Below are 55589 nucleotides of genomic sequence, written 5' to 3'. Positions count from 1 at the left end.
TGATCTGCTTGGACACGCCCGATTGGGAGGTGAACAGGTTGTTGGCCACCTCGGTGAGGTTCAAGTTGCGGCGTACCGCTTCGCGCACGAAGCGTAGTTGCTGGAAGTTCATGCTGACCTCATCGACAAAGCGCGGATGTTGTAATCGATCGATGCGAACGGCCGGGTCGCGCTCCCGCACGTTCAGTGGCTACCTCGCTGCCACGCCAGGCGCCGGGCTCGGGCAAGTCCGGAGCGGCCAGTCTATGCACTCCCGCTTATTCCCAAAACAAATAAATCATCATTCCTTAATTCCTTTTTCTGCTAAGCGCCGCTGCGGGGTCGCAACATAGCACTTGTGTTCCTGCGAGTACTGTATAAAAATACAGAGACTGTCTATCCATACAGTGGCGCTATGACCAAACTCACCGCACGGCAACAGCAGGTTTACGATCTGATCCGGCAATCGATCGAACACAGCGGGTTTCCGCCCACGCGGGCGGAAATCGCGGCCGCGCTCGGGTTCTCTTCGGCGAATTCAGCCGAAGAGCATCTGAGGGCGCTCGCGCGCAAGGGCGTCATCGAATTGGCGGCCGGGGCGTCGCGCGGCATCCGGCTGCTGGCGTTCGAGGACATGCCGCATCAATTGTCGTTGCCGCATCCCGCGCTGATGCAGCTGTCGTTGCCGCTCGTCGGGCGTGTGGCGGCCGGCAGCCCCATCCTCGCGCAAGAACACATCGCGCAACACTACGCATGCGACCCGGCGCTGTTTTCGAGTAAGCCCGATTACCTGCTCAAGGTGCGCGGGCTATCGATGCGCGACGCCGGCATCTTCGATGGCGATTTGCTCGCCGTGCAAAAGCGCAGCGAAGCGAAGGACGGACAAATCATCGTCGCGCGGCTGGGCGACGATGTCACGGTCAAGCGGCTGAAACGGCGGTCCAACGGCATCGAACTGATCGCCGAGAACCCCGATTACGAAAATATCTTCGTCCAAGCCGGCAGCGCCGATTTCGCGCTCGAAGGCATCGCGGTGGGGCTCATTCGTCCCACCGAATTCTGACTCTGAACACGCTTAGGAGACGCCATGGATCGCCTTGCTCGCCTCATGCCTTTTCGCGCTTTCGGCCGCCTGCGTCACTTGCGCAGCCTGATTGCCTGCCCGCCGCTCGACACGGTTCGCGCAAGTGCCGCACGGGAACGCGAGGAGGATCCGTGCGCCCACATGCAACCTTCCGCGCTACCGGCTTTCGCGCGCGTGTCGCTCAGCAACGCATTGCATGCCGAGCCGGCGCGGCGGGCGCCCGTGCGCGTCTATCACGGCGCGTCGCGCGTCATTCTCGTCGGCACGATCGACGCCGTTTGCAACATGATCGATCGGTGCATTGCCGACGAACGCGCTGCGGCAACCACATAATGCAATCAATCGTGTGCTTCGCCACCCCCTTTAGGGATAGTTTCGGCTCGGTCGTTGTCTCTAAAGCTTGGACACCGACATAGACCGACTCCTTATGACACAAGAGAAGACACAAGCGAACCGCCCGACACCCCGAAAACCGGTTGCCGCCGTTGTAACAGGCGTTGCGATCGTCGTGCTCGTGCTCGTCGTCCTGATTTACGCATCACCTTATCTGGTGCTCGGCCGGGTGCGTGACGCGGTGCAGCAGCGCGATGCCCAAATGATCGATCGCTATGTCGATTACCCGGCGCTCCGGGCAAGTTTGAAGCAGCAAGTCACGCAAATGCTGAGTCGGCGAGTCCAAACGCAAAAACTGCAGCATCCGTTTGCGGCACTCGGCGCGCTCGTCGGCATGGCGCTCGTCGATCCGCTAGTGGACGCATATGCTACGCCGGACGGCGTAGCGGCCCTGCTCGCCGGCTTACCGCCGCGCGGCGAGCCGGGCGAGACGCCGCCGCCCGTCATCGATCAGCAATCCGAGGCGGCGTCGCAACAGCCGGAGGCGCCACCCTCGCCGGGGTCTTCCGCTACGCCGCAGGCGCCGCGCGCAAAAGGCAGCGCGGGTTATCGCGATATGAACACGTTCGCCGTCAGCTATGCGGGCGGCGGCGATCGCCCCGCATACAGCGTAATCTTTCATCGCCGCGGTTGGTTTTCTTGGCAGATCGACGCCGTCGAATTGCCCTCGTAGCCCACATGGCGTCGCCGCGGTCATGGCGACCTGGCGACATCGCCCTTGCGTGGCTACGCACGCACCGCCCTGCGCAGCGCATTTGGCTCACGATACCGCTCGATCCGAAGGGCTATGCGGCGCCCAACGTTGCGTTACGTGACGGCGCCGCTTGGCGAGACCGGCGCCGTCGAAGGCGCCTCCTGCTCATTGCGCGTGGACACGGCCACCAAGATGCTGCAGGAGACGCGGTCGAGCAAAGGCGTATTGCCCGAGCCCATCCACCATCGCGACAGCCCGCTACGTGAACGATGGCCCACGACGACGAGATCGACGGCGAGTTCCTCCGCGAGATTGGCAATTTCATCGATCGGATGACCGAACGCGAAGTGACCGTGCGCTTGCACGCCGCGCTCGGTTAGCCAGTCCACCCCTTCTTGCAGAATCTCGCGGGCAGCGTCCTCGAAACGCCCGCACGCGACATCCGTCAATAGCCCCGCGCTTTGCGCAATGCTCGTGCGCATATCGACGACGGACAGCAGGTGCGTCTCCGCCTTCAGGTCGAGCGCGAGATCCGCGCCGCAGCGCAGTGCTTTGCGTCCCTCGCGTGTGCCGTCGTAGCACAACAGCATTTTTTTATAACTTGCCATCGTTGGCCTCCCAATCCGCGCCGATCGCGGTTCGCCTTTTCATCATGGTGCGACGCACTGGGTCTTGCAAGGCTAGGAAAACGCCTACGCGCCGCATCTCTCGATATCGATTCGCAGCCGCCGCGCCCCGTTCTGACGCTGCACTGCACCACGAGCGTACTGCGCGCACATGCGAGGCGTCGGTGCTCGATCCAATAGATGCAATAGAATGAGTCGCCGTTCGCTTCGAACATGTGTCGCTACGCTCGTTTCTTTTCATGTCCAACAACACCATCGAATTGCGTGAAGTGCTCAAGCGTTACGGAGACAAAAACGTCGTCGACGGCTTGTCATTCCATGTCCGCGCAGGCGAGTGCTTCGGCTTGCTCGGCCCCAATGGCGCCGGTAAAACCACCACGATCAAGATGCTGCTCGGGCTGGCGGAACCCGACGCGGGAGTCGTCTCACTATGCGGCTGCCGCGTGCCCTCGGGCGCGCGCATTGCGCGCCAGCGCGTGGGCGTCGTACCGCAATTCGACAACCTCGACCCCGACTTCAGCGTCCGAGAGAACCTGCTCGTGTTCGGCCGTTATTTCGGCCTGTCTGCCAGCAAGACGCGCGCCATGGTGCCCGACCTGCTCGAATTCGCGCGTCTCGAGAACAAGGCGGACGCACGTGTCGGCGAGCTTTCGGGCGGAATGAAACGCCGGCTGACGCTCGCGCGCTCGTTGATCAACGATCCAGATGTGCTGATTCTCGACGAACCGACGACGGGTCTGGACCCGCAAGCGCGCCATCTGATCTGGGACCGGTTGCGCTCGTTGTTGGCCAGAGGCAAGACGATTTTGCTGACGACGCACTTCATGGAGGAAGCCGAACGCCTCTGCGATAGGCTGTGCATCATCGAAGAAGGCCGCAAGATCGCCGAAGGGGCGCCGAGCGAGCTCGTGGCAAACGAGATCGGATGCGATGTGATCGAGGTATACGGCACCGCGCCGGTCGCACTGCGCGACGAGCTGGCGCCGCTTGCGATGCGCACGGAGATCAGCGGCGACACGCTGTTTTGCTACGTGCGCGATCCGGAACCCATCCACGCGCGCCTGGCGGGTCGCGCGGGCCTGCGCTATTTGCACCGGCCAGCTAATCTCGAAGACGTCTTCCTGCGGCTGACCGGACGAGAAATGCAGGATTGAACCGCTTCTGCGGCAGCCGCCCTTGACGAATTCGGGAACGGCGCGCAAACCCAAACCAAGAGCGAAATCGAGGATAGCTGCGCTGCGCCGATGGCCGCGCCCTCACTCAGACTCGAAGGCAACGCAAGATGGATGCTCCCTCTTACGATACACAGATGCGCTCTCGCGATACCGCGTCGAGCCGCCGCGCCCGCCGCTGGACGCTCGCACTGCCAGCCAATGCAACGAACTGGGTTGCGGTTTGGCGACGCAACTACCTGGTGTGGCGCAAACTCGCGGCCGCGTCGATGCTCGGCAACCTGGCCGATCCGATGATTTACCTGTTCGGGCTCGGCTTCGGTCTGGGGCTGATGGTGGGCCATGTCGACGGTGTCTCCTACATCGCGTTCTTGGCGGCAGGCACCGTCGGCTCGAGCGTGATGATGTCCGCGTCGTTCGAGTCGATGTATTCGGCCTTCTCTCGCATGCACGTTCAGCGCACTTGGGAAGCGATCATGCATACGCCCTTGACGCTCGGCGACGTCGTCGTGGGCGAAATCGTTTGGGCAGCCAGCAAGGCGGTGTTGTCGGGGGCAGCGATCATGCTCGTCGCGGGGGTGCTCGGCTACGCGAGCTTCCCCTCGATGCTGCTGGCCCTGCCCGTCATTGCACTAGCCGGTCTCGCGTTTGCGAGCCTTGCTATGATCGTGACGGCGCTCGCACCCTCATACGACTTCTTCATGTTCTATCAGACGCTCGTGCTCACGCCGATGCTCTTGCTCTCGGGCGTGTTTTTCCCGCTGGGACAACTGCCCGCGGGCGTGCGCCACGCTGCGATGGCGTTGCCGCTCGCACATGCCGTCGAACTGATCCGCGCCGCCATGTTGGGGCGCCCGCTCGTCGATGTGGCATCGCATGTGGCCGTGCTGATCGCCTATGCGATCGCGCCATTCTTCGTCTGCGCCTGGTTGTTCAGACGCCGGCTCATGCGCTAAAAGCGCGGGCGCGCGGCAGCGCGTGCGCCCCCTATCGGCAACGGTGCGTTGCCCAACTCGGCATCGCGCCGCCTCGCCTCACTCCTCGTCGTCGCTCCAGGGAATCTCGACATCGCTCAGGAAGGCCACGGTGGCGAACGGCCGCGCCTCGTGGCGACCGATCTTGCCGTCGGCCCGCTGCCATTCGACGCGGAAAACCACCGAGGGCGTGTCCGCCAGGAGCCAAACCTTGCGGATCTCGTCCGGATCGGCTTCTTCGACCGGACCGTCGAGCGAAATCAATAGCGTTTGCGGCCAAATACCCGAGTCGGGATCATAGATGCGGTCGCCGTCGGGAATGGATGTGAACGCCTCCACGCCAATCGTCGCGCAGGCATCGACCACCATCTTGCCTAGCGCCTGCAGAACCGTGGTGGCGCGCACGGAATTCGCTTGGCGGATCGCGAGATCGCCGCGTGTCAGCGCCTGTTCGAGTTTCGGGTGGGTCTTCTGTTTGCCCATAATGAAGTCGTGATTTGCTCGATGCTTGGTTGTTCATCGCCGGCGCCCCGTCGGCGCGCCGCCCAATTGACGAATCGTACCACCTGCGCCGCGCCATTCCGCATGTCCTCGACGTTGCACACGGCAATAGCCCCAGCTTTAGAGGTGCGTCGAAATGGGCGATTCGGGCGGCGGCGTGCAATCGCGTCGCAAATAGCGAACCGCGGCCAGCCGGTTCCGGCCATTCGTCCATGCCTCCGAGGTGTAGACGCGGTCCTGCCCCAGCGAGGCCAGGATGTCTCGATAATGCGCAACGGTCGCGACGTGATGCGGCTTCGCGCCGGGCCGAAAATGGATCACGCCCGGCAACGGCCCCATATTGACGCCACCGGCATAGGAAGCGTCGTTGCGCTCGCTCCACTCGTCGTGCGCTCCGTGCTGAACCGGCGAATGCGGCAAGACGCCGAACTCTTTTTCGAGCATCGGCGTGCCGTACTCGAGCAAGCTTGCGGCATGCAACCCGGTCGCGGTGAGATCTGCGTTGAACAGCGGCACGAACGTATCGGCATCGACGCGTTCCGCTTGGCCGTCAGCCACGCGCCGGTAGACGCCGTGAATATCGATGTCGCCGTAGAAGAAGTTGCCTGCCGCGTCGCGCACGCCTTGCAGCGCGTGCGTCAGCGGCCGCAACCGCAGTCCCTCGGCCGCAAGCATGCGTAGCGAATGCGATGCATGGAGCGGGTCCGGGCGATCGATTGCAGCCAGGTCGCACTTGGCCTTGGCCAGTTCGTTATCGCGATAAATCACCAGTCCCGGGAAGCGGTTCTCTTTGCAGGTCTTTTGATACACACCGGCCGGTTTGGGCCGCAGGCCCGGGTGGCCGACGTTCGCCACGCGCGAGACATGTCCCGTTCGGACGAAGATTTCATATCGATGCCGGTCGGCAAGGGATTGAAATACGAAGGCTTCACGCCGGTGCAAGCCCAACGACTCGAATTGACCGTCTTCGCAAAGCGCCCCGTTGCGCGGATAGGGGCTCGCCAGCGTGTAATTGCCGCATTGTCCGAACACGCGGGCAAACGAGCGCAGCACCGAACGCACTAGAGATCGAGCGCCGCCCCTTCGGGCAGGCGCATGCCGCCGCGTTGCACCGAGGCGCCCGGGGAACGGACCGGCATGAGTATGGGCCATCGGCGGCTCCGGAGGATGTGCGTCGCGATCGATGCCGGCGCTACGCGATCCGTGGCGTGAGCTCAGCGCCGCGTGCGCCATTACTTTATCCCCAAGCTCCGGTGCGTAGCCGGGCTGCCCACCAAGGCAAAAAGCCCAGTCCGAAGAATTGAGCTTTTTCCGAAATTTGGCTTGGGGTGCCTGATGGGACTCGAACCCACGACGACAGGAATCACAATTCTCTTAAAGTAACATTTTCCGGCATTGACCGAAATTCGCGAAATCCGATGAATCCTTTGACGGTATTTGCGCATGTGGCACGACAAGCTCGAAGCATGGATTCTCAAGGAGGCTCGTATCGACTTCACGCCCGAGCAGAACCAACACTGACTGACCTTGCAACCCTGAAGAAGCGCCTGCTGGCAGACCCGGCTACCCAGACCGAGTACGAAGCGCAGGCGCCGGAATTTGCCGTCGCGCGCGAACTCATCGCCGCTCGCGTGCGTGCCGGACTGACTCAGGAACAGGTGGCCGAGAGAATGCAAACGACCCAGTCGACCATCGCGCGCATGGAGAGTGGCCGCACGATGCCGTCGTTGCGCACGCTGTCCCGCTATGCCGAAGCGACGGGAAGCCGCGCCGTGGTGCGCCTCGAGGCCGCAAAGTAGTTTGACCGTCGCCCGACGGTATCTGGCAGAAGCGGCGGGAACAGGTGCGCCGACACCTGCCCCACCTGACCGCGAACCAAGCTATTTGGGAGCTTGAATCATGGCTAATCCCACTTCCGGAGGGTTTCAGGGGGTTTTGGTGAGGTGAGGTGAGGCTACCTCGCGGACCTTTCCGCCGGTAGCACCGGATCGTGCCTTTGCAATCCCGATTGACGAAATCCGGTTACATGGTGGTTACACGGACGCCAGAATGCAAAAAGCCCAGTTCAATGAACCGGGCTAAGCGCTTAATTTTACTGGGGTGGCTGATGGGACTCGAACCCACGACGACAGGAATCACAATCCTGGACTCTACCAACTGAGCTACAGCCACCACTGTACGACACGTTCTTACGCCGGCGCAACCAACGAAGAAGCGAGATTATACGAACAGAAATGCTGCTTGCCTAGCCCCTCAGTCGATTATTTCCGACGGCTCGCGCAAGTAACGGCGCGCTTCATCGAAAATCGCCAGATCGCCGGCCGCAAGGCGCTTGTTGTCGGAAAGGACGCGCCGCCAGCCGCGCGCGCCCGCCGCACCGCGATAAAGCCCAAGCGCGTGACGCGTGATCGCCCCAAGGAACGTCCCCCGCGCCAACTCCCGCGCACAATACTCGATCAGCGCCGTTTCCACTTCTTCACGCGTTGGCGCCGCGGCGCCGCCATAGAACCGCGCGTCGACCTCGGCGAGCAGGAACGGGTTGTGATAGGCCTCGCGCCCAAGCATCACACCGTCCACGTGCTGCAGATGCAGCTCGACCTCCTCGAGCGTCTTGACGCCGCCGTTGATGACGATCTCGAGCGCGGGAAAATCGCGCTTGAGCCGATACGCATAGTCGTACTTCAGCGGCGGAATCTCGCGGTTCTCTTTCGGCGACAGCCCCTTCAAAATCGCATTGCGCGCGTGCACGATGAACACTTCGCAACCGGCCTGCGCAATGGTTCCGACGAAGTCGCGAACGAATGCGTAATCCTCGACGGCATCGACGCCGATCCGATGCTTGACCGTGACGGGAATGGAGACGGCGTCGCGCATGGCGCGCACGCAATCGGCGACGAGCTGCGGCTCGTTCATCAAACACGCGCCGAACGCCCCGCGCTGCACCCGCTCCGATGGGCACCCGCAGTTCAAGTTGATTTCGTCATAGCCCCACGCTTGGCCCAACTTGGCCGCGCGCGCGAGATCCTCGGGCTCGCTGCCGCCCAGTTGCAACGCGACGGGCGCTTCCTCGGCCGTGAAAGCGAGGTGGCGCCCGACATCGCCGAACAACAGCGCCCCCGTCGTCACCATCTCGGTGTAAAGCCAGGTTTGGCGCGAGATGAGCCGGTGAAAGTAACGACAGTGACGATCGGTCCAGTCCATCATAGGGGCCACGGATACGCGGCGCGGACTGGGGCAAAGGGGAAGCGACATAGCGGAAATGAAAGACGGCTCGGACGGCATCGACGGCTCAAACGGCAAGTTCGCAATTTTACCGCATTGGGCCGCCTTCCGAGCCGCCCGGCTCGTGCATGCCGAACCGGCTCGCCGATATCCGCCCACGCCGACGCAAGCGTCCCGGCTAGAATGGAGGCCCCGCGAAAACGCGCGGCGCGCGACAGCACTGCCGCGCCTGCCCACGGATAAGGAGCTTGAGTCGATGAACGACGGATTGTCCCGTCAGTGCCTCACCGGGCGCGTCCTCCTAGTATTGTTGCTGTCCTCGCTCGCCGGCTGCGGCACCTGGTTCGCGCCGCCGCCGGCCGCGCAGACCGAGCAGCCCGTCCCCGAGCCTGCGCCGGTCGAGGAAGTACCGCCCGCTCCGGCATCCGAAGCCCAGGCTTCGGCTCCCCTCGCCGCCGCGCCGCCGCACGAAACGACGGAACCCAAGCACCCCGCGCCCAAGCACGTTTATCGGCCGCCGCACAAGCCTCGCCCCGCACCGCCGCCCCCGCAAACGCCACCGCCCGTGCAGCCGCCGCTGATCACGACGCGCACCCTCGCACTCGCCGATACGCACAGCTTGCTCGACGCACGCGTGCAGCGCCCCGATGGCAAAGTCATCGGCCACGCTATCGACATGTTCGTCGATGCCTCCGGCAAGCCCAGGGAAATGCTCGTCAATTTGGCAGGGTTCCTCGGTATCGGCGATCGCAAGATGCGCTTCCCGTGGACCGACTTCAAATTCGACGCCGCACAGAAAAAGGCGCCGATCACGCTCTCGATCCCGCGCGGCGAACCGCCCGCGGCCGCGTCGTCCAAGCCCAAAGACAAAGCGAGCGGCAAAGCCGCCGCAGCGGGCGCGAACGATGCGCACTTGCTTGGCGTGATCGATGCGACAGCCGAGCGCGGCAACGGCGCGCGCGTCGGCCGGGTCATCGACGTGCTGATCGACAACCATGGCGAGCCACAAGCGGCCGTGGTCGACGTCGGCAGCCTGCTCCATGAGCGCCGCAGCATTGCCGCGGACTGGGCGGCCCTGCGCGTCGTCGCCAAGGGCGGCGAGCTTTCGCTGCGAACGGAGCTGTCCGATGCCCAGGTCAATGCGGCGCCGCCTTATCTGCCGAATCAACCGGCGCGGGCCGTCGCACCTGCTCCGGCCGCTGCGGCCGCTTCCGCCGCTCACCCCACTCGATGACGAACGCGCAGATGGCAATTTCTCGAAGTCTTCGCGCGCTCGACTGGTTGAACTTCTTTCTCGCCAATGTGCAGACAGGGTTCGGGCCATTCATCGCGTCGTATCTGACGGCCAACAAGTGGACTCAGGGCGAAATCGGCGTCGCCTTGAGCGTAGGCACCGCCACGGCCATGCTGAGCCAGGTGCCGGCCGGGGCGCTCATCGATGCGCTGCGCAACAAGAAAGCGGCGGGCGCGGCCGCGATCATTGCGATCGCCGCCTGCGCGCTGCTGCTCGCCGCCAGCCCCACGCTACTGCCCGTGCTCGCCGCCGAGCTCTTTCATGGCTTCGCGAGTTGCATGCTCACACCGGCCATCGCGGCCATCTCGTTCGCGCTCGTCGGTCACCGGGCGCTGGGCGATCGGCTCGGCCGCAATGCACGCTTTGCCTCGATCGGTAGCGCCTTCGCGGCAGCGGCGATGGGCGCGTTCGGGGAATACTCGTCCGCGCGCGCCGTGTTCTGGCTGACAGCGGCGCTCACGGTGCCGGCCGTCATCGCGCTGTCGATGATCGAAGATACCGGCCGCGCCACGATACCCGCCGCACGCGAACGCGCCGCGGCGCCGCCCCCGCTTGCGCAGCCGGAGCATCGAGAAAGCATCGCCTCGTTGCTGCGCGATCGGCGCGTACTCGTATTCGCCGCTTGCATCGCACTCTTTCACCTGTCGAATGCGGCGATGCTCAATCTGGCCGCCGGCGAGGTCACGGCGCACATGAGCGATAACGTTCAACTCGTGATCGCAGCCTGCATCATCGTGCCGCAAATGGTGGTAGCCGCGCTGTCGCCGTGGGTCGGGCGTTCGGCCGAGCGCTGGGGACGGCGCCCGCTTCTCATCATGGGTTTTGCCGCATTGCCGATCCGAGCCCTGTTGTTCGCGAGCATTTCGAGCCCCTACCTGCTCGCGCCGGTGCAATTGTTCGATGGCATCAGCGCGGCGGTGTTCGGCGTCATGCTGCCGCTGATTGCGGCCGACGTCGCCGGCGGCAAGGGCCACTACAACCTGTGCATCGGCCTGTTCGGGCTCACAGCCGGCATCGGCGCGACGCTGAGCACGCTCGCGGCCGGCTTCATAGCCGACCGTTTCGGCAATACGGTCAGTTTCATGGGCCTCGCCGTCGCCGGCGCACTGGCGGTGGTACTCGTTTGGACGGCTTTGCCGGAGACGCGCGACACGATCGATGACGAAGCGGCAGAGCCGGCGCACAAACCCTCGACGACCTGATGCCTCATTCGCCGCGCCTCGCGAGGCGCCTCGAACAAGCGGGCAACCCGATGCGGGGGAATTGAGGACGAACCGAGCCCCCCCCCGGAGGCAACATTGGCCGCCGTCGCTCTTTACCGCTGACGCGGCCATGCGCAGGCCAACTCCGCCTCCACGGCCGCGCGTGCGGCCTCGAGCGCATGCTGTGCCGCGCGTCGCTCGGTCGGCCAGGTATCGTCGACGGACACCAGGCGCCAGTCCAATGCCACCTCTTCATCTCGCAAGACACGATAATGCGATTTGAGGCCGGTCATATCCTGCTCGATGGCGACTTCCAGCGTAAACGAGCGGTAGCGCTCGACGTAGTCGCCCATGTCGATCCCATTCGATTCCATGGTGCCCTCCGTATCACGGACGCGCATGGCGAAGCGCAGCTTCGCTAATCGCAATCCCCGGACAAATACTTTCGGCCGTCGCAGGTGATCTCGATGGCGCCGTTGCCGTTTTCGTCGGCAAGCCCCGCGCCCAGCAACTCGGCGGCAATGGATGTCGAGACGAGCGGCGGCGTCTGCCCAATGCCGACTTCGTTCAAACGCCGCAGCGCTTCGATGGCTTCCGGACTCAAGGATTTGGACATGGCCCGCTCCTTTTCGCTGGCTATCGCAATTCAGAGTAGCACTTTCCCAGCAGTTCGCTGCACCTGCGCCTCACGCCAACAGAGTCGCCGGCGGGTCCGCCTATAATGTCGCTCGTTCCGATTTCGCGAGCGCGCCCGCTCGCGCGAGCCGCGCCCCGTTGCGCGGTCCGCCGCCGAGCCCTCGCCCCGCACCCCATGCAAAAGATCATTCTGCCGTTCGTTTCGGGATTTCTCGCCGCACTCTTCTTTCACGAAGCGACGCTCGCCTTGCTGCACGCCGCGGGCTTGATCGATGCGACTGGCTTTTCAACTGAGCCATTCGTGCCGCTCGGCATGCCCGAATTCATCGCGAATGCCATTTGGAGCGCAGCTTGTGCGGTGCTGATGGCGTGGCTGCTGCGCGTCGGGCCCGAACGCGCCGCTCCGTGGGTGCAAGCGTTCGTCTTCGGCGGCATCGTGTTGACGGCGGCGCGCGTGTTCATGGTCGACCCGGCGCGCGGCATCTGGCCGAGCGGCAACATGTTGCCGCGCCTGGCCGTGGGCTTTACAGCGAATGCGGTGTGGGGCTGGGGCGCGCTCGTGTTCATGCGCGCCTTCATGAACCCGGCGCTGGACGAAGGCTAACGCCGAGCGAAGCTGCCCGCGCAGCCCTCACCCTGCGAGATGGCGCAACGGATGCGTCTCGGGCGTCCAAGGGCTCACGAACATGTGCTCCACTTCCGCGCGGGTCACATCCTCGATGTTCGCGATACGCCATACCGGGCGATTGTCTTTGTCGACGATACGCGCGCGCACGCCCTCCACCACGTCGCCGTAGTCGAACATCGACCGTGTCAAATCGAGATCGCGCCGCAGGCAATCGGACATCGGCCCCTCCGCCCGCGCGACCACCTCGAGCGACACGGCCATCGATAGCGGCGAGCGCTCGCGCATCGCGCCGATCGTCTCTTGCGCCCACTTGCGCGCAGCGCTCTCGCTCTCCGCTTCGAGCGACGCGACGATGCCAGCGACGTCTGCATGGCCGAAATGCCGGTCGATCCAAGGCCGCAGCGCGGCCAGCGAAAGCGCAGTCGGGGCCGCCGCTAGCTCGGCAGACGCGGCCGGTGCGCTAGTGCTCGTGAACCGCTCCACGCACGCCAGCACGTCGCGCTTTTCCTCGAAATGTGTTGTTGCCAGGGCCGCGATGAGCTGCGGTATCGCCGACGCATCGAGGTACGCATCGGCCAGCCCGGCGTAAAGCGCATCCGCCGCGTCGATCGTGGCCCCGGTGACCGCGAGATAACGGCCGATCGCGCCGGGCGTGCGCGCGAGGAACCAGCCCGCGCCGACATCGGGGAACAAACCGATCCGCGTTTCGGGCATCGCCATCTTGGTCGTCTCGGTGACGATGCGTAGCCCGCCCGTGCGATGCGCGCCTTGCGAGATGCCCATGCCCCCGCCCATGACCACGCCTTCCATCAGGGCGATGTACGGCTTGCCGTACGTAAAGATGGCGTGATCGAGCGTGTATTCGCCGACGAAGAAGGCGTCGCGCCCCGCGACATCTCCTCGCCGCCCCGCTTCATACAAGCGGCGCACGTCGCCGCCGGCGCAGAACGCACGCGGATGCAGGCTGCGCACGACGACGGCCAACACGCGCGGATCGTCGCGCCAAGCGTCGAGCGCGGCCTGCATCGCTTGAATCATCGGCAGAGACAGGGCGTTGAGCGCTTGCGGTCGATTCAGCTCGATGAAGCCAATCCGATTTTCGACACGGGTGCGCACTTCGTCGATATCGACTGGCGCCGGTTCTTGCGTGGGCATGAGCGACGTACGAGAAAGTCCAGAAGCGCACAAGGTAGCACGCGCTCGCGTCGTGCGGGGCGACGATCGGCCCGCACACGAGGCGCCGCGCACTCAGTGCGCCTGCATATCCGAAAAGAGGTTGAGCACGACGACCCCGGCGACGATCAGCGACAGTCCTGCCACGGCGGCGAGGTCGGGCACTTGACGATACAGGACCATCGCCACGAGCGTGATGAGCACGATGCCGACCCCAGACCAAATCGCATATACGATACCGACGGGCATCGTCTTCAAGGTCATGGACAGACAATAGAAAGCGAGCGCGTATCCGCCCGCGACGACAAGCGCCGGAGCAAGGCGGGTGAAGCCCTCCGAGGCGCGAAGCGCGGAGGTGCCGATTACTTCGGCGATGATCGCCACCGCCAGCCAGATGTATGCCGAGCCGCCCATCGATCAAACCTTATCGAGTGCGAGATCGGCGAAATCGTGATCGAGCTCGGCGCACAGCGCCTCGACGACGAGTTCGTGATCGGCGCGTTGTGTCAAGCCCGAGACCGTGACGGAGCCGATGACGCCCAGGCCCGCCAGCGTGATCGGAAACGAGCCGCCGGCCGCGGCATAGTCGGCGGGCGGCAAGCCGTATTTGTCCACCAACGTCGAGCCGCTCTGCTGCAAGCGCAGGCCGACGGCATACGAACTGCGCCGGAAATGCGCGACCACGCCGCTCTTGCGCCGCACCCACGCCGAATTGTCCGGCGCCGTGCCGTCGAGGGCGCTGAAGAACAGCGGCAGCCCGAACGTGCGAACGTCGATGGCGACCGCATGGCCGCGCGCAATTGCCAACTCTCGCAGAAACGTCCCGAGCTGCCACGCGCGCGCGGCATCGAATCGCGGGAAGACGAGCGTATGTTCCTGTTTAGCGACGGCTTGCAGATCGTGATCGAGATTCATAGGCAAGGAAACGAAAAAAGGAACGAAGGAAGAGAAGACGCAAGAGAAGCGCATCGCCCGCAGACATCGTGCCGGCCGGACAGCGCCGTATTGCCCGTTCGCACCGGCGCGGCCGCGTGGCAGCCAGGTCGAACCCGCGCGCGAACCCAAGCGCCATACCAACCCACCATAAGGCCACTGCGAGCCGATTCTAGCGTAGGCGTGCAGCCGCAGCGCCGGCAAACCCGTCGGATGTTTGGACGCGGCCGACGATATCGGTTGCACGCGGCTATGGTTTCCCCTATAATTTCATTTTTCGACGGACGCGGGGTGGAGCAGTCTGGCAGCTCGTCGGGCTCATAACCCGAAGGTCGTAGGTTCAAATCCTACCCCCGCAACCAAAGCGCTTAGCAGCAGCAAGAACGAAGCGCCGAAACACGCCAAGCAGCATGAAGATCGACGATGCATGGACTCAAGTCCTTATCGTCTGCGTGAGCCAGAACACCGTAGTGAACGGCAGCACATCGAAGCCCGATCCCTGGATCGGGCTTTTTGTTTTTGTGCGGTTTTTGCACGCGTCGCGCGAAGCAAGGCATTGCTATTGCTGCCCGCGGCCGCACCCTACCCGACGCATCCCATTCATCGGCACGGTACCGGTCGTAACCCTTTATGCATTCGCCTTTCCTATTGCACGCCAGGGCCACTGCTCATATCGTTGTGCGCGCGGCATCCGAAAAGTAAGATTAATGGCCGCGCAGGGGGTCGGGCAACTCGCCTTGCCGGCTGCCGATCAGCGATAACGACACGACTTGGAGACCACTGTGAGCAGCACGACCGAAACGACCGGCTTCGCCGGCTCGCCGCCATTTTTTTCGAAGCAAGCGACCGTCGCCGCGCCCGGGTTCTCGCGCTGGATGGTTCCTCCCGCCGCGCTGGCCGTGCATCTGTGTATCGGCCAAGCGTACGCATTCTCCGTATTCAACGGCCCGCTGACGAAAGTCATCGGCATCACGCAACCGGCGCCCGGCGACTGGCCGCTGACGACGCTCGGCTGGATCTTTTCGCTCGCAATCGTCTTCCTCGGCCTATCGGCGGCGTTTGCCGGCAAGTGGCTCGAACACGTGGGCCCGCGCCGCACGATGTTTACGGCGGCCTGCTGCTTCGGCGGCGGCTTCTTGATCTCGGCGCTCGGCGTCTGGCTGCATCAGATCGTGCTGCTGTATCTGGGCTACGGAGTCATCGGCGGCATTGGACTCGGGCTCGGCTACGTCTCGCCGGTTTCCACGCTGATTCGTTGGTTCCCCGATCGCCGCGGCATGGCGACTGGCATGGCGATCATGGGTTTTGGCGGCGGCGCGATAATCGCGGCGCCCCTTTCCGTTGCGCTGATGAACCACTTCAAGAGCGCAACGAGCGTGGGCGTGGCCGAGACGTTCGTCGTGCTCGGCATCGCCTATTTCATCTCGATGACGATCGGCGCGCTGGCCATCCGGGTGCCCGCGCCCGATTGGAAGCCGGCCGGCTGGGTGCCCCCCGACACGTCGCACAAGATGATCACGCGCAATCACGTTCACATCGATCGCGCGCTGACCACGCCCCAGTTCTATCTCGTATGGCTCGTGCTGTTCTTGAACGTGACGGCCGGCATCGGCATCCTGGGCCAGGCGTCGGTCATGATTCAAGAAAGCTTCAAGAACACGGTGACGCCGGCCGCCGCCGCGGGCTTCGTCGGCCTGCTCTCGCTGTTCAACATGGGCGGGCGCTTCGTCTGGGCGTCCTCGTCCGATAAGCTCGGACGCAAGAACACCTACTCCGTGTTCTTCGTGCTGGGCGCCGTGCTCTATTACCTCGTGCCGAACTTCGCGACCTCGGGCAATATTGCGCTCTTCGTGCTGTCTTACTGCGTGATTTTGTCGATGTACGGCGGCGGCTTTTCGACGGTGCCCGCCTACCTGGCCGACTTGTTCGGCACGGCCTTCGTCGGCGGCATTCACGGACGGCTGTTGACGGCCTGGGCCGCCGCGGGCGTGGCCGGCCCCGTGCTCGTCAACTACATCCGCGCCTATGAAGTGGCGCACGGCGTGGCCAAGGCCGACGCCTATACGATGACGGTGCACATCATGACGGCGCTGCTCATCGTCGGCTTCGTCTGCAATCTGCTCGTCAAACGCGTCGACGAGAAGCATCACATGAGCGACGCTGAACTCGCGGCGGACCGCTAAGGAGATCTCATGGAACACGCCACGCAAACCCCGCGCCGAACGAGCGCCGTCAGTCTCGCCGTCTTTTGGGCCTATGTGCTCATTCCGTTGACCTGGGGCGTCGTCAACACGCTCAGGCAGGCGATGAAACTGTTCGGCTAAGCGCTGCCGAGCAGTCCACTGCATCTCGAGCCGGGCCGAGCGCCCGGCTTTTTCGTGCGCCAGCGCCGGCGCTGCGTCCGAAGATTGCGCCCGGCGCAGCATCGCGCGCGCCCGGTGATACACTCGCATCACTCCGTTCCACGCGCTTCCTATGAAATTCTGTTCCGTCTGCGGTCAAGCAGTCAGCTTACGCATTCCGCCCGGCGACAACCGCGAGCGATTCGTCTGCGAAAGCTGCGGCGCCGTGCATTATCAGAATCCTCGCAACGTCGTGGGCACGGTGCCCGTTTGGGAAGACAAGGTGCTGCTCTGCCGGCGCGCGATCGAACCGCGCTACGGCTACTGGACCCTGCCCGCCGGTTTCATGGAGATGGGCGAAACGACGGCCGAGGCCGCCGCGCGCGAAACGCTCGAAGAGGCCGGCGCCCGGGTGGAGGTGCAGCATTTGTTCTCGCTCTTGAACGTGCCTCACGTCCATCAAGTGCATCTGTTCTATCTCGCGCGGCTGCTCGACATCGACGTCGCGGCCGGCGAAGAGAGTCTCGAAGTGCGCCTGTTCGACGAAAGCGAAATTCCGTGGGAAGACATCGCATTCCCGACGGTCGGCCAGACGTTGCGCTTTTTCTTTGCCGATCGTTCCGCCGGCAATTACGGGCTGCATACGGGCGACATTTTCCGGTCGCTGCGCGACGGCTAACCGCGCTCAAGCCCCTCGCATGGTCCCCTGGCTCGGCCCCGACGACCCATTCCCGCCCGTCGAGCGTGCGCTCGGCCACGAAAGCGGCGCGCCCGGCTTGCTCGCCGCAAGCTCCGACTTGTTGCCCTGGCGGGTGGTCGATGCGTACCGGCAAGGTATCTTCCCGTGGTACTCGGACGGCCAGCCCGTGCTCTGGTGGAGCCCCGATCCGCGCATGGTGTTGCTGCCGCGCGAATTCAAGGTATCGCCCTCGTTTCGCAAAACGCTCCGGCGCGTGCTGAGCGATCCGCGATGGGAGGTTCGCGTCGATGCCGATTTCTCGGCGGTCATGCGCAATTGCGCGCAAGCGCCCCGCCGCGGCCAGCGCGGCACCTGGATCACGGCCGAGATCGTCGATGCTTACGCTGGCTTGCACCGCGCCGGCCATGCGCACAGCGTCGAAACCTGGCTCGATGGCGAGCGCGTGGGCGGCCTGTATGGCGTGGCGCTGGGCGCGATGTTCTTCGGCGAATCGATGTTCGCGCACGTGAGCGACGCATCGAAAATCGCGCTGGCCGCGCTCGTCGGACACCTGCGCCGTCACGAAATAGAAATGATAGACTGCCAGCAGAATACGCCGCATTTGGCTTCCCTTGGCGGACGCGAGATCGCGCGCAAGACGTTCGTCGCCCACGTGCGCAGCGCTGTAGGCGCAGCCCCGATTCCGTGGCGCTTCGACAAAACGGCGCTCGCCGAAGTCTTGCCGCATGGGGCGTAGAAGGACGCTCGCACCGCTCGCCCGCGATCGATGCGGCATGCAAGAAACAATGCTTTGAGAGCCGCCAATGACTCACCCGAATGAGCTGCCGCTTTCACCGCTTTCCGCCCTGCAGTTCTACGCGACCGCGCCCTATCCCTGCAGCTATTTGGAAGGCCGCATCGCACGCTCGCAGGTGGCGACACCGAGCCATCTCATCAATTCCGACGTCTATACCGAGCTCGTCAAGGCCGGCTTCCGCCGCTCCGGCGTATTCACTTACCGGCCGTACTGCGAGGGCTGCCGCGCGTGCGTGCCCGTGCGCGTGCCCGTCGCGGCGTTCAAGCCGAACCGCACGCAGCGGCGCGTCTGGCGGCGGCACGCAACGCTGGTCGCAACGGTCGCGCCGTTGCATTACGAGGAAGAGCACTACGTGCTCTATATGCGTTATCAAGCGGCGCGGCATGCCGGTGGCGGCATGGATCGCGACAGCCGCGACCAATACGAGCAATTCCTTCTGCATAGCCGAATCAATTCACGGCTCGTCGAATTCCGGGAGCCGCTTGACGCCGCGCACGACGCCGGCGTGCTGCGCATGGTCAGCATGATCGACATCCTGGGCGACGGCTTGTCCTCGGTCTATACGTTCTTCGAACCCGAAGCGGACCATGCGAGCTACGGCACTTACAACATCCTGTGGCAGATCGAGCAAGCGAAGAGCTTGGGACTGCCGCATGTCTACCTCGGCTATTGGATTCGAGAGAGCGCGAAGATGGCCTACAAAGCGAACTTCCGGCCGCTCGAAGGGCTCGTGGACGGAGCGTGGGCGCCACTGCCGGCAGCGCATCCCGCTGCGGGCGATGCCGGGACGTGATGCTTGCTCGACGCCGATCCCCTGAACTCGGTTCCGGCTCGCGCCTCGGTCCCGCCGGGCGCACCGGCCGGCGGCGCTAACGGCGACCGAGCCCGCCGAACCCGTTAAAATAGCGGGTTCTCATTTTCCCACCGGCCCCTCCGTGCTCAGTTCCCTTTACCCGCTCGTGCGCGCCGGCCTCTTTCGCATGGATGCGGAAGACGCCCACCATCTCACGCTCCGCGCGCTCGGCGCCGCCGGCCGCACCGGGCTCGCCCGCCTGCTTGCGCCACACGTGCCGGAGCTTCCGCGCACCGTCATGGGCATCGCCTTTCGCAACCCGATCGGCCTCGCGGCAGGGCTCGACAAGGATGGCGCCTGCATCGACGGTCTGGCGGCGCTCGGCTTCGGCTTCATCGAAGTGGGCACGGTCACGCCGCGAGCGCAACCGGGCAACCCGCGTCCGCGCATTTTTCGGCTGCCCGAGGCCGGCGCGCTGATCAATCGGATGGGTTTCAACAACGGCGGCGTCGATCAGTTCGTCAAGAACGTCCAAGCGGCGCGCTATCGCGGCCCGCTCGGGCTGAACATCGGCAAGAACGCCGATACGCCGATCGAACGCGCGGCCGACGACTATCTCTACTGCCTCGAACGCGTCTACCCGTTCGCAAGCTATGTGACGATCAACATCTCGTCGCCCAATACGAAGAATTTGCGGCAGCTGCAGGGCGCCAATGAACTCGATGCGCTGATCGGCGCACTGAAGGAGAAGCAGCAGCGCTTGGCCGATCTGCATGGCAAGCTCGTGCCGCTCGCGCTGAAGATCGCGCCGGATCTGGACGACGAGCAAATCAAAGCGATCGCCGACACGCTGCTGCGCCACGGCATCGAAGGCGTGATCGCGACCAATACGACGCTCGCGCGCGCGGCCGTCGCGGGCATGGCCCATGCGAACGAGACGGGCGGCCTCTCGGGCAAGCCCGTCTTCGACGCCTCCAACGCCGTGATTGCCAAGCTGCGCGCGCAAGTAGGCGATGCGGTAGCGATCATCGGCGTGGGCGGCGTGTTCTCGGGCGAAGATGCGCTCGCCAAGCTCGCAGCCGGCGCGTCGCTCGTGCAGGTGTACACGGGTTTCATCTATCGCGGCCCCGCGCTCATCGGCGAATGCATCGACGCCATCGCGCATGGAGCGCGCATATAGACATAAACAAACGGTATTTTTCGGGCCATTGGCGTTTCGCTATCATTGCTGCACGCGTGAAAGCCCATCGGGGAGCTTTCCAAGGAGAACCAAAACCATGAAGTTCGCATCGCTGAAAAAGATCCTCACAGCCGGCCTGATCGGCTTAACCTGCTTCGCGGCCACGGCGCACGCCGAAGACCTGCTCGATCAAGTCAAAGCGCGCGGCACGCTGCGCATCGGCCTGGAGGGGACGTTCCCGCCGTTCAACTCTAAGGATGCGAAGACGGGCGAGCTGGTCGGCTTCGATGTCGACATCGCCAAGGCAGTTGCGGCCAAGCTCGGCGTGAAGCCCGAGTTCATCACGACGGAATGGAGCGGCATCATTGCCGGCTTGCAAGCGGGCAAGTTCGACGTGATCGTCAACCAGGTGGGCGTAACCGATGCACGCAAGCAAGTGCTCGACTTTTCTCCGGCTTACACCTATTCGGGCGCCGAACTGATTCAGCGCAAGGACGATGATCGTCAGTTCAAGTCGCTCGAAGATTTGAAGGGCAAGAAGCTTGGCGTGGGTCTGGGCACGAACTACATGGATATGGCGAAATCGGTGCCCGGCATCGACGTCAAGACTTATCCCGGCGCGCCCGAATATCTGCGCGACCTCGCAGCCAAACGCCTCGACGCCGCGTTGAACGACAAGCTCATGCTGGCCTACCTGATGAAGAACTCGCAGTTGCCGCTTCGCGCCGGCTCGATGGTCGGCACGGGCAACCCCTCGGCCATCCCGTTCAAGAAGGGTAATCCGAAGTTCGCGAAGGCCATCGACGACGCCATGACGCAACTCGAAGCGGACGGCACGTTCGCGAAGATCTCGGACAAGTGGTTCGGCATCGACGTCACGAAGCCCGCGAGTAAGTAACGCGCATATTGGCATTCGCCGGATGAGCGCTGGCACAAGGGCGGCATCTCACAGATGCCGCCCTTTGCTTTGATGCGGCGCGAACGCATGCGACGATCCAACACGCTGTTTTCGTCGCGTATATCATGTGCGCTCGCGCACGCGCGTCGTGCGGGTCGACTCGTTAGCTGTCCTCACAAATAAAAATCATGTCCACCACCACCCTGCTCGTCCAATCGATGCCCGTGCTCGCGCAGGGCGCGGTCTTGACGGTCAAGTTCGCCGTGCTGTCGATGATCTTCGGACTCATCGCCGCCGTCTTCCTCGCACTGATGGGCATCAGCCACAGCAAGCCGCTCAATTGGATTGCGCGCGCCTACGTGAGCTTGATGCGCGGCACGCCGCTGCTCGTACAGATCTTCGTGGTGTATTACGGGCTGCCCAGCGTCGGGATCTCCCTGGACCCGACGCCGGCCGGCGTGATCGCGCTGTCGGCGAACGTGGCCGCGTATCTGTCGGAAAGCATGCGTGGCGCGATCAACGGCATCCATCGAGGCCAATGGCTCGCGGCCTATAGCCTTGGGCTCTCGCGCCGCCAGACGCTGCGCTACGTGATCGCGCCGCAAGCGCTGCGCATCGCCGTGCCGAGCCTGTCGAACAGCTTGATCAGCCTCATCAAGGATACGTCGCTCGTCTCGGTGATCACCGTCACCGAACTGCTTCGCAGCGCACAGGAAATCATCGCATCGACCTATCAGCCGCTGCCGCTCTATCTGGCCGCCGCTGCCGTCTATTGGGTGCTGTGCCAGGTGCTCGAATGGGTGCAGCGCAGCTACGAGCGGCGCCTCGCCTTGCCGACTCGGCATTGACCGGGCGGCCGGGGTCGGTCGAGCCGCCGCCCCGTCGCTCGCCGCACAATCAGTTTGCGGCGAGCGGCTGATCGAGCGCCGCGCCGAAGCGGCTCAAGCGCGGCAGATAAAACCGCGTCGGGTCGAGAGAAAACGCCACGTTGCGCGCGCGACCCATCACTTCTTTGCGCGGGACGAAGCCGAAGTAGCGAGAATCGGCGCTGTCGTCGCGGTTATCCCCGAGCATGAGATATTCGCCCGCCGGCACGGTCACGGGTCCGAACGAGCTGACTGGGCTAGGCGCCGTTTCCGATAACCGCACGATGTGCGAGACGCCATCGAAACGCTCCGTCAAATAACGCACGTCGCCGGACGCAGCATCGGGCATCGGCGCGCGAGCGAGCGGCCGGTAATTGGCGCGCACGCCGTTGACGTACAACACGTTCTCGCGCAAGGCGACGGTGTCGCCAGGCACCCCGACCACGCGCTTGACGAGCAGTTCGTGCGCGGCGGCGGAATCGATCGTGACGATGTCGCCGCGCTGCGGATCGCCCAGATGCGCGATGGCGATGTGCGTGAGCGGCACGCGCAGGTCATACGCCATCTTGTCGACGAAGATGCGATCGCCGATGCGGATCGTCGGCAACATCGAGCCCGTCGGCACGACGTTCCAATCGGCAATGGCGCTGCGAAACAACACCATCAGAAACAAAAAGGCCACCAGGTTCTTATTCGAGCGCCATAGATTGGCGAGATGCTTGGACATACGAGCCGCTCCTCATTGGACGATCTTGCACGTGGCGCCGCCGGCAATCGAGGCTTGCCTGAATCGGATCGCGACGCCGCTGCTGCTCCCGATCGCGACGCCGCCTTCGGCGCAACGCCGCATCGTAACACCGCCGCCGCTACTCTCCCGGGAACCGCAGCCCGAGCGCGGCGCGCGCCGAATCGGTCATCGAGATCATTTGGCGCGACTTCACATGCGTCATGATCGGGCTTTCGAGCGCGCCCGCACGGATCAATTCGCAAAAGTGCTCGGTCTCATAGTTCAGCCCGCCGCCTTCGAACGTCTCTTTCAATTCAACGACGCGGCCGTCGCAATAACTGACGGTCGCACGCACGGGGTTCCACCATTTCTCGTGAACCGTGACGTGTCCGAGCGGCCCCGCCAGCAATGCGTCGCCCTTGCCATCCAAGTCCAGCCCGCAAAAGAGCTGCGCGATGCCCGCCTCGTGGCGGCTGTGCACACTCGCGAACGTATCGACGCCCGAAGCGCCCAGGCGCCCGAAGGTCTGAACCTCGAGCGGCGCGCCGAGCCAGTCGACGGCGAGGAACATCTCGTAGATGCCGATGTCGAGCAAAGCGCCGCCGCCTTGCGCCAGCGAAAACGACGGATGGCTGGCCGGCACGTTGGCAACCGAGCAACCGGCTCGCACGAGGCCCACGGGGCCGATCGGGTCACTCGCGAGATGCTCGCGCAGCTTGCGATACAGCGGGAAGAAAGGCGGCTTCATCGCTTCCATGAAAAGCCGTCCCGAGGTGCGCGCCGTCGCGAGCACCGCTTCGAGCTCGCGCTCGTTCAGTGTTGCGGGCTTTTCGCAGAGAACGTGCTTGCCCGCCGCGAGCGCCGCACACGCGAACTGAGCGTGCGTATCGTTGAGGGTGGCGATGTAGACCGCATCGACATCGCTTGCCAGCACCTCGTCGAAGGTGGCGCATGCCGCCCCGCCAAAATGCTGCACGAATGCATCGACGCTTTCGGCGCGCCGTGACCACGTCCGCGCGATCCGCGCATCGCGCACGTGCATCAAGCCCTGAGCGAAGCGGTGCGCGATATGCCCCGCACCGACGATGCCCCAGCCGATGGTTCCCGACTCATTCATAACCGCATTCCTTGTCAACGTGACGTAGAGAAAAATCGACCGCTGCCGACATTAGGCGTGGTCGATCCACCCGCGATCATAAGACGCCGCGCAGGCCCATGCGTTCGTTTGCACTCCGTGCTTGAAGAGGGGATGTGACGTTGGCAAATGTGCGCACGGAGAAATCATGGGCACCATTGTTTTCGCCAAATGCAAAGACCGGCGCAACATGCCGCCGGTCTTTCATACGATGAGAGCGCCGCTACCTGCGACTGGGCATTTCCACCGAAAACTCGCGGCTGATCTCGTCGGCGGCGAAGTCGATCACCGCGAGCGCGGCCGCTTCGGCCTCCTTGGGATCGCGGCGCTCGATGGCTTCGACTAGCCGCTCGTGCGTGCGCACCGAGATTTCCCAGGCGCCCGGCTTTTGGCTGAGCATTGGATGGGTGGCCGTCAACGCCCCGCGGATGATCGCGGCCATCTGCTGGAAAAACTGGTTGCCGCTTGCGTGAACGATGCGCGTATGCAACATTTCGTCGGCCGCTTGATAGCCGGCATCGCCCGGCGCCAGCGTTTTAAACACTTCGAAGGCCTCGCGAATCGCGGCCACTTCCGACACGCTCGCGCGCGCTGCCGCCTGCGCCGCCGCGCGCGGCTCGATCAGCATCCGAAACTCGATCACGTCGCGCATGAACTGCGGATCGGGCTTAGCGCGAAAGCGCCAGTTGACGACGTCCTCGTCGATCATGCGCCAGTCGCGCATCGGCCTGATGCGCGTGCCCACCTTCGGCCGGACATCGAGCATGTCGCGGGCAAGCAGCATGGAAAGCGCTTCGCGCATGACCGTGCGGCTGACGTCGAACTCCTTGGACAGCACGTCTTGCGGCGGCAAAATCGCGCCGTATTTCTCTTCGACGATGCCGCTAACGAGCCCATCCATGACCTTGCTCACCAGCGAACGGTCTTTGCCCTGCTCCATAACTCCCCCCGATGCGCCGTCCGACGCTCCCTTGCCCGTTTCATTGCGCACCGCCCGCCAACCGCAGCCGGCAAACGATACGGTGCTTGGTTCCGCCGCGGTGCGCCATTGGGAAAGGCCTGAACAGGGTTATCCCTCTGATGAAACGGATGCCAGTTGCGCGCACGTTGGACCACGATCCGAGCGCCGGCCAATCGTCGGCAATTGCTTCGGACGCCTACGCAATTTCGTATGAACGCCACTTGCGACCCGTACAGCACCGCACTTCATATTGCTTCGACCATGAGCGAATCGTTTCGGTGTCCGAAACAACGTACGACGAATCGCCATGGATGCACGGTACGTCGCGCGCAACGGTATGACTGTTCGGCATCGCACCGTGGCTGCGGTGTTCGCGCGCCGTTGGGGTAAGTACGCAACGGCATGCGCGCGGTAAACGCGCGCGGCGATGTCTCAACAATGAGTCATTTTCGACAGGCATCCTTGTGGTAGCGGCCCGAGAGTCAGTAGACCGGTCCCATCGCCGTCTCATCGGAATCGCGAGAGGCAATCGGGTGCGCCGTTTTAAACGCGCTGCGCCGCGAACCCGTTGCCACGGGGCACAGCGGCGAGCACTGTGAGGGGACGGCGGGAGCGCGCAGCCAACCGTGCCACACGACTGAATCGATTTCCCGCCCCGCCGCACGCTAACGACTCGTCGCTCACCACACGCACACAAGCGCCGCCGGCGTGCCACTACTCGCCCAAACCCCAACGCGATCAACGAGTTAAAGCGAACATTTGAAAGTAATTAGAAAGGAGGTGAAAGGCTAGGTTCGGTTTTGCAGATTTGAAACAAAAAGGAGAGGTGGCGCGACGCGGGTGCGCTGCAACACGGGAGGCACCGCGTCAAGGCCCCGTGCAACAGCGCTTGGCATGATCCTCGCAGTATTGGCCGCAACCGAGCGCTTCCGCACAGAAGCCGCCACGGTCAGGGAGAAGGACCAAAGACGCCGGGACGCCAGCATCGAGAGAGCGACGAGTGAGGAGCCGGGTATCCGCACTTCATGTCGATGCAAGCGGTCACCGGCCCAGTAACGAGAAGCCGCCATACGTCGCGCAAGCATCGCACGACGCGGCAACCAAAGCGAGGACCGACCATGTTGACGCTACAATCCGACCTCCACGGCAATCATCTGCTTGGCGCATTGCCGCCGCACGAATGGCAAGCGCTGACGCCGCACCTCGAGTTGGTCCATCTGCGCACCGAACAATTGCTCTGCGATTGCGGCCACAAGATCCACCACGTCTACTTCCCGACGACCGCCATCATCTCGGTGCTCTCGATGATGGAAGACGGAGGCTCGGTCGAGCTCGCCGCCGTCGGGCGCGAAGGCATGACGGGCGTTCAAGTGCTGACGGGCGGCGAGACGATGCCAAGCCGCGTCCAAGTGCAATGCTCGGGCTTCGCCTATCGCATGAGCGCGCAACAGCTCAAGCAAGAGATCGCGCGCTCGGATTTGCTGCGCCGCTTGATGCTGCTCTACATGCAAGCGCTGCTGACGCAAGTCGCGCAAACGGCCGCATGCAACCGCCATCATTCGTTGAGCAAGCAGTTGTGCCGGTGGCTCTTGATCGAAATCGATCGCGCGGCGACGGACGATCTGGCCGTCACGCAACAACTGATCGCAGACATGCTCGGAGTGCGCCGGGAAGGGATCACGGAAGCTGCGGGCAAGCTGCACGATCAAGGATTGATCCACCACAGCCGCGGCCACATCAAGGTGCTCGATCGCAAGGGCCTCGAATCGCGCGCCTGCGAGTGCTACGGGCTCGTGAAGCGCGAATTCGACCGCCTCCTGCCCAGCCTGCGTCAGACCAATTCGATCAGTTGAACGCGGCCCCATTCGGCGCGGGCAAGCGTCGAATGCTTCGCACAACTAAGTATTTTCGTCCCGGTCGATTTCAACGGGCGTTCAGTTCGCTTCTTATTCGTGCTTGGACTTCGAACAGCGCGGCGAGCATGCTCAGATGGGCGCGCTCGCCGGCCGCTTCTTGCTCCGTCATGCCGCCGCAGGCTTGCCCGCCGACGACGATGCCCAGGCCGAGCGCATAGTTGCCGGCGAACGCCGTAGGTTCCGCTTGCTCGTCCCTCAGCCTCGAATAGGCTGTATCGAGGGCTTGCCGAAGTTCGCGTTGCATAATCGCGTCGATCCTCAAAACCGCATCTCAAGCATGACTACGGCAAAAATCGGTCCCGACTTTAGCCGTTAGCGGCGCGCGCGGAAATCGACGGTTTCGACGCCGCGCTCGGTGCCCAGCAAACAAAGATCGGCGCCGCGGCTCGCGAACAAGCCCACGGTGACCACGCCCGGCCAGGCGTTCACGGTCGCTTCGAACACGCACGGCTTGTCGATCGCGAGATTTTTCACGTCGAGGATTTCGTTGCCGTTGTCCGTGATATAAGGTGCGCCGTCCTGCGTCACGCGCAAGACAGGCACGCCGCCGAGCGCAGCCAGCCGCCGCCCGATGGCCGTGCGCGCCATCGGCACGACTTCCACCGGCAGAGGAAAGCCGCCGAGCACGGGCACGCGCTTGGAGGCATCGGCGATGCAGACGAATACTTCCGCGACCGAGGCCACGATCTTCTCGCGCGTGAGCGCTCCGCCGCCGCCTTTGATCATGGCGCCGGCCGGATCGATTTCATCGGCGCCGTCGACATAGACGGGCAGCGACTCGACCTCATTGAGATCGAACACCGCAATGCCATGCTGCTGCAGCCGCGCCGTGGTGGCAACCGAACTCGAGATCGCGCCGCGGTAGCGATGCTTGTGCGCCGCTATCGCATCGATGAAGCAGTTTGCCGTCGAGCCGGTGCCGACGCCGATCACGGCGCCTTCGGCAACATGGACATTCACATAGTCGGCGGCGGCTTGGCCGACCAATCGTTTGAGTTCGTCTTGGGTCATATAGCGCAGCAAAATGCGAGCGAAAGGTGTGAGTTTACCGGACTTCGGCGTCTGCATTGCCGCGGCCGGCGCGAGTCACGCAACGCGCTCGCCTTCGGACGGCGCAACGAGACCGTGCGCGGGCCGCCGTTTGAGCGCGGCATCGAACGGATTGGTCAGCGGGCCGATCGCCTCCGCTTGGCGCCTAAGGAGCTCCACCACCATCGGCAGCCGATCGTCGCCCAGCCGCGACGCGAGCGTGCCAACGCTCAGCGCCGCAACGGCCGTGCCGGTGCGGTCGAGAATCGGCACCGCCACGCCGGCCATGCCTTCGAGCACGCCGCTATTGCGCGCGGCATAGCCGAGTTGCCGCACCCGTTCTATTTCCGTGCGCAGATACACTTCGTCGAGCATGCCGTAACCGCGAATGCGCGGCACGTTGAAGCGGATGATCTCCTCGCGTTCGGCCTCGGGCACGAACGCGAGGATTGCGAGACTGCCCTGCCCGACGCCGAGCGCGATGCGCCCGCCCACATCGTTCGTGAACGAGCGGATCGGGAACGGACCCTCGCAAAGATCGAGGCACACCGCATCGAAGCCGCTCTTGGCCAGCAGGAAGATCGTCTCGCCCAGGCTGGCGCAGAGTCGCAACAACGCGGGCCGGCACAAATTGCGCAGCCCCCCGGGGTTGCCCGCCTGCGCCGCCAACGCGAAGAAATCGACGCCGAGCCGATAAAGCTTCGAGCGCTCGTCTTGCTCGACCATCCCTTCCGCAATCAGCGCGCGCAAGATTCGATGCGTCGTGCCTTGCGTGAGGCCGACCGCTTTCGCAAGTTGGGTGACGCGCGCACCGCTCGCTTGCAGCGCCGCCAGCGCTCGGATGAGCGCAAATGCGCGCGGCAACATGCCGACGTTGGGTGCGTCGGCGCTGCCCTGCTCGTCAGCGGTCCCGCCCATATCGCTTCGCGCTGCCCTAACGCCCATCTGCCGATCCTCGAGTTTCGTTCAACGGAAGGTTTTCCCGGACCCGTTCGTGCCGGAAGTATCGCAGCTTTTTGCATCCTTTGCCTCGAAAGCCGACTGCACTCGGGGCAAACCCTCGCTACACGGCATGAAAGACGTTGAGAGGTTTTCTGCTGGTTCGTTTCGTTCAATGGAATGTTTTCGATTTTCTTCCCGTTTAGCGGAATTCCAAATTGACGCGCCTGATATGGCTGCACAGAATCCATTCAGCCTCAGAGACCCGACGCGCCCCCATCGCCGGGTCATCGCTTCCCAGGAGCCGGACCATGTCGTTCCTCACGCTTGCCGACGTTTCGAAGTCCTTCGGCACCATGCACGCGGTCACCGATCTGAATCTATCGGTGGAGAAAGGCGAATTCGTCTCCTTGCTCGGCCCCTCGGGTTGCGGCAAGACCACCACGCTGCAGATGATCGCCGGTTTCGTGCAAACGACGAGCGGACGCATCGTGCTCGACGGCCGCGACATCACCGAGATGAAACCGAACCAGCGCGGCCTGGGCATCGTATTCCAAAGTTATGCGCTGTTTCCGCATATGACGGTCGCGCAAAACGTGAGCTTCGGCTTGGAAATGCGGCGCGTAACCAAAAAGGAAAGCGACGAGCGCGTGCGCGAGGCGCTGGCGCTCGTGCGGCTCGAGCCGCTTGCGCAGCGCTTTCCGCGCGAGCTTTCGGGCGGGCAGCGGCAGCGCGTCGCGCTGGCGCGAGCGATCGTCATCGCGCCGCCCGTGCTCCTGCTCGACGAGCCGATGTCCAATCTCGACGCCAAGCTGCGCGAGGAAATGCAATTCGAGTTGCGCGCGATTCAACGGCGCATCGGCACGACGACGATCATGGTCACGCACGATCAGTCGGAAGCGCTCTCGATCAGCGACCGCGTCGTCGTCATGGAGGCAGGCCGCATCACGCAAGTCGATACGCCGTACCACGCCTACGAGCGCCCGGAAAATCGTTTCGTCTCCGAGTTCATCGGCAAAGCCAACTTGTTCTCCGGCACCGTCGTTGCGGCCGACGACGCGCGCACGCAGATCGATCTCGGCGCCGAGCGCATCGATATCGGTCACGGCCCGCATTCGCAGCAGCGCGATAGGCCGGCGATCGGCGATGCCGTCACAATATGCATCCGCCCGGAGAAAGTTCGTCTGAACGCATCCGGCGGCGGCCGTTTGCCTGCCACGATCTCGAGCCGCTTCTTCCTCGGCAGCCAGTGGTTGTACCGCGTCGATTGTCGCTTGGGCGAGATCCTCGTGTGCTGTCAGAACGAAGGCGACGAGCCGCTCGCCGAAGGCGACACCGTCGGCATCGATTGGAAGAGCGAAGCCGTGCGCTTCGTCGCGAGGGATGCGCGCCATGGCTAATGCCGCACTCGAAGCCGCCGCCCGCACGGCCGGATCGTCGCCCTCGCTGGCTCGCGTCCACGCGCCGTGGCGCGCGTATCTGCCGATGTGGCTGCTGGCCGCGCCGGCCTTTGCCCTCTTCGCGACGCTCGTGATCGTGCCGCTCGCCATGACGCTCGTCTTGACGTTCTATCGATTCGATCCGGCAAGCGGGCCCATCGCGGCCTTCCAATTCGGCAACTACGCCGATGTCTTGGCTTCGTCTTATTACCAAACGATCTTCTTGCGCACGTTCGGCATCGCCGCGATCACGACGCTGCTGTGCGTTGCCATCGGCGCGCCGGAAGCCTACGTGCTGTCGAAAATGCGCGACCCGTGGCGCTCCGCTTTCTTGCTCGTGATTCTCGCGCCGCTACTCGTCTCGGTGGTCGTGCGCGCGTTCGGCTGGAGCATGCTGCTCGGCACGGCGGGCATCGTCAATCAAGCGTTCGGCCTGATTGGCCTCGGCCCCTACAAGCTCGAATACACGTCGTTCGCAATCGTCATCGCGCTCGTTCACGTGATGCTGCCGTTCATGGTGATTCCCGTCTGGACCGCGTTGCAAAAGCTCGACCCGCAAACGGAGCAAGCGGCGCTTTCGCTGATGGCCTCGCCGGCCACCACGCTGCGCCGCATCGTGCTGCCGCAAGTCATGCCGGGCGTGCTCTCCGGCAGCCTCATGGTGTTCGGGCTATCGGCGAGTGCCTTCGCGATCCCCGGTTTGCTCGGCGGACGGCGCCTGAAGGTGGCCGCGACCGCCGTGTACGACCAATTCCTCGGCTCGCTGAACTGGCCGCTCGGGGCGTGCATCGCGCTGCTGCTGCTCGTCGCCAACCTCGTCATCATGCTCACCTACTACCGCATGCTCGAGCGCCGTTACGGCCGCAGCATGGGTTGAGCCAAGGAAATCGACATGCGACGCAACGGTCCTTTCGCCCTCGCCTTCCACGCGCTCGTCATCGCGTTCGTGCTGGCGCCGCTCGTCATCGTCGTGCTGGTCGCGTTCACACCGGAGGAAACGCTGACCTTGCCCACGCACGGCCTCTCGCTGCGCTGGTTTCGCGCGATCATGAACTACCCGGATTTCATAACGGCCTTCTTCACGAGCATCAAGCTCGCCTTCGTTTCGGCAACGCTCTCGCTCGCCCTTGCCTTGCCCGCGGGACTGGCGATCGCGCGCGCACGTTTTCCGGGCAGGGATTTCCTGAACGCACTACTGCTCTCGCCGCTCGTCATTCCCGGACTCGTGCTCGGTATCGCGCTGCTGCGCTTTTTCGCCCTGATCGGCGCGACGGGGTCCTTCACTTGGCTCGTGCTCGCCCACACGGTGATGGTGACGCCGTTCGTGCTGCGGCTCGTGCTCGCCGCCGCCACCGGCCTCGATCGCAGCGTGGAGCATGCGGCGCAGTCGCTGGGCGCGACCGGGTGGACGACGTTTCGGCGCGTCACGCTGCCGATGATCGTGCCGGGCATCACCGGCGGATGGCTGCTCGCATTCATCAACAGCTTCGACGAACTGACGATGTCGATCTTCGTCACGTCGCCTCAGACGGTTACGTTGCCCGTTCGGATGTACATGTACGCGACCGAATCGATCGATCCGATGATGGCGTCGGTGTCGACGCTGGTCATCTTCGTGACCGCCGCCGCGATGTTGCTGCTCGACCGCGCATACGGCTTGAATCGCATCCTGATCGGGCAACACTGACGAAGCGGTCGCATTCGTCGCGCCGCCTATCAGTAATTAGGATACCTAAATATGTCTCATGATGCAGGGCAACTCGTACGTCTGGCCGAAGCCCACCGCGCGCCCGTTTTCTTCACGCTCGACGGGGTGCCGACGAGCGCGCTCGAGGGCGATACCGTGCTCACGGCGATCCTGACCAAGCGCCATGCGCTGCGCGTGTCCGACTTCAGCGGCGAGCCGCGCGCGGGATTGTGTCTCATCGGCGCCTGCCAAGACTGCTGGATCCGCACCGAAGACGGGCGACGGCTGCGCGCCTGTTCGACACCGATAGAAAGCGGCATGCGGCTGCGCACCACCGGTGTCGATGCGCACGGCGCCGGCGAGGGTCGAGCGCCATGACGCATTCCGCCAACATCGTAATCGTCGGCGCAGGACCGGCCGGGGTGCGGGCCGCGCAAACGCTCGTCGAGGCGGGCCTGCATCCGGTCGTGATCGACGAGAACGCGCGCTGGGGCGGCCAGATCTATCGGCAACCGCCCGAAGGCGCGCTGTTTCGACGGCCCGCCCAAGCCCTCTACGGCTTCGAGGCACGCAAAGCCATCGCGCTCCATGCCGCAATGGCGAACTTGCTATCGCAGCTTGACTACCGTCCCAACACCCTGGCATGGGCCTGCGAGACGAACGCCGAACGCGGTGACGATCGGCGCCCCCTCGGCCCCGGGACGAACGACAGCGCGAGCATCGTCGGCCATCTCGCTACGTTGTGCGGCACACGCGAGCAAACCCTTCCGTTCTCGCATCTGATCATCGCGAGCGGCGCGACCGACCGTGTGCTGCCGGTGCCGGGGTGGACCTTGCCCGGCGTCTTCACGCTGGGCGCGGCGCAAACCGCGTTGAAAGCGCAAGGCTGTGCGATTGGACGGCGCGTCGTGTTCGCGGGAACGGGGCCCTTGCTCTACCTCGTCGCCTATCAGTACGCGAAAGCCGGCGCACAGGTGCTCGCCATCCTCGATAGCAACGGCATCGGCAAGCAAGCGGCGGCGCTGCCTAAGCTCGCCGCACAGCCCGCCGTGCTGGCCAAGGGGCTCTATTACGTCGGCTGGCTGCGCGCGCACGGTGTGCCGATCGAGCGCGGCGTGTCGCTCGAGCAGATTCGCGGCGAAACGCAAGTGACCGGCATCGCGTGGCGCGCGAAGGACGACCGGGGAAACGCCGGCACGCCGGTGTGGACGCTGCAATGCGATGCAGTCGGCATCGGTTTCGGTTTGCGGCCCGAAACGCAGCTTGCCGATCTCGCCGGTTGCCGCTTCCGCTACGACGCGCTCAACCATTGCTGGCTGCCCGAGCGTGACGAAGCGGGACGCACCTCGATGCGCGGGGTCTACGTGGCAGGCGACGGCGCGGGGATCGCCGGGGCCGATGCGGCCGAACACGCTGGCCGCCTCGCTGCACTGGCGCTGCTCGATGATTTGGATGCCGAAGCGCAATCGTCGATGAAACGGATAAGCGGGCGCGTCGACGCGGCCACTTCGACGCGTCGCGCATTGCAGCGCATCGCAACGTTTCGCGCGGGCATCGAAACCGCATTTCCCGCGCCCTTCGAGCGCGCGCGCTCTTGGCCCGATACCATGACCGTCTGCCGCTGTGAAGAGATCGATGCGGGCACGGTGCGCCGTTGCATTCGATCGGGCGCGGCCACCGAGATCAATCGTCTGAAAGCGCTGACCCGGGTGGGCATGGGGCGCTGTCAAGGCCGCATGTGCGGTGAAGCGGCGATGGCGCTGCTCGCGGCGGAGTCCGGGTTACCGCCGCAGGCGCTCGGCCGCTTGCGCGCGCAGGCGCCGATCAAGCCGGTTCCGCTTGCCGCGGCGCTGTGCGACGAGCAAGTCGCACCGGTGCCGGAGGACGCGCGCGATGAATAGGCCGGCGCGGCAATATGAGGTGGCCGTCGTCGGCGGCGGGCTGGTCGGCTCATCGGCCGCGCTGGCACTCGCGCGCCGCGGCATGCGCGTGCTGTTGATCGAGCGACGTTACTGCGGTGCGCAAGCAAGCGGCGTCAATTACGGCGGCGTGCGCTGTCAGGGCCGCCCAGCGGAGCAATTGCCGCTTGCGTTACGTGCTCGGCGCATCTGGGACCGGCTCGGCGAACGGATCGGGATCGACGGCGAATTCGTCGTGTCGGGCCATTTGCGATTGGCTCGCAGCGAAGGCGATCTCGAAGGCCTCGAAGCCTACGCGAAGATCGCGGCGGAGCATGGGCTCCCATTGCAACTGATCTCGGGCGCGGCGTTTCGGCGGCGCTATCCGTGGCTCGGCGTCGCGGCGGTCGGCGGTTCGCTGTGTACGAGCGACGGGCACGCGAACCCGCGTCTCGTGTCGCCTGCGTTCGCACGGGCGGCGCGCGAAGCCGGCGCCGACGTGCGCGAGCTGACGGCGCTCGAGCATGCAGAGCACGACGGCAATCGCTTTTTGCTGCGCGCCGGCGAACAAACGTACGAAGCCGATTGGCTCGTCAACGCCGCGGGCGCCTGGGCCGGCACGTTGGCCGAGCGCTTCGGCGACGCGGTGCCGATGAAGCCGATCTACCCGAACATGTGGGTGACCGAGCCGCTGCCGTATTTTCTCGAGCACAACCTCGGCGTATTCGGCGGAGGCATTTATGCGCGACAAGTGGCGCGCGGCAATTGCGTGATCGGCGGAGGACGCGGTCATGGCGATGGCGATTTTGCGCAACCGTCGTCCGACACGACGCGCGCGGTGATGCGCGACGCGTGCGCGCTGTTGCCCGCCCTGCGGGACGCGCTGCTGATTCGGACCTGGAGCGGCGTGGAAGGCTGCACGCCGGACCACAATCCGATCATCGGTGCGAGCCGCCATGTGCCGCGCTTGCTCCATGCATTCGGTTTTTCCGGCGGCGGGTTTCTCCTCGCCCCGGGCGTCGGCGAGGTGCTCGCCGATCTCGTGATCGACGGCGCCACCGAGACACCGCTCGACGCGTTCGACGTCAACCGCTTCTCGGCCGTTCCCGCGTAATGCTTCGCCTTTTCATCAGGAGACCTAAATGAATGCTTTCCGAACCCTAACAGCCACGGCGATGTTGGCCGGGGCGTGCGTGGCCGCGACGCCCGCATGGTCGCAATCGAAGACGATCTACATCGGCATGAACGGCGGCCCGATGGAAAAGGCCTACACGTCGCAAGTGCTGCCTATGTTCGAGAAAGCCAACGATACGAAAGTCGTCGTCGTGCCGGGCACCTCGTCCGATATCCTCGCCAAGCTGTTGGCCAATCGCAATCATCCGCAAGTTCACGTCGCGTTTCTCGACGACGGCGTGATGGCACGCGCCGTGAGCTTGGGTGTTTGCGAAAAGCTCGATGATTCGGCCGAACTCAAACAGCTCTATCCATTCGCCCGCATGAAGGACGACATCGGCGCCGGCGTGCAGTTGGGCATGACAGGCATCGCTTACAACAAGAAGCTGTTCGCGGAGAAAGGCTGGGCGCCGCCCACCTCATGGCTCGATTTCGCCGATCCGAAATACAAGGGCAAGGTCGTATTCCAATCGGCATCGAGCAGCACGTTCGGTTTGCACGGCTTTTTGGCGATGAATCGGCTGTGGGGCGGCAGCGAGACCAACGTCGAGCCGGCGTTCACGAAATGGGCGAGCACGGTGGGGCCCAATGTCGTCGAGTACATCCCGAACTCGGCGAAGATCTCGGAGATGGTGCAAACGGGCGAAGCCGGGTTGTTCCCGCTCACGCCAACCGGCGTGGCCGACTTGCAGGACAAGGGCTTGCCCGTGGCCTATGTCAGTCCCAAAGAAGGACCGGTGCTGTTGCTCGTCGACGTCTGTGTCGTGAAGAACAATCCGGACGACAAGCTTGCGCAAAAGCTCGCGCAATTTTTGCTGTCGGCGCCCGCACAAGAAAAAGCCGCCGAAGCGGGCAAGCAGATCCCGACCAACCGCCAGGCGAAGATGCCCGCGTCGATGCAGCAAAGCCTTGGCAACATCGACGAGCTCGTTCATAAAGTGACCGTCGTCGACTGGGAAGCGATCAATGCGCATCGCGCGCAATGGGATACGCGCTGGAATCAGCAGATCGAGCGTTAAGCGCGGCGCGCTGGCCGGCTCGCGCCGGTTGACGGCGTCAGCGCCAGCGCTGGCGCCGCAACTTGGGCTAGCGCGCGGGCGCGCGCTGGCGGACGGCTTCGAACAAGCACACGCCGCTCGCCACGGACACGTTCAGGCTCTCCACCGTACCGGCCATCGGGATCCGCATCACTTCATCGCACGTATCGCGCGTGAGCCGGCGCATCCCCTCTCCCTCCGCGCCCAAGACGATAGCGACGGGGCCGTTCAGCTTGCTCTCGTAGAGCGTGGCTTGCGCGTCGCCCGCCGTGCCGACGATCCATACGCCCGCCTCTTTCAGCTCACGCAGCGCGCGTGCGAGGTTGGTCACGGTGATGTACGGCACCGTATCGGCCGCGCCGCTCGCCACTTTCGCCGCGGTCGCATTCAATCCGACCGCGCGGTCACGCGGCGCAATGACCGCATGCGCGCCCGCCCCATCGGCCACGCGCAGACATGCGCCAAGGTTGTGCGGATCGGTGACGCCATCGAGCACGAGCAACAGCGCCGGTCCGTTGATGCCATCGAGCAGCTCCGCGAGATTTTGCGCGAGCGGCAGATCGGTTGCGCGCGCAACGACCCCTTGGTGACGCTCCGTATGCGCGAGGCCCCACAGTCGCGTCTCGTCGGCCGCGATCAAGCGCACGCCCGCTTCTTTCGCCGTGTGCAGGAAGTCCTGCATGCGACGATCGCGCCGGGTCGCGTCGTAAAACACTTCCTCGACCGTGGACGCGTCGTGACGCAAGCGCGCTGTTACCGCGTGAAACCCGTATAAAACTTTTAAACGTGCCATAGCAGAGTGAAATCGGTGTTGCTTCAAGCCAAAAAAGCGAAGGCACAGCGGTGCATCGAGCCCTCGCTGTGCCACATGGAATAACCGCGGCCCGGTACGCCTTGGCCAGTTACCGCGCGCCGCGCGCGGTCAGCCCTTTTTGCGCGACCGCGCTTTAGGCGCGCCCTTGGACGCAGGGCTGCGCTTCTTGGCCGCTTGCGAACGCGCAGCGCGCGCTTCGACTACGGCCGGGGACTTGCCGGGCGCGGCCTGCTTGCGACGCGCGCCTTCGGCCTGCGCCGGCGCGAGCGTGCGCACGCGCGGGCCGCGCCCGGCCGTTTCCTGTTCCCCGACGGGGCGAACCGTCGCGTTCGGACGCCCCGGCGCTGCCGGCGGCTTGACGGCCGTCTCGCGCACGAGCCGGAAATCGATCTTGCGGGCATCGAGATCGACGCGGCTCACCTGCACGCGCACGCGGTCGGATAGCCGATAGCGAATGCCGGTACGCTCGCCGCGCAACTCGTTCTTGATCTCGTCGTATTGGAAGTAATCGGAGCCGAGCTCGGTCACGTGCACGAGCCCTTCGATGAACAGCGCATCCAGTTGCACGAAGATGCCGAACGAGGTGACCCCGCTCACCATGCCGCCGTACTCCTCGCCCAGCTTGTCGCGCATGAAATAGCACTTGAGCCAGGTCTCGACGTCGCGCGACGCTTCATCGGCGCGCCGCTCGTTGGCCGAGCAGTGAAGCCCGAGCTCTTCCCAGATCGCAGTGTTCTCGCGCGAGCGCGGCCGCGTTTGCGCTTGCTCGTCGGCCTGCTGCAGGGCGCGCGCGCGCGGCGACAGCGCCGTGTTCAGCACCACGCCTCCCGGCGCTTGCGGGCGGTACTTCTGGCCCGACAAAATCGCGTAGATGGCGCGGTGTGTCAGCAGATCCGGATAGCGCCGGATCGGGCTCGTGAAGTGCGCATAGGCATCGTATGCCAGCCCGAAGTGACCGATGTTGTCGGGGCTGTATACGGCCTGCTGCATCGAGCGCAGCAGCATGGTTTGCAGCATTTGCGCGTCGGGCCGGTCGCGCACTTGCGCCATCAGCGCCGCGTAGTCGCTGGCATGGGGCGTTTCGCCGCCGCCGAGCGAGAGGCCCATGCCGCGCAGGAACGTGCGCAGATTCTCCAGCTTCTCGGTCGTCGGACCCGCGTGGACGCGGTACAGGCCGGGATGCTTGTTGCGCTTCATGAAATCGGCGGCACAGACGTTGGCCGCCAGCATGCATTCTTCGATGAGCTTGTGCGCGTCGTTGCGTTGACGCGGCAAAATCTGCTCGATCTTGCCCTGCGCATTGCAGACGATGTAGGTCTCGGTGGTGTCGAAGTCGATCGCGCCGCGCTTTTGGCGCGCGGCAAACAGCGACTTGTAGACGCCGTAGAGGTTTTGCAACTGCGGCACGAGCGTGGCGCGCCGCGCCGCCTCGGGCCCCTTCGTGTTCGTCAGGACCGCAGCGACTTCGGTGTACGTGAGCCGCGCGGACGAATGCATGACGCCGGGATAGAACTGATACGCCTTGATCTCGCCGCGTGCGGTGATGAGCATGTCGCATACGAGCACGCAGCGGTCGACGTGAGGATTGAGCGAGCACAGCCCGTTCGAGAGCTTTTCCGGCAGCATGGGGATCACGCGGCGCGGGAAATAGACGGAGGTGCTGCGCTCGATCGCATCGGCATCGAGCGCCGTATCGGGGCGAACGTAGTGCGAAACGTCGGCGATGGCGACGAGCAGCCGGAAACCGTCGCCGCGGCCTACTTTGGCGGGCTCGCAATAGACGGCGTCGTCGAAGTCGCGCGCGTCTTCGCCGTCGATGGTCACGAGCGGCACGTCGCGCAAATCGACTCGATGGCGAATATCGCCGGGGCGCACTTCGTCGGGCAGGGCTGCCGCTTCGGCCAAGGCGCCGTCGCTGAACTCGTGCGGCACGCCGTATTTGCGCACGGCGATTTCGATTTCCATGCCTGGATCGTCGATATCGCCGAGCACTTCCGCCACGCGGCCTAACGGTTGCGAATGCCGGCTCGGAAAATCGGTGAGATCGACGACGACGATCTGGCCGACTTTGGCCTTCTTCGTATTCTGCGTGACGAGAATGTCGTGCCCGATGCGCTTGTCTTCGGGCGCGACGATGAGTGCGCCGTTCTCGTTGAGCAGGCGCCCGATGACGCGCTTATTGGCGCGATCGGTCACTTCGACGATATGCCCTTCTGGCCGTCCGCGCCGGTCGTAGCCGATGATGCGCGCCAGCACGCGATCGCCGTGCATGACTTTCTGCATTTCGGCGTTCGGCAGGAACAGGTCGTCTTGGCCGTCGTCGCGGATGATGAAGCCGTAGCCGTCGCGGTGGCCTTGCACGCGGCCGGCGACGAAGCTGGACGGATGGGCGAGTTGGTAATAGCCGCGCTTGTCGAGCCGGATTTGGCCGTCGCGTTCCATCGCGCCTAAGCGTTTGAAGAAACCTTCACGCTCCTGGCGCTTGATCGACAGGGTCTCTGCAATGTCGTTGGCGGCGAGCGGGGTATCGCTCGTGCGCAGCACGCCGAGGATTTCCTCGCGGCTCGGGATCGGGTACGGGTATTTGCTCAAGGGGCGCTTGTCGATGATTGTTCTCGGCTCGATACGTCTGACACGGCAATGACAGCAATGCGCGCCATTCTAACACCCGTCAAAGGCGGGACGAACGGGCTCGCCGGCTGGGTCCCGACGGCCGGCGGCCGTGTGCGGCGGGCGCGTCAAACGGGGCCGGGTTGAGCCGGTGGATGTGGCCTCGCCCAAAGTGCTTGACAGCGGTCTTTGGGGCGGTACAATAGCGGTCTTTGTTGCAAGACGCACACCTGCCCAGGTGGCGGAATTGGTAGACGCACTAGGTTCAGGTCCTAGCGGTGGCAACATCGTGGAGGTTCGAGTCCTCTCCTGGGCACCAGTATTTTTAAAAAGGTCAGCTTTGCTGGCCTTTTTTCATTATTCCGCCCAGGAAGCAAAGTGCCTGCGCACTTTGCGGGAGGACTCGAAAGGCTGCGCATGCAAGCGCAGCCGGGGTCGCGCTTGCGTGACCGAGTCCTCTCCTGGGCACCATATTAAAAAGGTCAGCGCAAGCTGGCCTTTTTTCATTATTGCGCCCAGGAAGCAAGGTGCCTGCGCGCACGGCCATGGAGCGATGGTGAATTCCATGTTCGCTCCTTCGGCGCTATAAGTGCGTTCAGTCGCTACCTGACAGCTACCGCAGCCTCGGATTCGGAAGGTTGCCAGCCGCCGCCGAGCGCCTTGAAGGCCGCGACCGCTGCGCGCGCCGATTCCGTTTTCGCTTGCGCTCGCTCATCGGAGGCGCGGAGCAAGTTTTCGTCGGCCTGCAGGACTTCGACGAGGCTGACCACGCCTTCTTGATAGGCCGCAAACGACGCCGCTCGCGCGCGACCCAGCGAGTCCACGCCCTGCGTGAGCACAGCCGCCTGTTCTTCGCGCTTGACCAGTGCCGAAAAAGCGTTCTCTACGTCCTCGGTTGCATGGAGTGCCGCAAGCCGATACGCGGCCAACATTTCGGCCTCTTGGCCCTTGGCTTGGTTGATCTGCGCGTTGATGCGGCCGAAGTCGAACAAACGCCAGCGCAGACCCAACACTCCGAAAGCTTGGCTCGCACCGCTCGTGAACAGATTGCCGCTGGCCACGGAGGTTGCGCTGCCGATCAGCCCGCTCAGGGATAACTTGGGGTAGTACTCGGCGATGGCGACACCAATGCGTGCATTCGATGCGGCCAGGCGCCGCTCGGCCATGATCAGGTCAGGCCGGCGCCTGAGCAGCTCACCCGGCGTTCCGGTAGGGCCGATTTGCGGGGCCGCCGGGATGTCGCCAGCCTCGACCAGCTCAGCCCGATGCGTGCCGGGCTGAGAGCCCAGCATCACATCCAGTGCGTTCATGGCCGCCTCCAGGCTCGCCTCGAGGACCGGGACGGATGCCCGAACCTGCGCAAGCGCCCCCTCGGCCTGGCTCACTTGAAGCTCGGCCGCCAACCCTTTGCCATACAGAAGCTTGATGGTGGAAAGCAGATCTTGCTGCGTCCGCACCTGCCGCCGGGCAATGTTCAGACGCTCTTGCAATCCACGGATGCCGATGTAGATGTCTGCCGTCTGCGCCGCCACAGCCAATCGCGTGGCCGCTGCGCCCGCTTCCGACGCTTGGTACTCGGCTAGCGCCGCTTCCCGCCCACGACGCAAGCCGCCGAATACATCCAGTTCCCAGCTCGCGCTGAGATTGGCTTCGTAGTCGTTGCCGTAGCGGTCGAAACCGGGCGTCGAGTTCAAGACGCGCCCCAAGGGCGTTTCAACGGATTGATAGGCCCGGGCCGCCTGGCCACTGACATTACCGGAAGGTAGCAACGCGGCATTCGCCGCCCCAAGCCCTGCACGCGCTTGCGCAATCCGAGCGGACGCCTGCGCGAGGTCGAGATTCTGCTCCAGCGCGAGCGCCACGAACCGAGTGAGTTGGGGATCGCCGAAACCCGTCCACCAGGTGGCGAGATCGGCACGAGCCGCTGCAGATCGCTGATCGACCGCAGCCTGATCCTGGAACCGTTCCGGCATCGACACGTTGGGCCGAAGGTAATCTGGGCCGACGGCACAGCCGGCGGAGAGGCTGGCGACAATAAGCACGGCAAGGAGGTGTTTGGGCAGCATGAGCTTCTTCCTGCGAAGGGGAACCGAGCAGAACCGGGAACTAAACGAATGATAGTGACTATCATACATATTAGTCACTCGTTGTGAATTCTTGAGAGCGGCGGTAAGCTGCGAACCATGAAAAAAGCAATCACCTATCCCGTTTCGGCGCGCGGTCCGGCCGACCATGAGGTGCGCGATCAGATCGTTGCCGCAGCCACCGAGCACTTCAGCCGCTATGGCTACGAGAAGACGACCGTCTCTGATCTCGCCAAGGCCATCGGCTTTTCCAAGGCGTACATCTATAAGTTTTTCGAGTCCAAGCAGGCCATTGGCGAGATGATCTGCGCGAACTGCCTGCGCGAGATCGAAAGCGAGGTCAAGGCGGCCGTCGACGAGGCCGACCGGCCGCCGGAGAAGCTGCGGCAGATGTTCAAGGCGGTCGTAGAGGCAAGCCTTCGCCTGTTCTTCCAGGACCGCAAGCTTTACGAGATTGCCGCGTCGGCCGCTACCGAGCACTGGCAGGCAACGCTCGCTTATGACGAGCGCATCCGGAAGCTGCTCGTGGACATCCTGCAGGAGGGCAGGCAAAGCGGGGACTTCGAGCGCAAGACGCCGCTGGATGAGACCGCGATGGCGATCTACCTGGTGCTGCGCCCGTACCTGAACCCCCTCATCCTTCAGCACAGCTTCGATTACACCGGGGAGGCGCCGACGAAGCTGTCTAGCCTCGTGCTGCGCAGCTTGTCGCCGTGACGTGTCAAAGCGAGTTTGTGACCGTTGACTGTTTTGGTCACTAGACCCATAATGAAAGCCATCCTCACTTCGCCGATGGGACTTTCATGCGCTCGCGTCGCCTCGCTACCTCTACCGTCGTCTGTGCCTTGCCGTTTGCATTGGCCGCTTGCGGCGCAAAGGCTCCCTCCGATCCGCGCACCGAGGCCCCGCTGGTGCGTGTCGCCATCGTTCAAGGCGCCACTGCCGCATCGCGTTCGTTTACGGGAACCGTAGCCGCACGGGTTCAGAGCGATTTGGGTTTTCGTGTCTCCGGCAAAGTGCTGGAGCGGCTCGTGGATTCGGGTCAAGTCGTCAAGCGCGGCCAACCGTTGATGCGCCTCGATCCCATTGACCTGAAGCTTGCCGCACAGGCCCGACAGGAGGCGGTTACCGCCGCGCGAGCACGGGCGCAGCAAACCGCACAGGATGAAGCGCGCTACCGCGCCCTGCGCGGCACCGGCGCGATATCGGCTTCGGCGTATGACCAGGCTAAAGCGGCGGCCGATGCCGCCAAGGCTCAGCTCAGCGCAGCCGAGGCTGACGCCGACGTCGCGCGCAACGCAACGGGTTACGCCGAGCTGGTGGCGAACGGCGATGGCGTCGTGATGGAAACGCTGGCCGAGCCGGGCCAAGTCGTCAGCGCGGGACAGCCCGTGGTGCGCCTCGCCCACGCGGGGCGTCGCGAAGCCGTGATCCAGCTACCTGAAACCTTGCGCCCGGCCATCGGGTCGGTCGCACAAGCCACGCTGTTCGGCAGCAACGGCGTGAGCGAACCGGCTACCCTGCGTCAGCTCTCGGATGCGGCGGACCCGCGTACGCGGACCTTCGAAGCGCGATATGTGCTGCAAGGTGCGTTGGCCAATGCCCCGTTGGGCGCGACGGTCACGATACAGCTATCGGATGCACGCTCCGCTGCGCAAGGTGCCGTGCAAGTGCCGATCGGCGCGCTGCTGGACACGGGCAAGGGGCCGGGGGTGTGGGTCATCGGCGGTGAACCGGCAAAAGTGTCCTGGCGGCCGGTGACTGTCGAGCGTCTTGACGACGAGAGCGCTCGCGTCGTCGGTCCATTGAAGCAAGGGGAGCGGATCGTCGCGCTCGGCGCGCAGTTGCTGCGCCCAGGCGAACTGGTGCGGCCGGCGAGTCAAGGCGTCGCCGTGGCTTCCGAGGGAGGCCGTCCGTGAGCGAAAGTCGCTTCAACCTGTCGGCGCTCGCCGTGCGCGAGCGATCCATCACCCTATTCCTGATCTGCCTGATCTCGTTGGCGGGGCTCGTTTCCTTCTTCAAGCTGGGGCGCGCGGAAGACCCCGCGTTCACGGTCAAGGTGATGACGATCATCACCGCGTGGCCAGGGGCGACCGCGCAGGAAATGCACGATCAGGTCGCCGAGAAAATCGAAAAGCGCATGCAGGAGCTGCGCTGGTACGACCGCACCGAAACCTACACGCGGCCCGGCTTAGCCTTTACGACGTTGACACTACTCGACAGCACCCCGCCATCGGAAGTACAGGAAGCGTTTTACCAGGCTCGAAAAAAAATCGGCGACGAAGCCGCCAACCTTCCGGCTGGCGTGATCGGGCCGATGGTCAACGACGAATACGCGGATGTCACCTTTGCGTTGTTTGCGCTCAAGGCCAAGGGCGAGCCGCAACGCCGGCTCGTGCGCGATGCCGAGACGTTGCGGCAACGGTTGCTACAGGTGCCGGGCGTAAAGAAGGTGAATATCATCGGCGAGCAAGCCGAGCGCATCTACGTCCAGTTTTCCCATGAGCGCCTGGCAACGCTGGGGGTGAGCCCACAGGATATATTCGCCGCGCTCAATGGCCAGAACGCCCTGACGCCGGCCGGCTCCGTCGAAACCAAGGGGCCGGAGGTATTCATTCGCCTGGACGGCGCCTTCGACAAGCTGCGGAAGATCCGCGATACGCCGATCGTGGCGCAAGGTCGCACGCTGAAGCTGTCCGATATCGCCACCGTCACCCGCGGTTACGAAGATCCGGCGACATTCATGATCCGCAACGACGGCGAGCCTGCACTGCTGCTCGGTATCGTCATGCGCGACGGTTGGAACGGGCTCGAGCTCGGCAAGGCGTTGGACAGCGAGGTCGGGACGATCAACGCCGCGCTGCCGCTGGGCATGAGCCTGACCAAAGTCACCGATCAAGCCGTCAACATTCGTTCGGCGGTCGACGAGTTCATGCTCAAGTTTTTCGCCGCTCTGCTGGTGGTCATGCTCGTGAGTTTCGTGAGCATGGGCTGGCGCGCGGGCTTGGTGGTTGCGGCGGCCGTGCCCTTGACACTGGCGATCGTGTTCGTCGTGATGGCCGCAACCGGCAAGAACTTCGACCGCATCACGCTCGGATCGTTGATATTGGCACTGGGGCTGCTGGTGGACGACGCCATCATCGCCATCGAAATGATGGTGGTGAAGATGGAGCAAGGCTACAGCCGCGTGGCCGCCTCGGCCTATGCCTGGAGCCACACCGCCGCGCCCATGCTATCGGGCACGCTCGTCACGGCCGTAGGCTTCATGCCGAACGGCTTCGCACGGTCCACCGCGGGCGAATACACGAGCAACATGTTTTGGATCGTCGGTATAGCATTGATCGCATCCTGGTTGGTCGCGGTGATTTTCACGCCGTACCTCGGCGTGAAGATGCTGCCCGACTTCAAAAAGGTGGAAGGCGGTCACGATGCGATCTACGACACGCCGCGCTACAACCGCTTCCGCCAATTGCTCACGCGCGTCATCGCACGCAAATGGCTGGTCGCCGGTTCGGTCGTGGGGCTTTTTGCCTTGGCCATCCTCGGGATGAGCGTGGTCAAAAAGCAGTTCTTCCCGATCTCGGACCGTCCTGAAGTGCTGGTCGAGGTGCAGATGCCCTATGGCGCGTCCATCTCCCAAACCAGCGCCGCCACGACGAAGGTCGAGGCGTGGCTGGCCAAACAAAAGGAAGCCAAGATCGTCACCGCCTACGTCGGGCAGGGTGCGCCGCGCTTTTACCTGGCCATGGGGCCGGAGTTGCCCGATCCGTCGTTTGCCAAGATCGTAGTGCGCACAGACAGTCAGGATGAGCGCGACGCATTGAAACAGCGGCTGCGCCAGGCCATCGCGGGCGGTCTTGCCCCCGAAGCGCGCGTGCGGGTCACGCAACTCGTATTCGGCCCATATTCGCCGTTCCCGGTCGCCTACCGCGTCAGCGGCCCAGACCCGGACAAGCTGCGCGGCATCGCGGCCCGAGTCGAGCCGGTGATGGATGCGAGCCCGATGATGCGCACGGTCAACTCCGATTGGGGCGCGCGCACGCCTACCCTGCACTTCACCTTGCAGCAGGACCGTTTGGAGGCGCTCGGACTGACGTCCAGCGCCGTGGCCCAACAGTTGCAATTCTTCTTGACGGGCGTTCCGGTCACTGCGGTGCGTGAGGATATTCGAACCGTGCAAGTCGTGGCGCGTTCAGCTGGCGAGGTTCGGCTCGATCCGGCCAAGATCGGTGATTTCACGCTAGCCGGCGCCGCTGGGCAACGCATCCCGCTATCGCAGGTGGGCAGAGTCGAGGTGCGCATGGAGGAACCGATCATGCGCTGGCGCGATCGCGTGCCGACGATCACGGTGCGAGGCGATATCGCCGACAACCTGCAGCCCCCTGACGTGTCGGCGGCGATCACCAAGCAGCTTCAGCCCATCGTTGCGAAGCTGCCTAGCGGCTACCGTATCGAGCAGGCGGGCTCCATCGAGGAATCGGGCAAAGCGACGAAGGCCATGTTGCCCCTCTTCCCGATCATGCTGGCGGTTACTCTGATCATCATCATTTTCCAGGTGCGTTCGATCTCCGCGATGGTGATGGTGTTCCTGACCAGCCCGTTGGGCTTGATCGGGGTGGTGCCGACGCTGATCTTGTTCCGCCAGCCTTTCGGCATCAATGCGCTGGTCGGCCTCATTGCGCTATCGGGCATCCTGATGCGCAACACATTGATTTTGATCGGGCAAATCCACCAAAACGAGCTCGCGGGATTGGATCCATTCCGAGCGGTCGTCGAGGCCACGGTGCAGCGCGCCCGCCCCGTGATCCTCACGGCCATGGCGGCGATCCTGGCTTTCATCCCGCTGACCCATTCGGTGTTCTGGGGCACGCTCGCTTACACGCTGATCGGCGGCACGTTTGCAGGAACGATCTTGACCCTGATGTTCCTGCCGGCCATGTATTCCATCTGGTTCAAGATCCGGCCGGGCAAAGGCAAGCATGAACCGGCACAACCTGCGGAACGGATGTTTGAGGACTCGTCCGCCAACCAGAGATAAGCAACGCCACTCTTCAAAGGAACTGCTATGTCGAATTCGATCGTTGTCGTTGTTACCGGCGTGTCATCGGGCATCGGACGCGCCACCGCGGAGAAATTTGTCAAACGCGGCTGCAAGGTATTCGGCACCGTGCGCAATCCTGCCAACGCACAGTCCATCCCCGGTGTTCAGTTGATCCCGATGGACGTCCGTGAGGACGTTTCCGTCCAACGCGGATTCCAGACCATCATCGGTCAAGCCAAGCGCATTGACGTGCTAGTCAATAGTGCGGGCGCGACCCTGCTCGGCGCGATGGAAGAAACGTCGGTCGCCGAAGCGCAGTCCCTGTTCGATACCAACGTTTTTGGAATCTTGCGCACGACACAAGCGGTACTGCCGCACATGCGCGCGCAGGGTTCGGGAAGAATCGTCAACGTCAGCTCGGTGCTGGGCTTTCTTCCGGCTCCGTATATGGGACTGTATTCGGCTTCCAAGCATGCTGTTGAGGGAATGTCCGAAACCCTGGATCACGAGGTGCGCAAGTTCGGCGTCCGCGTGGTGCTGGTCGAGCCTTCCTATACCAAGACCAATCTGGATCTCAATGCGCCCCATGCGGCTTTAAAAATTGCAGCCTATGACGGTGACCGCGCGGTCGTCTCGCGTGCAATTCAGAAAAGTGTCAATGAGGCCCCGGCGCCGGATGGCGTAGCCACGACGATTGTCGATGCGGCTCTGGGCGCATGGAAAATGCGGAGCACGCCCAAAGGCGAAGCGTCCCTGCTGAGAAAACTGCGCCGCTTTATGCCAGCTGGCCCAGTCGATACGAGCCTGCGGAAAACATTCGGGCTGGGTTGAAAGCACAGCAGATTTCATCACGGCCATCACTCCGAGCAATCTCGGACCGGTGCGTTCGAACCCGTAGTTCTTGCCGTGGGTTCTAAATAGCATGTTTGCGAGGCCGGCCGAAGCTGCCCCGTCAGTTTTGCGGCCGGAAGCGTCGCGTTTCATCGAGCGTAGCAAGAAAGTTCGGCGCAGCCTCGACAACTGCCCGGGCCGTCACCGCTTCGTCGGCTTCGTCAACGCGCGCCATCAACTCATCGTCACCCACCTGTTGACCGTCCAGCAAGTCGCGCAAGCCAGCTTGCGTCTCATCGAGCAGCACGAGGTTCGCGTGCTCGACCTCCAGCGCATGGTAGTAGTCCAGCTTCTCGGCATCGACGAGCGCAACAAAGGAGGCGGTTTTTGGTAAGAGCTAAACGCTGCCCTACGCTCGCCTGGCGTCCGATTCCCGAGCCTATGACCTCAGTAGGCAGAGTTTATCGCTTAGATAGAAACTATCGAATTGAATTTGCCGTAAGATTTCATCAATATAGAGTCCGTCAAACGGCAACGTTCCACCCACCACTGTTCAAGGAAACTTCATGTCGCTTATCAACACCCAAGTCCAACCGTTCAAGGCACAAGCATTCCACAACGGCAAGTTCGTTGAGGTCACGGAACAGTCGCTCCTGGGCAAATGGTCGGTCGTGATTTTCATGCCGGCTGCGTTCACGTTCAACTGCCCGACCGAAGTCGAAGATGCGGCGGAAAACTACGCCGAATTCCAAAAGGCCGGTGCGGAAGTCTACGTCGTGACGACCGACACGCACTTCTCGCACAAGGTCTGGCACGAAACGTCGGAAGCCGTGGGCAAGGCAAAGTTCCCGCTCGTCGGCGATCCCACGCACCAACTGACCAACGCCTTCGGCGTGCATATCCCGGAGGAAGGTCTGGCGCTGCGCGGCACGTTCATCATCAATCCGGAAGGCGTCATCAAGACGATGGAAGTGCATGACAACGCGATCGCTCGCGACGTCTCGGAAACGCTGCGCAAGCTGAAAGCGGCGCAATTCGTGGCCGCCAATCCGGGCCAAGTCTGCCCGGCCAAGTGGAAGGAAGGCGCGAAGACGCTGACCCCGTCGCTCGACCTGGTCGGCAAGATCTAAGCATCGACCTCGCCGTCAATCGCATTGGCGCGCCGGCCGGGCAAGTCCGGCCGGCATCCAAGCAAGTCCGTAACCTCTCAAGCATCGAGGATCACCATGTTGGACGACAGCCTCAAGGCCCAATTGCAGGCCTATTTGCAGCGTGTGAACCAGCCGTTCGAACTCGTGGCGTCGCTGGACGAGCAGCCTAGCTCGCGCGAACTCGAGCAACTGCTGCAGACCATCGCCGCGCTGTCGGACAAGATCACCGTGCGCACCGACGGCAACGACGCGCGCAAGCCATCGTTCAGCCTGAGCCCGGTGGGCGGCGGGCAAAGCCTGCGCTTTGCCGCCATCCCGCTCGGCCACGAATTCACCTCCCTCGTGCTCGCCCTGCTCTGGACCGGCGGCCATCCGCCCAAGGTCGAGGCCGAGTTGATCGAGCAAATCAAGGCGCTCGACGGCCAATACCGCTTCGAGGTCTATATGTCCCTCTCGTGCCATAACTGCCCCGACGTCGTCCAGGCGTTGAGCTTGATGGCCGTGCTCAATCCACGCGTCCAAACGGTCGTGGTGGACGGCGCGCTGTTCCAGAGTGAAGTCGACGAGCGTCAGATCATGGCCGTGCCGAGCGTCTATCTGAACGGCGAGATGTTCGGCGCGGGCCGCATGGATCTCGCGGAAATCGTCGCCAAGCTCGACACGGGTTCCGCGCAGCGCGAAGCGGCCAAGCTCGACGCCAAGGACGCGTTCGACGTGCTGATCGTCGGCGGCGGGCCTGCCGGCGCAGCAGCGGCCGTCTATGCCGCGCGCAAGGGCATCGCTACAGGTATCGCGGTCGACCGCATGGGCGGCCAGGTCAACGATACGCTCTCGATCGAGAACTACATCTCGGTGCTCGAAACCGATGGCCCGAAGTTTTCCGCGGCGCTCGAAGCGCAAGTGCGCCACTACGGCGTCGACATCATGGCGCAGCAGCGCGCCGTCGAACTGATCCCGGCCTCGCAGCCGGGCGGCCTCATCGGTGTGCGCATGGAAAACGGCGGCACGCTCGAGAGCCGCAGCGTCATCCTGTCTACCGGCGCGCGCTGGCGCAACGTCAACGTGCCGGGCGAGCAGGCGTACAAGAACAAGGGCGTGGCCTATTGCCCGCACTGCGACGGCCCGCTGTTCAAGGGCAAACGCGTCGCCGTGATCGGCGGCGGCAACTCGGGCGTCGAAGCGGCGATCGATCTGGCGGGCGTCGTGGCGCATGTCACGCTGATCGAGTTCAATGACCAGCTCAAGGCCGACGCGGTGCTCGTGGCCAAGCTCGGCAGCCTGCGAAACGTGACCGTGCGAGTGAACGCGCAAACGACTGAAATCACCGGCGACGGCAGCAAAGTCGACGGCCTGCGCTTCAAGGATCGCGCGACCGGCGAGGAGCACACCGTCGCCCTCGAAGGCGTATTCGTTCAGATCGGCCTCGTGCCCAACACCGAGTGGCTCAAAGGCGCCGTGGAGTTGAGCCGCTTCGGCGAGATCGTCGTCGACGCCAAGGGGCAGACGAATGTGCCTGGCGTGTTTGCCGCCGGCGACAGCACGACCGTGCCCTACAAGCAGATCGTCATCGCCGCGGGCGATGGGGCGAAAGCGGCGCTGAGCGCCTTCGACTACCTGATCCGCACGCCGCAGGTGCAGGAACCGGCTCAGGCGACGAGCGTCGCCGAGGCTTGAGCTTCAATTCCCACTGCCGCCCTTCGCCTGGGGCGGCTTTCGGCGCCCACAGCCGCCCCGGTCGGCGCTGATTTCCCAGTCGAGGGATTCGATGCGCGGCGGCGCGTCCTGGCGCACTGCACAAAAGAGCACGAGAACGCCGCTCAGGTCGGCTGCCGGGCGTACGGCCTCGCACCGTCAAGCGCACACGACGGGCGTATGATGGGATCCATCGTTCCATTGTCGTTGTGGACGTGGATGATGACTTCTCGATTGAAGGAGTACGTCATGAGGCGCCTTTACTTTCTCGTGCCGGATCCAGTGATGGCGAAAGCCATCGTAGACGATTTGCTGCAGGCTCGGATCACCTGGCACCATATCCATGTCCTCGCCAATCACAACGTCACGCTCGAACAACTGCCCGAAGCTTCGTTACTGCAGCGCAGCGACGTCGTTCATGCGCTTGAGCGCGGCGTTGCGCTGGGCGGCGCAACGGGCGCATTTCTCGGCCTCGTGGCACTCGCGTTCCCTCCCGCGGGACTGACGATCGCGGGCGGCGCGGTCGTCGCGGTCACATTGGCGGGAGCCGGATTCGGAGCCTGGACGGCCTCGATGATCGGTGTCGACGAGCCGAACACGCGACTCGCTCGGTTTCGCGATGCCATCCGCGACGGTCAGTTGTTGCTGATGGCCGATGTGCCCGCGTCGCGCGAGCAGGAAATCGAGCAACTGGTGGCGCAACACTTTCCCCGAGCCGACCCGTGCGGTGCGGAGCCCACCACACCGATCTTCCCTTGATGCCGGATCGCGACCAACGCGCTTAACGCGGGGCAACGTTGACTCATGTCAAAACCATCGTACCCACAACCGTAGTAAAAAACATAGGTCAGTCGGGGCTACGCCGCGCTTGCCAGACGGTTCTACCCCTCGCGCCTTGAGTCCGGTCCGTCGGATCGGTCCGCGCGCCTCGCAGCGGGAATGGCATCGATGAACGCATCGTCAATTATCCGCAAGACCGCTGCCGACCTGCAGGTCGTCCCTAATTTGCGCGACTACGAACTCGAGCGAAGCCGTTTCTCTTGGGCCGATGCAGCAGCCGCGCTGACACCCGAGGCCGGCGGCGGAATCAACATCGCGTATCAGGCCGTCGATCGGCACTGCGCGACGAAGCTACGAGACAAGACTGCTCTGCGCTTCCTGGGGCGCGATACCGAGGTGCGGGACATCACCTTCGGGGAACTCGCGGCACTCACCAATCGTTTTTGCAATGTGTTGCGCAGTTTGGGCATCGGCAAAGGAGACCGGGTCTTCATCCTCGCCGCTCGCATCCCCGAACTGTATATCGCGTTGCTCGGCGCCCTAAAGAACGGCAGCGTCGTTTCCCCGTTGTTTTCAGCCTTTGGCCCCGAACCGATCGCCACCCGCGTGAACTTGGGCGAGGCGGCGCTGCTCGTGACCACCGATGCGCTTTACGAAAGAAAGATCGCCAATCGGCGCGAGGCGATGCCTACATTGAAGCATGCGATGCTAGTGGCGCAGGACGGTTGCGCGACGAGCGCTCCCGGCACGCTGGATTTTGCTGCGTTGATGGGCGGGGCATCCGATGTCTGCACATACGAGCCAACGTCGGCGGAAGACACGGCCCTGCTGCATTTCACCAGCGGCACCACCGGCACGCCGAAGGGCGCCTTGCATGTGCATGAAGCCGCAGTGACGCATTGGGTCACCGGGCGCTATGCGCTCGATCTGCATGCCGACGACATGTATTGGTGCACCGCGGATCCCGGTTGGGTGACCGGCACGTCCTATGGCGTGATCGCACCGCTATTGCATGGCGTCACGTCAGTAATCGATCGCGAAGACTTCGATGCCGAACGCTGGTACCGCATCCTCCAAGACGAAAGCGTTCGTGTCTGGTACACCGCCCCAACGGCCGTTCGCATGCTGATGAGAGCCGGCGCCGACATCGCGAAAAAATATACGTTCCCGCGCTTGCGGTTCGTTGCGAGCGTGGGAGAGCCCTTGAACCCCGAGGCGGTCTGGTGGGGCAAGGACGTGCTTGGCCTGCCAATTCACGACAATTGGTGGCAAACGGAGACGGGCGGCATCATGATCGCCAACACGCCAGCGTTCGACATTAAGCCAGGCTCGATGGGCAGACCGCTGCCTGGCATCGATGCGGCGATCGTCGAGCGTCGCGACGACGGCAGCGTGCAGATCATCGAAGCGGCCGGCACGCAAGGCGAGTTGGCGCTCAAACGCGGCTGGCCTTCCATGTTCAGAGGTTATCTGAACAATGAGGCTCGCTACGCCAAAAGCTTCGCGGGAGAATGGTATTTGACGGGCGATTTGGCTCAACGTGATACGGACGGCTACTTCTGGTTCGTCGGCCGGACGGACGACGTCATCAAATCCGCCGGCCACTTGATCGGGCCGTTCGAGGTGGAAAGCGCACTCATGGCGCACCCGGCCGTCGCCGAAGCCGCCGTCATCGGCAAACCGGACCCGGTCGTGGGCGAATCGGTCAAGGCATTCGTCGCGTTGAACATCGGTTTCGACGCGAGCGAAGCCCTTCGCATGGAACTGCTTGCGCACGCGAGACGGCGCCTGGGCGCAGCCGTCGCGCCAAAGGAAATCGCTTTCGTCGCGCAACTGCCTCACACCCGCAGCGGCAAGATCATGCGCAGGTTGCTCAAGGCGCGCGAACTGGGTCTCGCCGAAGGCGACACATCGACGCTGGAACCTTCCCCATGACGAGCGTCGATCATCCCGCGCCGCTGCCGCCCTCCGGACCGGTGCCCTACGAAAAGGACTTCGCGCTGGGTCTGCTGCGCGACATGGTGCGCGTGCGCCGGCTGGAAGAGAAATGCGCCGAGCTTTACGGCGCCGGCAAGATAAGGGGCTTTCTGCATCTGTATATCGGAGAGGAAGCGACCGGCGTCGGCGCGTTGCACGCGTTGACCGCCGCGGACAATATCGTCGCTACTTATCGGGAACACGCTCACGCGCTGGTGCGCGGCATGCCGATGCCCGTCCTGATGGCGGAGATGTACGGCAAGCTCGAAGGCTGCGCACACGGCCGCGGCGGCTCGATGCATCTGTTCGACCGTCACGCGCGGCTGTTCGGCGGTAACGCGATCGTCGGCGGTGGCTTGCCGCTGGCGGTCGGGCTTGCGCTAGCCGAAAAGATGCAACCGAATCGGCGCGTCACCGTGTGCTTTTTCGGAGATGGCGCGGTGGCCGAGGGCGCCTTTCACGAATCGATGAACCTCGCCGCCCTGTGGAAGCTGCCGGTGCTCTTCTGCTGCGAAAACAACCTTTACGCCATGGGGACGGCGATCGAACGCAGCGAGTCGCAAACCGACCTGTGCTCGAAAGCGGCCTCCTACAACATGCCGGCGCGCTCGGCCGACGGCATGGACATCGTCGCCGTGCACGAAGCAACGAAGGAAGCGGCCGCTTACGTACGAAACGGCGAAGGCCCAATGTTCCTCGAATTGCGCACCTATCGCTTCCGCGCGCACTCGATGTACGACGCCGAACGCTATCGTCAAAAGGCCGAAGTCGAGCAGTGGAAAACGCGCGGTCCGATCCACACGTTCACGCAACGCCTGAAGGCCGAAGGCAAGCTGTCGGAAGACGAATTCCTCGCACTCGATGCCGCCGCAAGCGCGGAAGTGGAACGCGCGGTGGCCTTCGCCGAAGCCGGCACGTGGGAGCGAATCGAAGATTTGGCGAAGGATCTGTACACGCCCGAGACAGGTGCATGATGAGCCACCGACTCACTTACCGCGAGGCGCTGCGCGAGGCCTTGACCGAAGCGCTCACGCGCGACCCGCGGGTATTTCTGATGGGCGAGGACGTGGGCCGATATGGCGGCACCTATGCGGTCTCGGCAGGGCTGCTCGAAGCGTTCGGGCCAGAGCGCATCCGCGACACGCCGCTTTGCGAGCTCGCATTCACCGGGGCGGGCATTGGCGCGGCGCTTGGCGGGATGAGGCCCATCGTCGAAATCATGACGGTGAACTTCAGCCTGCTCGCGCTCGATCAGATCGTCAACACCGCTGCGCTCTATCACCATATGTCGGGCGGGCAATTCTCGGTGCCGCTCGTCGTGCGCATGGCAACGGGTGCGGGCCGTCAGGTCGCGGCGCAACATTCGCACAGTTTCGAAGGCTGGTATGCGGGCATTCCCGGCATCAAGGTGCTCGCGCCCGCCACCGTCGAAGATGCGCGCTACATGCTCGCCCCCGCTCTCGCCGATCGGGACCCGGTGCTGATCTTCGAGCACGCCGGGCTCTACAACATGGAAGGCGAAGTGCCGGACGACGTGACGAGCGTGGACATCCGCTCGGCGAAAGTCAGGCGCGTCGGCAACGACGTTGCCATACTTGCCTACGGCGGCTCCTTGCAGAAGGCGTTGCAGGCGGCCGAAGCACTCGCCGCCGACGGCATTGCAACGGAAGTCGTCGATCTTCGCGTGCTGCGGCCATTGGACGATGCGACCATCATGGCGTCCGTGGCGAAGTGTCGGCGTGCCGTGATCGTCGACGAGTGCTGGCGCAGCGCGAGCGTGGCCGGTGAAATCATGGCGCGCATCGTCGAGCAGGTCTTCTATGAGCTGGATGCGCCCGTGGCGCGCGTGTGCGCGCAAGAGGTGCCCATTCCTTACGCCCGCCACATGGAAGAGGCCGCATTGCCGCAGGTCGACAAGATCGTCGCCTCTGTCAGGCAGCTTCTTCCTTGAACGCCTCACACTCGGATAAGCCCCACCCATGATCGAATTCACGCTGCCTTCCATGGGCGCCGACATGGACGAGGGGACACTGCTCGAATGGAAGGTGAAGCCGGGGGATGCCGTCAAACGAGGCCAGGTGGTGGCCGTCGTCGACACGAGCAAAGCCGCGGTGGACGTTGAAAGCTGGCAGGACGGCGTTGTCGATCGACTGATCACCGAACCCGGCCAGAAAGTTCCTGTGGGTACGCCCATGGCCATCTTGCTCGAACCCGGCGAGGCGCCCCACGCGGCGGCGCCCGTACAGGCCGGAACACAGCAAGCCGTCGCAATCGCCGCCGGGGCAACGCCGCGCCGAAGGATCTCGCCGGCGGCGCGCAAGCACGCGCAGGAACATCACGTCGATCTGGACGCCATCGCCGGCACGGGGCCGCAAGGTTCCGTGACGCTCGAGGACGTCATGCAGCGCATCGCCCGCGCCGCCACGCCCATGCCCGCGAGCGCCCCCCTCGATCGGTCCGCGGAAATGAGGAAGGTGATCGCGAGCGCGATGGAACGCTCCAAGCGCGAAATTCCGCATTACTACGCCTGCGAGACGATCCCGCTAGGCAAAGCGTTGGCTTGGCTCGCGGCCGAGAACGAG

The 55589-nt window shown here is 63.9% G+C and carries 57 protein-coding genes and 3 tRNA genes (2 of these 60 running past the window's edge); 40 read left to right on the top strand and 20 right to left on the bottom strand.

Going from position 1 to position 55589, the window contains the following annotated elements:
- A protein-coding gene (locus tag MMB74_RS02240) for a CysB family HTH-type transcriptional regulator (protein WP_277426955.1) crosses the window boundary here: on the bottom strand, positions 1-112 show its 5' end (the start). It extends 815 nt beyond the left edge of the window; the window shows 112 of its 927 coding nt (coding positions 1-112); it begins with the start codon at positions 110-112; its stop codon lies off the left edge, out of view.
- Positions 113-394: 282 nt separating this feature from the next.
- Here MMB74_RS02240 and lexA point away from each other — a divergent pair, with 282 nt between their 5' ends.
- The 3 genes from lexA to MMB74_RS02225 all read left to right on the top strand — a co-directional run bounded on the left by lexA (position 395) and on the right by MMB74_RS02225 (position 2129).
- Positions 395-1042 carry a transcriptional repressor LexA gene (gene lexA, locus MMB74_RS02235; RefSeq protein ID WP_277426954.1) on the top strand — a complete coding sequence of 216 codons (648 nt, stop codon included), beginning with the start codon at positions 395-397 and terminating at the stop codon, positions 1040-1042.
- Between the two features lie 24 nt (positions 1043-1066).
- Positions 1067-1396 carry a hypothetical protein gene (locus MMB74_RS02230; RefSeq protein WP_277426953.1) on the top strand — a complete coding sequence of 110 codons (330 nt, stop codon included), beginning with the start codon at positions 1067-1069 and terminating at the stop codon, positions 1394-1396.
- 94 nt (positions 1397-1490) lie between these two features.
- Entirely contained in the window at positions 1491-2129 is a 639-nt protein-coding gene (locus MMB74_RS02225) for a DUF2939 domain-containing protein (RefSeq protein ID WP_277426952.1), read from the top strand.
- A gap of 134 nt (positions 2130-2263) precedes the next feature.
- On the opposite strand, the gene MMB74_RS02220 is transcribed toward MMB74_RS02225, so the two are convergent.
- Complete coding sequence (locus tag MMB74_RS02220) at positions 2264-2758, bottom strand: universal stress protein (RefSeq protein WP_277426951.1); 495 nt, start codon at positions 2756-2758, stop codon at positions 2264-2266.
- A gap of 257 nt (positions 2759-3015) precedes the next feature.
- Here MMB74_RS02220 and nodI point away from each other — a divergent pair, with 257 nt between their 5' ends.
- Entirely contained in the window at positions 3016-3930 is a 915-nt protein-coding gene (gene nodI, locus MMB74_RS02215) for a nodulation factor ABC transporter ATP-binding protein NodI (protein ID WP_277426950.1), read from the top strand.
- A gap of 155 nt (positions 3931-4085) precedes the next feature.
- Entirely contained in the window at positions 4086-4904 is an 819-nt protein-coding gene (locus MMB74_RS02210; protein WP_277427123.1) for an ABC transporter permease, read from the top strand.
- 78 nt (positions 4905-4982) lie between these two features.
- Here MMB74_RS02210 and MMB74_RS02205 read toward each other — a convergent pair whose 3' ends face one another.
- Both MMB74_RS02205 and MMB74_RS02200 read right to left on the bottom strand, forming a co-directional pair.
- Positions 4983-5405 carry a hypothetical protein gene (locus tag MMB74_RS02205; RefSeq protein WP_277426949.1) on the bottom strand — a complete coding sequence of 141 codons (423 nt, stop codon included), beginning with the start codon at positions 5403-5405 and terminating at the stop codon, positions 4983-4985.
- Positions 5406-5543: 138 nt separating this feature from the next.
- Positions 5544-6575, bottom strand: coding sequence for a hypothetical protein (locus MMB74_RS02200; protein ID WP_277426948.1), 1032 nt, complete (start codon positions 6573-6575; stop codon positions 5544-5546).
- 266 nt (positions 6576-6841) lie between these two features.
- Here MMB74_RS02200 and MMB74_RS02195 point away from each other — a divergent pair, with 266 nt between their 5' ends.
- Positions 6842-7222 carry a helix-turn-helix transcriptional regulator gene (locus MMB74_RS02195; protein ID WP_277426947.1) on the top strand — a complete coding sequence of 127 codons (381 nt, stop codon included), beginning with the start codon at positions 6842-6844 and terminating at the stop codon, positions 7220-7222.
- Between the two features lie 297 nt (positions 7223-7519).
- Here MMB74_RS02195 and MMB74_RS02190 read toward each other — a convergent pair.
- Both MMB74_RS02190 and dusA read right to left on the bottom strand, forming a co-directional pair.
- Positions 7520-7595: transfer RNA gene (locus MMB74_RS02190), tRNA-His, on the bottom strand.
- 81 nt (positions 7596-7676) lie between these two features.
- Positions 7677-8675 (bottom strand): tRNA dihydrouridine(20/20a) synthase DusA, encoded by a 999-nt coding sequence (gene dusA, locus MMB74_RS02185; protein ID WP_277426946.1) that lies wholly within the window; start codon positions 8673-8675, stop codon positions 7677-7679.
- Positions 8676-8901: 226 nt separating this feature from the next.
- Between dusA and MMB74_RS02180 the strand changes: the two genes are divergently transcribed.
- Both MMB74_RS02180 and MMB74_RS02175 read left to right on the top strand, forming a co-directional pair.
- Positions 8902-9879: a PRC-barrel domain-containing protein gene (locus MMB74_RS02180; protein WP_277426945.1), complete on the top strand. Its 978-nt coding sequence runs from the start codon at positions 8902-8904 to the stop codon at positions 9877-9879.
- An 11-nt stretch (positions 9880-9890) separates the two neighbouring features.
- Entirely contained in the window at positions 9891-11141 is a 1251-nt protein-coding gene (locus MMB74_RS02175; RefSeq protein ID WP_277426944.1) for an MFS transporter, read from the top strand.
- A gap of 113 nt (positions 11142-11254) precedes the next feature.
- On the opposite strand, the gene MMB74_RS02170 is transcribed toward MMB74_RS02175, so the two are convergent.
- Positions 11255-11515: a hypothetical protein gene (locus MMB74_RS02170; RefSeq protein ID WP_277426943.1), complete on the bottom strand. Its 261-nt coding sequence runs from the start codon at positions 11513-11515 to the stop codon at positions 11255-11257.
- A gap of 44 nt (positions 11516-11559) precedes the next feature.
- Positions 11560-11757, bottom strand: coding sequence for a hypothetical protein (locus MMB74_RS02165; RefSeq protein ID WP_277426942.1), 198 nt, complete (start codon positions 11755-11757; stop codon positions 11560-11562).
- A gap of 195 nt (positions 11758-11952) precedes the next feature.
- Here MMB74_RS02165 and MMB74_RS02160 point away from each other — a divergent pair, with 195 nt between their 5' ends.
- The gene (locus tag MMB74_RS02160) at positions 11953-12381 is read left to right on the top strand and encodes a hypothetical protein (RefSeq protein ID WP_277426941.1); all 429 of its coding nucleotides are present in this window, start codon (positions 11953-11955) and stop codon (positions 12379-12381) included.
- Positions 12382-12408: 27 nt separating this feature from the next.
- Here MMB74_RS02160 and MMB74_RS02155 read toward each other — a convergent pair whose 3' ends face one another.
- From MMB74_RS02155 to MMB74_RS02145, 3 genes are all read right to left on the bottom strand, one after another.
- Entirely contained in the window at positions 12409-13560 is a 1152-nt protein-coding gene (locus MMB74_RS02155) for an enoyl-CoA hydratase/isomerase family protein (protein ID WP_277426940.1), read from the bottom strand.
- A gap of 93 nt (positions 13561-13653) precedes the next feature.
- The gene (locus tag MMB74_RS02150; RefSeq protein WP_277426939.1) at positions 13654-13992 is read right to left on the bottom strand and encodes a multidrug efflux SMR transporter; all 339 of its coding nucleotides are present in this window, start codon (positions 13990-13992) and stop codon (positions 13654-13656) included.
- A 3-nt stretch (positions 13993-13995) separates the two neighbouring features.
- Complete coding sequence (locus MMB74_RS02145; RefSeq protein ID WP_277426938.1) at positions 13996-14493, bottom strand: heme-degrading domain-containing protein; 498 nt, start codon at positions 14491-14493, stop codon at positions 13996-13998.
- A 303-nt stretch (positions 14494-14796) separates the two neighbouring features.
- Between MMB74_RS02145 and MMB74_RS02140 the strand changes: the two genes are divergently transcribed.
- From MMB74_RS02140 to MMB74_RS02095, 10 genes are all read left to right on the top strand, one after another.
- Positions 14797-14873: transfer RNA gene (locus MMB74_RS02140), tRNA-Met, on the top strand.
- 48 nt (positions 14874-14921) lie between these two features.
- A complete protein-coding gene (locus MMB74_RS02135; RefSeq protein ID WP_277426937.1) occupies positions 14922-15272 on the top strand; it encodes a hypothetical protein in 351 nt (116 codons plus the stop codon).
- 21 nt (positions 15273-15293) lie between these two features.
- Entirely contained in the window at positions 15294-16694 is a 1401-nt protein-coding gene (locus tag MMB74_RS02130; RefSeq protein ID WP_277426936.1) for an OFA family MFS transporter, read from the top strand.
- A gap of 9 nt (positions 16695-16703) precedes the next feature.
- A complete protein-coding gene (locus MMB74_RS02125) occupies positions 16704-16835 on the top strand; it encodes an oxalate:formate antiporter (RefSeq protein ID WP_277426935.1) in 132 nt (43 codons plus the stop codon).
- 151 nt (positions 16836-16986) lie between these two features.
- Positions 16987-17532 carry an NUDIX hydrolase gene (locus MMB74_RS02120; protein ID WP_277426934.1) on the top strand — a complete coding sequence of 182 codons (546 nt, stop codon included), beginning with the start codon at positions 16987-16989 and terminating at the stop codon, positions 17530-17532.
- Positions 17533-17551: 19 nt separating this feature from the next.
- Positions 17552-18289 carry a leucyl/phenylalanyl-tRNA--protein transferase gene (aat, locus tag MMB74_RS02115; RefSeq protein WP_277426933.1) on the top strand — a complete coding sequence of 246 codons (738 nt, stop codon included), beginning with the start codon at positions 17552-17554 and terminating at the stop codon, positions 18287-18289.
- 67 nt (positions 18290-18356) lie between these two features.
- Positions 18357-19142 (top strand): arginyltransferase, encoded by a 786-nt coding sequence (locus MMB74_RS02110; protein WP_277426932.1) that lies wholly within the window; start codon positions 18357-18359, stop codon positions 19140-19142.
- Positions 19143-19284: 142 nt separating this feature from the next.
- A complete protein-coding gene (locus tag MMB74_RS02105) occupies positions 19285-20322 on the top strand; it encodes a quinone-dependent dihydroorotate dehydrogenase (RefSeq protein WP_277426931.1) in 1038 nt (345 codons plus the stop codon).
- 97 nt (positions 20323-20419) lie between these two features.
- Positions 20420-21220 (top strand): cystine ABC transporter substrate-binding protein, encoded by an 801-nt coding sequence (locus MMB74_RS02100; protein ID WP_277426930.1) that lies wholly within the window; start codon positions 20420-20422, stop codon positions 21218-21220.
- 188 nt (positions 21221-21408) lie between these two features.
- On the top strand, positions 21409-22068 hold the full coding sequence (locus MMB74_RS02095) for an amino acid ABC transporter permease (RefSeq protein ID WP_277426929.1): 660 nt from the start codon (positions 21409-21411) through the stop codon (positions 22066-22068).
- A gap of 49 nt (positions 22069-22117) precedes the next feature.
- Here the strand turns inward: MMB74_RS02095 and lepB are convergent, their stop codons facing one another.
- The 3 genes from lepB to MMB74_RS02080 all read right to left on the bottom strand — a co-directional run bounded on the left by lepB (position 22118) and on the right by MMB74_RS02080 (position 24888).
- The gene (lepB, locus tag MMB74_RS02090; RefSeq protein ID WP_277426928.1) at positions 22118-22813 is read right to left on the bottom strand and encodes a signal peptidase I; all 696 of its coding nucleotides are present in this window, start codon (positions 22811-22813) and stop codon (positions 22118-22120) included.
- A gap of 139 nt (positions 22814-22952) precedes the next feature.
- Positions 22953-23930, bottom strand: a complete 978-nt coding sequence (locus tag MMB74_RS02085; protein ID WP_277426927.1) for a Gfo/Idh/MocA family oxidoreductase — start codon at positions 23928-23930, stop codon at positions 22953-22955.
- 241 nt (positions 23931-24171) lie between these two features.
- Complete coding sequence (locus MMB74_RS02080) at positions 24172-24888, bottom strand: FCD domain-containing protein (RefSeq protein WP_277426926.1); 717 nt, start codon at positions 24886-24888, stop codon at positions 24172-24174.
- Between the two features lie 1139 nt (positions 24889-26027).
- Between MMB74_RS02080 and MMB74_RS02075 the strand changes: the two genes are divergently transcribed.
- Positions 26028-26762 (top strand): Crp/Fnr family transcriptional regulator, encoded by a 735-nt coding sequence (locus tag MMB74_RS02075; RefSeq protein ID WP_277426925.1) that lies wholly within the window; start codon positions 26028-26030, stop codon positions 26760-26762.
- 70 nt (positions 26763-26832) lie between these two features.
- Here the strand turns inward: MMB74_RS02075 and MMB74_RS02070 are convergent, their stop codons facing one another.
- The 3 genes from MMB74_RS02070 to MMB74_RS02060 form a co-directional block, all read right to left on the bottom strand.
- A complete protein-coding gene (locus tag MMB74_RS02070) occupies positions 26833-27069 on the bottom strand; it encodes a hypothetical protein (RefSeq protein ID WP_277426924.1) in 237 nt (78 codons plus the stop codon).
- 68 nt (positions 27070-27137) lie between these two features.
- Positions 27138-27836, bottom strand: a complete 699-nt coding sequence (gene rpiA, locus MMB74_RS02065; protein WP_277426923.1) for a ribose-5-phosphate isomerase RpiA — start codon at positions 27834-27836, stop codon at positions 27138-27140.
- A gap of 75 nt (positions 27837-27911) precedes the next feature.
- On the bottom strand, positions 27912-28772 hold the full coding sequence (locus tag MMB74_RS02060) for an IclR family transcriptional regulator (protein WP_346780662.1): 861 nt from the start codon (positions 28770-28772) through the stop codon (positions 27912-27914).
- A 332-nt stretch (positions 28773-29104) separates the two neighbouring features.
- Here MMB74_RS02060 and MMB74_RS02055 point away from each other — a divergent pair, with 332 nt between their 5' ends.
- The 7 genes from MMB74_RS02055 (at position 29105) to MMB74_RS02025 (ending at position 36009) form a co-directional block, all read left to right on the top strand.
- A complete protein-coding gene (locus MMB74_RS02055) occupies positions 29105-30193 on the top strand; it encodes an ABC transporter ATP-binding protein (RefSeq protein ID WP_277426921.1) in 1089 nt (362 codons plus the stop codon).
- The gene (locus MMB74_RS02050) at positions 30177-31109 is read left to right on the top strand and encodes an ABC transporter permease (RefSeq protein WP_277426920.1); all 933 of its coding nucleotides are present in this window, start codon (positions 30177-30179) and stop codon (positions 31107-31109) included. The genes MMB74_RS02055 and MMB74_RS02050 overlap by 17 nt, the downstream gene beginning before the upstream one ends.
- A gap of 15 nt (positions 31110-31124) precedes the next feature.
- Positions 31125-31919: an ABC transporter permease gene (locus MMB74_RS02045; protein WP_277426919.1), complete on the top strand. Its 795-nt coding sequence runs from the start codon at positions 31125-31127 to the stop codon at positions 31917-31919.
- Between the two features lie 51 nt (positions 31920-31970).
- Positions 31971-32297, top strand: coding sequence for a (2Fe-2S)-binding protein (locus MMB74_RS02040; RefSeq protein WP_277426918.1), 327 nt, complete (start codon positions 31971-31973; stop codon positions 32295-32297).
- The gene (locus tag MMB74_RS02035) at positions 32294-33820 is read left to right on the top strand and encodes an NAD(P)/FAD-dependent oxidoreductase (RefSeq protein WP_277426917.1); all 1527 of its coding nucleotides are present in this window, start codon (positions 32294-32296) and stop codon (positions 33818-33820) included. Before MMB74_RS02040 ends, MMB74_RS02035 begins: the two co-directional genes overlap by 4 nt.
- On the top strand, positions 33813-34931 hold the full coding sequence (locus tag MMB74_RS02030; protein ID WP_277426916.1) for an FAD-binding oxidoreductase: 1119 nt from the start codon (positions 33813-33815) through the stop codon (positions 34929-34931). The genes MMB74_RS02035 and MMB74_RS02030 overlap by 8 nt, the downstream gene beginning before the upstream one ends.
- A gap of 61 nt (positions 34932-34992) precedes the next feature.
- Positions 34993-36009: an ABC transporter substrate-binding protein gene (locus MMB74_RS02025; protein WP_277427122.1), complete on the top strand. Its 1017-nt coding sequence runs from the start codon at positions 34993-34995 to the stop codon at positions 36007-36009.
- Between the two features lie 67 nt (positions 36010-36076).
- Here MMB74_RS02025 and rlmB read toward each other — a convergent pair whose 3' ends face one another.
- Both rlmB and rnr read right to left on the bottom strand, forming a co-directional pair.
- On the bottom strand, positions 36077-36820 hold the full coding sequence (gene rlmB / locus MMB74_RS02020; protein ID WP_277426915.1) for a 23S rRNA (guanosine(2251)-2'-O)-methyltransferase RlmB: 744 nt from the start codon (positions 36818-36820) through the stop codon (positions 36077-36079).
- 129 nt (positions 36821-36949) lie between these two features.
- Complete coding sequence (rnr, locus tag MMB74_RS02015) at positions 36950-39433, bottom strand: ribonuclease R (protein ID WP_277426914.1); 2484 nt, start codon at positions 39431-39433, stop codon at positions 36950-36952.
- A gap of 250 nt (positions 39434-39683) precedes the next feature.
- Between rnr and MMB74_RS02010 the strand changes: the two genes are divergently transcribed.
- Positions 39684-39770: transfer RNA gene (locus tag MMB74_RS02010), tRNA-Leu, on the top strand.
- Positions 39771-40053: 283 nt separating this feature from the next.
- Here the strand turns inward: MMB74_RS02010 and MMB74_RS02005 are convergent.
- The gene (locus tag MMB74_RS02005; protein ID WP_277427121.1) at positions 40054-41517 is read right to left on the bottom strand and encodes a TolC family protein; all 1464 of its coding nucleotides are present in this window, start codon (positions 41515-41517) and stop codon (positions 40054-40056) included.
- A 117-nt stretch (positions 41518-41634) separates the two neighbouring features.
- Between MMB74_RS02005 and MMB74_RS02000 the strand changes: the two genes are divergently transcribed.
- The 12 genes from MMB74_RS02000 to MMB74_RS01945 form a co-directional block, all read left to right on the top strand.
- Complete coding sequence (locus tag MMB74_RS02000; RefSeq protein WP_277426913.1) at positions 41635-42252, top strand: TetR/AcrR family transcriptional regulator; 618 nt, start codon at positions 41635-41637, stop codon at positions 42250-42252.
- Between the two features lie 86 nt (positions 42253-42338).
- The gene (locus MMB74_RS01995; protein ID WP_277426912.1) at positions 42339-43454 is read left to right on the top strand and encodes an efflux RND transporter periplasmic adaptor subunit; all 1116 of its coding nucleotides are present in this window, start codon (positions 42339-42341) and stop codon (positions 43452-43454) included.
- Positions 43451-46573: an efflux RND transporter permease subunit gene (locus MMB74_RS01990; protein ID WP_277426911.1), complete on the top strand. Its 3123-nt coding sequence runs from the start codon at positions 43451-43453 to the stop codon at positions 46571-46573. The genes MMB74_RS01995 and MMB74_RS01990 overlap by 4 nt, the downstream gene beginning before the upstream one ends.
- Positions 46574-46600: 27 nt before the next feature.
- Positions 46601-47407, top strand: coding sequence for an oxidoreductase (locus tag MMB74_RS01985; protein ID WP_277426910.1), 807 nt, complete (start codon positions 46601-46603; stop codon positions 47405-47407).
- 91 nt (positions 47408-47498) lie between these two features.
- Positions 47499-47801, top strand: coding sequence for a hypothetical protein (locus MMB74_RS01980; RefSeq protein WP_277426909.1), 303 nt, complete (start codon positions 47499-47501; stop codon positions 47799-47801).
- 172 nt (positions 47802-47973) lie between these two features.
- Positions 47974-48537, top strand: a complete 564-nt coding sequence (ahpC, locus tag MMB74_RS01975; protein WP_277426908.1) for an alkyl hydroperoxide reductase subunit C — start codon at positions 47974-47976, stop codon at positions 48535-48537.
- Positions 48538-48633: 96 nt separating this feature from the next.
- Positions 48634-50232, top strand: coding sequence for an alkyl hydroperoxide reductase subunit F (ahpF, locus tag MMB74_RS01970; protein ID WP_277426907.1), 1599 nt, complete (start codon positions 48634-48636; stop codon positions 50230-50232).
- Between the two features lie 267 nt (positions 50233-50499).
- Entirely contained in the window at positions 50500-51009 is a 510-nt protein-coding gene (locus tag MMB74_RS01965) for a DUF1269 domain-containing protein (protein WP_277426906.1), read from the top strand.
- Positions 51010-51198: 189 nt separating this feature from the next.
- A complete protein-coding gene (gene acsA, locus MMB74_RS01960) occupies positions 51199-52965 on the top strand; it encodes an acetate--CoA ligase (protein WP_277426905.1) in 1767 nt (588 codons plus the stop codon).
- The gene (gene pdhA / locus MMB74_RS01955; protein WP_277426904.1) at positions 52962-53981 is read left to right on the top strand and encodes a pyruvate dehydrogenase (acetyl-transferring) E1 component subunit alpha; all 1020 of its coding nucleotides are present in this window, start codon (positions 52962-52964) and stop codon (positions 53979-53981) included. The genes acsA and pdhA overlap by 4 nt, the downstream gene beginning before the upstream one ends.
- Positions 53981-54958 (top strand): pyruvate dehydrogenase complex E1 component subunit beta, encoded by a 978-nt coding sequence (locus MMB74_RS01950; RefSeq protein ID WP_346780664.1) that lies wholly within the window; start codon positions 53981-53983, stop codon positions 54956-54958. The genes pdhA and MMB74_RS01950 overlap by 1 nt, the downstream gene beginning before the upstream one ends.
- A gap of 28 nt (positions 54959-54986) precedes the next feature.
- Positions 54987-55589, top strand: the 5' portion of a protein-coding gene (locus MMB74_RS01945; protein WP_277426902.1) for a dihydrolipoamide acetyltransferase family protein. It continues 543 nt past the right edge of the window; the window shows 603 of its 1146 coding nt (coding positions 1-603); it begins with the start codon at positions 54987-54989; its stop codon lies beyond the right edge, outside the window.

Origin of the sequence: Trinickia sp. Y13, from assembly GCF_029522115.1 — a bacterium.
In the GTDB taxonomy this organism is placed as follows: Bacteria; Pseudomonadota; Gammaproteobacteria; order Burkholderiales; family Burkholderiaceae; genus Trinickia.
This window is presented reverse-complemented; position numbering and strand designations above follow the sequence as displayed.

Bases quoted from the DNA above. Each gene is read 5' to 3' on its own strand.
- lexA (WP_277426954.1), top strand. From the start codon at position 395: ATGACCAAACTCACCGCACGGCAACAGCAGGTTTACGATCTGATCCGG.
- MMB74_RS02230 (WP_277426953.1), top strand. From the start codon at position 1,067: ATGGATCGCCTTGCTCGCCTCATGCCTTTTCGCGCTTTCGGCCGCCTG.
- MMB74_RS02225 (WP_277426952.1), top strand. From the start codon at position 1,491: ATGACACAAGAGAAGACACAAGCGAACCGCCCGACACCCCGAAAACCG.
- MMB74_RS02220 (WP_277426951.1), bottom strand. From the start codon at position 2,758: ATGGCAAGTTATAAAAAAATGCTGTTGTGCTACGACGGCACACGCGAG.
- nodI (WP_277426950.1), top strand. From the start codon at position 3,016: ATGTCCAACAACACCATCGAATTGCGTGAAGTGCTCAAGCGTTACGGA.
- MMB74_RS02210 (WP_277427123.1), top strand. From the start codon at position 4,086: ATGCGCTCTCGCGATACCGCGTCGAGCCGCCGCGCCCGCCGCTGGACG.
- MMB74_RS02205 (WP_277426949.1), bottom strand. From the start codon at position 5,405: ATGGGCAAACAGAAGACCCACCCGAAACTCGAACAGGCGCTGACACGC.
- MMB74_RS02200 (WP_277426948.1), bottom strand. From the start codon at position 6,575: ATGGCCCATACTCATGCCGGTCCGTTCCCCGGGCGCCTCGGTGCAACG.
- MMB74_RS02195 (WP_277426947.1), top strand. From the start codon at position 6,842: ATGAATCCTTTGACGGTATTTGCGCATGTGGCACGACAAGCTCGAAGC.
- dusA (WP_277426946.1), bottom strand. From the start codon at position 8,675: ATGTCGCTTCCCCTTTGCCCCAGTCCGCGCCGCGTATCCGTGGCCCCT.
- MMB74_RS02180 (WP_277426945.1), top strand. From the start codon at position 8,902: ATGAACGACGGATTGTCCCGTCAGTGCCTCACCGGGCGCGTCCTCCTA.
- MMB74_RS02175 (WP_277426944.1), top strand. From the start codon at position 9,891: ATGGCAATTTCTCGAAGTCTTCGCGCGCTCGACTGGTTGAACTTCTTT.
- MMB74_RS02170 (WP_277426943.1), bottom strand. From the start codon at position 11,515: ATGGAATCGAATGGGATCGACATGGGCGACTACGTCGAGCGCTACCGC.
- MMB74_RS02165 (WP_277426942.1), bottom strand. From the start codon at position 11,757: ATGTCCAAATCCTTGAGTCCGGAAGCCATCGAAGCGCTGCGGCGTTTG.
- MMB74_RS02160 (WP_277426941.1), top strand. From the start codon at position 11,953: ATGCAAAAGATCATTCTGCCGTTCGTTTCGGGATTTCTCGCCGCACTC.
- MMB74_RS02155 (WP_277426940.1), bottom strand. From the start codon at position 13,560: ATGCCCACGCAAGAACCGGCGCCAGTCGATATCGACGAAGTGCGCACC.
- MMB74_RS02150 (WP_277426939.1), bottom strand. From the start codon at position 13,992: ATGGGCGGCTCGGCATACATCTGGCTGGCGGTGGCGATCATCGCCGAA.
- MMB74_RS02145 (WP_277426938.1), bottom strand. From the start codon at position 14,493: ATGAATCTCGATCACGATCTGCAAGCCGTCGCTAAACAGGAACATACG.
- MMB74_RS02135 (WP_277426937.1), top strand. From the start codon at position 14,922: ATGAAGATCGACGATGCATGGACTCAAGTCCTTATCGTCTGCGTGAGC.
- MMB74_RS02125 (WP_277426935.1), top strand. From the start codon at position 16,704: ATGGAACACGCCACGCAAACCCCGCGCCGAACGAGCGCCGTCAGTCTC.
- MMB74_RS02120 (WP_277426934.1), top strand. From the start codon at position 16,987: ATGAAATTCTGTTCCGTCTGCGGTCAAGCAGTCAGCTTACGCATTCCG.
- aat (WP_277426933.1), top strand. From the start codon at position 17,552: ATGGTCCCCTGGCTCGGCCCCGACGACCCATTCCCGCCCGTCGAGCGT.
- MMB74_RS02110 (WP_277426932.1), top strand. From the start codon at position 18,357: ATGACTCACCCGAATGAGCTGCCGCTTTCACCGCTTTCCGCCCTGCAG.
- MMB74_RS02100 (WP_277426930.1), top strand. From the start codon at position 20,420: ATGAAGTTCGCATCGCTGAAAAAGATCCTCACAGCCGGCCTGATCGGC.
- MMB74_RS02095 (WP_277426929.1), top strand. From the start codon at position 21,409: ATGTCCACCACCACCCTGCTCGTCCAATCGATGCCCGTGCTCGCGCAG.
- lepB (WP_277426928.1), bottom strand. From the start codon at position 22,813: ATGTCCAAGCATCTCGCCAATCTATGGCGCTCGAATAAGAACCTGGTG.
- MMB74_RS02085 (WP_277426927.1), bottom strand. From the start codon at position 23,930: ATGAATGAGTCGGGAACCATCGGCTGGGGCATCGTCGGTGCGGGGCAT.
- MMB74_RS02080 (WP_277426926.1), bottom strand. From the start codon at position 24,888: ATGGAGCAGGGCAAAGACCGTTCGCTGGTGAGCAAGGTCATGGATGGG.
- MMB74_RS02075 (WP_277426925.1), top strand. From the start codon at position 26,028: ATGTTGACGCTACAATCCGACCTCCACGGCAATCATCTGCTTGGCGCA.
- MMB74_RS02070 (WP_277426924.1), bottom strand. From the start codon at position 27,069: ATGCAACGCGAACTTCGGCAAGCCCTCGATACAGCCTATTCGAGGCTG.
- rpiA (WP_277426923.1), bottom strand. From the start codon at position 27,836: ATGACCCAAGACGAACTCAAACGATTGGTCGGCCAAGCCGCCGCCGAC.
- MMB74_RS02060 (WP_346780662.1), bottom strand. From the start codon at position 28,772: ATGGGCGGGACCGCTGACGAGCAGGGCAGCGCCGACGCACCCAACGTC.
- MMB74_RS02055 (WP_277426921.1), top strand. From the start codon at position 29,105: ATGTCGTTCCTCACGCTTGCCGACGTTTCGAAGTCCTTCGGCACCATG.
- MMB74_RS02050 (WP_277426920.1), top strand. From the start codon at position 30,177: ATGCGCGCCATGGCTAATGCCGCACTCGAAGCCGCCGCCCGCACGGCC.
- MMB74_RS02045 (WP_277426919.1), top strand. From the start codon at position 31,125: ATGCGACGCAACGGTCCTTTCGCCCTCGCCTTCCACGCGCTCGTCATC.
- MMB74_RS02040 (WP_277426918.1), top strand. From the start codon at position 31,971: ATGTCTCATGATGCAGGGCAACTCGTACGTCTGGCCGAAGCCCACCGC.
- MMB74_RS02035 (WP_277426917.1), top strand. From the start codon at position 32,294: ATGACGCATTCCGCCAACATCGTAATCGTCGGCGCAGGACCGGCCGGG.
- MMB74_RS02030 (WP_277426916.1), top strand. From the start codon at position 33,813: ATGAATAGGCCGGCGCGGCAATATGAGGTGGCCGTCGTCGGCGGCGGG.
- MMB74_RS02025 (WP_277427122.1), top strand. From the start codon at position 34,993: ATGTTGGCCGGGGCGTGCGTGGCCGCGACGCCCGCATGGTCGCAATCG.
- rlmB (WP_277426915.1), bottom strand. From the start codon at position 36,820: ATGGCACGTTTAAAAGTTTTATACGGGTTTCACGCGGTAACAGCGCGC.
- MMB74_RS02005 (WP_277427121.1), bottom strand. From the start codon at position 41,517: ATGCTGCCCAAACACCTCCTTGCCGTGCTTATTGTCGCCAGCCTCTCC.
- MMB74_RS02000 (WP_277426913.1), top strand. From the start codon at position 41,635: ATGAAAAAAGCAATCACCTATCCCGTTTCGGCGCGCGGTCCGGCCGAC.
- MMB74_RS01995 (WP_277426912.1), top strand. From the start codon at position 42,339: ATGCGCTCGCGTCGCCTCGCTACCTCTACCGTCGTCTGTGCCTTGCCG.
- MMB74_RS01985 (WP_277426910.1), top strand. From the start codon at position 46,601: ATGTCGAATTCGATCGTTGTCGTTGTTACCGGCGTGTCATCGGGCATC.
- MMB74_RS01980 (WP_277426909.1), top strand. From the start codon at position 47,499: ATGTTTGCGAGGCCGGCCGAAGCTGCCCCGTCAGTTTTGCGGCCGGAA.
- ahpC (WP_277426908.1), top strand. From the start codon at position 47,974: ATGTCGCTTATCAACACCCAAGTCCAACCGTTCAAGGCACAAGCATTC.
- ahpF (WP_277426907.1), top strand. From the start codon at position 48,634: ATGTTGGACGACAGCCTCAAGGCCCAATTGCAGGCCTATTTGCAGCGT.
- MMB74_RS01965 (WP_277426906.1), top strand. From the start codon at position 50,500: ATGAGGCGCCTTTACTTTCTCGTGCCGGATCCAGTGATGGCGAAAGCC.
- acsA (WP_277426905.1), top strand. From the start codon at position 51,199: ATGAACGCATCGTCAATTATCCGCAAGACCGCTGCCGACCTGCAGGTC.
- pdhA (WP_277426904.1), top strand. From the start codon at position 52,962: ATGACGAGCGTCGATCATCCCGCGCCGCTGCCGCCCTCCGGACCGGTG.
- MMB74_RS01950 (WP_346780664.1), top strand. From the start codon at position 53,981: ATGAGCCACCGACTCACTTACCGCGAGGCGCTGCGCGAGGCCTTGACC.